The following is a 57,671-nucleotide window of genomic DNA, read 5'->3' as shown; positions in this document are numbered from 1 at the left end:
AAGCCGAGATTTTTTCTGGACCGTCGCATAGGGGCATCGGCTTTTTTATAAATAATATGTCGTAGGTCGTTTAATCGTCCTGGATTTCCGGGTTTTCCTTGTTCAATCCAGCGCTCTCGAGATTGTCCACCTTTCCACATTTTTGTAGTAAATCCGAGAATTTCAACTTTGACACCGCACCTTTCCAAGGTTCTGGCAAGTATATCAGCGCTCATTGCTGCGATAGTGATTGGGCGCCCACGCATAGAGCCGGAATTGTCTATCAAGAGAGTTACAACCGTGTCTTTGAACTCGGTATCACTTTCCTGCTTGAAGCTGAGAGAATGCATGGGGTTGGTCACAACACGGGTTAAACGAGCTGTATCAAGTAAACCTTCTTCCAGATTGAATTCCCAGTTTCGGGTTTGTTGAGCCATCAGGCGGCGTTGCAAGCGGTTTGCCAACTTGGATATTACGCCTTGAAGGTGGGAAAGCTGTTTATCCAACAATTCTCTCAGGCGTGAGAGTTCTTCATCTTCGCAAAGGTCCTGCGCTTCGATAATCTCATCAAACTGAGAGGTAAAAGACTTATACCCGTGGACAGCAGAATAGTTGTGGTTTTGATCAAAATCGGGCTGTTGATCGGGAGAGCCAGCAGAATCCTGGCCTTGCCCGTCCATTTGTTCCCCGTCACTTTCACCGCCATCATCCGGGGCACCTTCGGCGTCACCCTGATCACTGCTTTCTGCTTCCATCGGGGCAGATTGTTCCGACGTTTGCTGTTGGTCCTGATCCTCTGACGTATCGTCTAGCTGATCTTGATCATCCTGTTCTTCTGTTTCTGATTCTTCGCTGTCTTCGACATCAAAATCTAGCTGTCCAAGAAGATCTTGCAAGGCGCGGGCAAACTGTGCTTGATCTGTTACATGTTCCCCAAGACTATCCAGTGTCTCGAAAATTTCTTGGCTTAGGTTCGGACGCCAGATTTCAGCAATTTTAGCGGATGTTTTTTCAAGCCGTCTTCCTGTTAGGGCTTCCCGGGCTAGGACAGCCATGGCTTCGTTCAACGGCACATCATCCGATGTAACGGCGTTGCCATACCCCATTTGATCAAGCGTGTCTTCGTGAAGAGCTTCGAGATTTTGGGCAACGCCTTCCATCCGTGACATACCCAGTGCTTCGCACCGGGCCTGTTCAACCGAATCAAAGATAGCGGCAGCCTTACTATCTGACGGTTTTAATTTTTGATGGGTTTTTGTGTCATGGTAACGCAGACGCAACGACGAGGAATCTGCACGTCCCCGAATGCGCTGAACATCATCTGCGGGTAAATCCTTTACAGGTATGGGCAGCCGAAGTTCATCCCCATTCAAACCACGACCATTTGCAGAGAAAACGACACTTAGTTCGCTTTTCTTCGCCATCGCTTTTACAGTGGATGAAGTCGCGCGTTTAAACTGTTCTAAAGGCGTTTCAGCTTTACTCATACCTGTTACTTACCGTCTTGGTCTTCTGTCGATTAGGACGAAGATTTTTCACTGCCATCTACTAATTCACGCCCAAAGCATCTTTGGAAGTACTCAGCCACGAGGGGACGTTCCATTTCATCGCACTTGTTCAAAAAGGTGAGGCGGAACGCAAAATCAATGTTATCAAAGATTTTGGCATTTTCAGCCCACGATAGAACAGTACGAGGACTCATAAGAGTAGATATATCACCGTTGATGAAGCCGCTACGGGTGAGATCTGCTAATGACACCATGTTTGCAATGAGATCACGATCTTCTTCCGTATCGTATTCCGGATGTTTGGCCAGAACGATGCGCATTTCATCTTTGTGCGGAAGATAGTTCAATGTGGAGACGATATTCCATCTGTCCATTTGGCCTTGGTTCAACTGTTGTGTCCCGTGGTAAAGGCCTGTGGTATCGCCGAGGCCAACTGTATTCGCGGTTGAAAACAGTCGGAATGATGAATGTGGAGTGATGACACGGTTCTGATCAAGCAGCGTTAGGCGTCCTTCGACTTCAAGAATACGCTGAATAACAAACATGACATCAGGACGCCCTGCGTCATATTCATCAAAAACCAAAGCGACAGGGCGTTGTAGCGCCCAAGGCATTAAGCCTTCGCGGAATTCAGTAACCTGCTTTCCTTCTTTCAGGACGATGGCGTCTTTGCCGACTAGATCAATACGGCTGATGTGGCTATCGAGATTGACACGAATACAAGGCCAGTTCAAGCGGGATGCGACCTGTTCAATGTGGGTTGATTTACCTGTACCGTGATAACCTTGAATCATCACTCGACGATTAAAAGCAAAACCTGCAAGAAGTGCGAGGGTTGTATCATGATCAAACTGATAGGTAGGATCTTCTTCTGGAACGTATTCGTTACGTGTACTGAATGCAGGTACCTGCATATCACTGTCTATGCCAAAAGCTTCGCGTGCTGAAACTGTTGTATCTGGGCCGCCCATGATCATTTCGCCATGGCCAATTACTTTAGAGGACATCGTTGCATCCATACTTCTGTTAGGGTGTTATCATTTCTCGGACGTTACACTAGGACGTCAGGTCGGTTTCTTGAAGTGTTTCTTTTATAAAAATGCTGTTTTTTAAAAGGCTATAGGCTTGATTGACCTTTTTGAGCCTGTCTTCTGCTCCTTTTGCGCCACCATTGGTGTCCGGGTGTAGTTCTTTTGCCAGCGCCAGATAGCGTTTTTTAATCTGTTTCAAGGATTCTATCGTTTCGAGTCCCAATATACGAAGAGCTTTTCGTTCTTCCTCGGGCATGAATTTTTGTGTTTGTTCGGGCTGTTTGGCACCATATCCGGCGAATGATCGCCAGGCCTTCCCTAAATTATCCAGTTTTTTTGCGTAATTTTCTTTTCCTGCGCCGTTCAATGGCCAAGAGGGTTTGCCCCAGACGGCATCCTGCCGACGTAATCTATCTACGTCAGCAACATTCATGTCTTTGCAATAATTCCAAGCGGTGTTGTATTCGCGGACATGATCAAGACAGAACCAATAATAGCTGTTTAATTTTACTCTGGATTTTGGTGCTCGATATTTTCCTTCATTCGTACAGCCTTCAGCCTCGCAGCAGTTTTTGATTTCAACTGAGTCCCAAGGGGTTTGTAAGGAGGCGCCGTGCATTGATCTTTTCATATCCGAATTATGGTGTTTATTATCTGTAGATACAAGTCCCAGCCTAGGAAATAGCTTCATTGTAAGCGCTTTGTATGCTTACATTTTATCTCTAAATCTGGGTAGGAAGATGGGGGTGCCCGATTGTAGGTCGCCAGTCGTTGCGTGAATTTAGCGTGAATTAATATCATTTTAATGGAAATTTTTTAAATTACATTGAAAACGGGGCATATTGATCGGTACTATGCTGCCTTTAAAGCAAATATCTATGGATTGTAGGGTGTAGTGCCATGGGGATGACAGAAACAATAGACGCGCGCTTGCGCGAAGGATTATCGCCTTCTCATTTGGCGGTAACAGATGATTCTCATCATCATATTGGTCACGCTGGATATCGCGAAGGTGGCGAGAGCCATTTTTCTGTTGAGATCGTTTCTGAAAAATTTACTGGTGTTAATCGGGTTAACAGGCAACGAATGATTCATGACTTGTTAAAAGCTGAACTCGTTTCCACAATTCATGCTTTGCAAATCAAGGCTAATACACCCGATGAAATAAAAGCTATGGGCACAGGTGGTTTCTGAATGGCGAAAGAAAATGATAACGTTTCATTTCTTTCGCAAAGTCGACGGGATCTCCAAAAAGAGATGAAGCGGCTGGCAGGAGAAAACGGACTGGTTCTGAAAAACGTTACTGTTCGCGGGCATCGCACATCACTGCGTCTAGAGCCAATGATGTGGCGCGGGTTGACTGAAATTTGTGAACGTGAAGGTCTGGCTTTGAACGAAGTCTGTAATCTTGTTGAAGGCAGACGGGTTCAATCAAGCCTGACGGCTGCAATTAGAGTTTTTACTCTTTCTTATTTCCGTACAGCAGCACAGGAAAAAAGAGGTTGGCAGCCAATCCCGGCATCGCAGTATCCTACGATACAAAAAAATAAATAGCTGATTTTTTTTGAAATCTGCTATGAACTGCCTGTGTAAAAATCGGGCCATTCTTGTTTGACGATCTCTCCATCAGAACTATAAGCGTGGCAAGTATCAATGATACCTGGGCGTTTCCCTAGGCGATTCGAGGCTTTGCCTTCTCCTTCGCCCTCTTGGCCTTTGTTCTCCGGGGGTGCGCTCTCTTGGTTTTCTTTGAGTTTCTCTTGATGTTTTATCATTGCGGGATAAAGGGTTTGAAATGTAACCGTGGCCATTGCGCCAAGCATTTCTACGAGATGAGTACAGCCTTCGGTGCCGCCAACTGCCCGACGAATAGCAGCCCGCCACCCAGGACCAACTTTCAGGCCAATGACCTTTTGAAAATTCGGTGTGATCGAAGGACAAACTGAATAGGGGCTATCATCGATACAGGCCTCTATATCTTGAACAACGAAGTTTATATCAACGGTCAGGCGTATCCACATATCATGTAGGGCTTCGCCTGCTTTGATCGTTCCTCTGAACTGATTGTCAAACGGATATGATTTGACGTCTGTAATGCGACCTTCAATATCCCACTGTCCATCTTCGCGTTCGTACCCTTGAAAGTCGTAACGTCGTTGATGAAGATTTTTTCGACGGGTTGCCGGGGATAAGGGCATATTTAGTCCTTAGCGTGTTTCTGTTGGATCATGCCGTGATCTGTTCCGCGACGGGAGACACACGTATAGATGTTATTTGATGACGCTTTCGTTCCAAAATCTCAAAACGCATGTCATGAAAGACAAAGGCCTGTCCTACTTTTGGTATCTGTCGTGCTTCGTGTAGAATAAGACCGGCGATGGTTGAGGCTTCATCATCCGGAAGCCGCCATTCAAATTGGCGGTTCAAATCCCGGATTGTTACCGTGCCGTTGATGATAAATTCATTTTCGGTAACGGTTTGAACCCCCTCGATGTCAATGTCGTGTTCATCAGTGATGTCACCGACAATTTCTTCCAGAATATCTTCGAGGGTCACAATCCCCTGCATTTCACCATACTCATCAACAACGATAGCAAAGTGCGCATGGCGATCACGGAAAGCATGAAGTTGAGCTAACAGACTTGTTGATTCAGGTATAAACCAAGGCGTGCTGGCAATAGAAATAAGGGTTTCCCGATCAAGTTCGCCATCATGTGTACGAATTGCCCGTAAAAGTGCTTTTGCATGTAAAACGCCGACGATGTTATCGGGTTTGTCCTGCCATAAGGGAATTCTGGTGTAAGAGCTGGACAGAACGTCTTCGATGACCTGAGCGGGTGATTGATCAATGTCACTGGAATTCACATCCTGCCGATGGGTCATGATTTCATCAACCTCGACATCGTCCAAGTCCAAAATGGATTTGAGCATCTCGCGTTCATGACGAACCTCTTCGCCTTCACCTTCGTGAAGATCAATCGCACCTCGTAACTCTTCTTCGGCGAATTCGTTCATTTCGTCTGCGGTGTCAGAGCGTGTAAAAATGGCCAAGATAATTCTTACAATACTCTCAACCGTGAGGGCAATCGGACCAAATATGAAAACGATAGGGCGTAACACAGGCGCTGAAGCCAGCGCAGCTTTGTCAGAGTGCCGCAGGGCATAGGTTTTGGGTAAAACCTCAGCAAAGACAAGGACAAGTGCCGTCATCGTCAGCGTCGCATAGATAACCCCAGTCTCCCCAAATATCTTGAGGAATACTGATGTGGCCAATGCGGAAGCCAAGATGTTGACGAGGTTGTTACCCAGAAGGATAGAGCCAATCAGATGTTCTTTTGCTGACCAAAGCTTGTTTACGATCTGTGCTTTTTTGTCTCCGCTTTGCTCAAGCGTATGCATGCGTGGCTTTGAAGACGCCGTCATTGATGTCTCTGCGCCAGAAAAGAAGGCGGAGATTGCGAGTAGTACCACAATGGCACTAATAGCGAGAATTAACTCTGTTTCCATGGCCCTTTCAGGGGTTGTGAATAAGGCGGTACGATCATCTAAGCAATAAAGCGTTTCATAAAGTTAGAAACCACTGCCATATCTACCGCGTTATCCAGATAAGCCTGACCAATACCTTTTGTCATAACAAAGGTCAGGCGTCCGTTACTTACTTTTTTATCTCTGCTCATGTGATCCATCAATCGGGAAACTTCAAGCTTTTTCCCTCCTAATGCGTTAGAAGATACATAGTCCGTTGAAACAGGGAGACCGATTTTTTCAAAGTGATCGCGAACTGTTTGTGCGTCCATTTCAGAGCAAAAACCTAGCTCAGCAGATAAATCATGCGCCATCACCATGCCGATAGAGATGGCTTCTCCGTGAAGTAAAGATCCATTATACCCGGCTTCAGCTTCTAAAGCGTGCCCAAAGGTGTGTCCCAAATTTAGAAGGCCGCGTGCCCCAGATTCTTTTTCATCCTGCGCTACAATTTTTGCCTTAGCCGCACAGGAAACCAACACAGCGTGTGTTCGCGCTGAAATATCCCCTGTAATGACTTTGTGGGCTTTGTCTTCTAGCCAGTTAAAGAAATCTGGATCATTGATCAGGCCGTATTTGACAACCTCTGCATAGCCGGCAAGAAGCTCTCTGTTGGGGAGGGTTTTAAGTAAACCTGTATCAGCAAGGACCAGCTTGGGTTGATGAAAACTACCAACAAGGTTTTTACCGCGGGCAGTGTTGATCCCCGTTTTACCGCCGACAGAACTATCAACCTGTGATAACAGCGTTGTCGGGATCTGTATAAAATCTATTCCGCGCATTATTATGGCCGCGGCAAACCCGGCTAAATCCCCAATGACGCCCCCGCCAAAAGCAATAAGCGTTGATTTCCTATCAACGTTATGTTCCAGAAGAAAATCAATAACCCTATCTAGTTGTGAAAAACTTTTTGTCTGCTCACCAAAGGGTAAAATCAAGGCATTGCTTTCAATACCTTCTGATTTAAGGGCTGTTTCCAGTTTTCTAAGGTGGTGTTCGGCTACGTTTTCATCTGTAATGATGAAGGTACGACCTTGTTTGATAAATGGACGAACAAGCGGGCCAGCATTTTCGACTAGGTTTTCACCAACAAGTATATCGTAACTACGTTCCCCTAAATCGAGTGTGAGGCGCTCATACGTTTCTTTATTCATCTTCTTTTATCTTTATTCCGGATGTTTTTCACGAGGTTTATGACCTGCCGCAAAAATCCTTGAGACCTTTGAGTGCATTACGGGTTGTCAGATCAGCAGAACCTTCTTCTGATTGGGTTGTGATATCTGCCTGTTCATAGACGGGATAACGTGCTTCGATCAGTCTGGATAAAATCTCACGGTGGTTACCGTTCCGCAGAAGAGGGCGATGATTCCGGCGCGATGTTCGTTCGACGAGAATATCCAAGTCTGCTTTTAGCCAGAGGGAAATACCTTTTTCTGTGATGGTGCTTCTGGTTCGTTCGTCCATAAAGGCACCACCCCCCGTGGATAGAATTTGAACAGGGCCATCCAATAAGCGTTGGATGACCATTCGCTCTCTATCACGGAAATAGCTTTCTCCATGCTCTTCGAATATTTCAGAAATTGTGCAACCAGCAGCTTTTTCTATTTCGACGTCAGCATCTACGAAAGGTAGCTGTAGAGTGTGTGCCAGCTTCTTTCCTATACATGTTTTTCCTGCGCCCATTAAGCCAACGAGAACAACAGTTTTTGGGGGAGTAAAGTTCCCGTTTGATGACATCGTACCTTTTACCGATTCATATTAATCACTTAACCCTAGCCTATAGAAAGGATTTCCCTGAAACAAAAGGAAAAGAACGCTCTAGGGAAAAGATTTCGGGGTGAAATTGAATCTTTGTGACGTTCGGCAGTGTTTTGGGTCGGGAAGATTATTTTTCGTTTATGTAATGCCCTAGCAATTCGGAAAGTCGATTAAAGGACGCGCCGAACTGTGCTTGTGATTTGTAAGCTGCATTTTCTTCTCCAAGCGCGGCGTGAATAGGCAGGGTTGCTGCCCCCTTTTGAACCATCTGGTCAGCGTGCGGTGATTTGATGACACGGGGAAGGTCCCGGTCGCCTTTTTCACTGATAGAGCGCATAAAGGGTCTCGATACGCGAATAACAGTTTCGAGGAACCAATCCGGGCAGTCTCCCCCGAGGATGATGGTTTCGGGATCGTACAGGTTTTCCAGAGAGTTTATGCCTATTCTGAAATATTCCGCCTGTTGTTCCAGCCAAGATACAACCTTCTGGTCGTTTGGCTGTATGTCCGTAAAAACATCATAGGGATTTCCGGGTTTTTTATTTAGCTTTTGCAAATGGGAAACCATTGATTCCAATGATATATACCCGTTTAAACATCCGGGGTTTCCACAGGCACAGATCGGGCCATTTATATTTACAACAAGGTGGCCGATTGATCCTGCACGGGCTGATCTACCGCCATAAATTTTGCCGTCAACCATAAGGCCTGCTGATAAATCAGGTCCGATAAAGAGATAGATAAAATTTCTGAAGTTCCGGGCGCTTCCCTGAAGAAATTCGGCCAAGGCTGCCGCTGCTGCGGCGGTTTCAAGAAACGTTGGTATGTCCAGTTCTTTATAGAGAAGTTCCGCAATGTTTTTAGGGTCGGTAGTAACATCACTGATCGCGTGGCGATGATTTCTATCATCCTTTTCAGCCATAATGATCCCAATACCAAGCACGCGTCTTATATCTGTATTTGTTTCTCTAAGGACATCAAGGCAAAGAGGCTCAATTAAGCGAATAACGTCTTCATCGGTGGTGTAAGTAGCACTGATTTGTGTTGAATGGATCAAGTTCCCAGACAAATCAATAAGGCTGAGCGCAATTTTGTTTAAATCAATTCGAATGCCGATGCTAAAGGCTGCTGCCGAGGATATCTGGAGTATGCGTGACGGTTTCCCTGCGCCGCCCTTTTTATATTTTCCTTCGACTAACATACTGGCATCAAGAAGCTTTTCAACCAGATTAGAAATTGTCTGGCGGGTCAGGCCTGTGCGCTTTGCAATATCTGCGCGTGAAATTTCATCGTTAGAAAGTATCTCACTTAGAACCAGACGCAGATTGTGGGCTTTTGTTTGTTCTAGGTTGGTCCCTTTGGGGGGCATGGAGCTAAAGGCCTTGTTTGTAAAACAGTTGGTTTAATCTACTCGGATAAAGATGAAATGCAAAATTTAATAATTAACATAATGAAACAAAATGTAAAAATTAGATATGTCAAAATAATTGACAAATAAATATTTTTACTTACGATTAAACAAACAAAATAAAAAAACAAATGGGAGTCTTAACGTGCTTGGTGTCAATAAATTTAAAAAATTAACAATGACAACTGCGATTGCTGCTGGATTTGCAATGGCTGCTTCAACAGCTCAAGCGGGCCCGCTTGAAACGATTGATTTAAGTAAATCACCCGAAGGACCGAATGGAAATGCAGCTCAATCAGTGGATGAGATTTCGCTTAGTTCAGGTGAAGCCGCAGCGGTTAAAGGAAAAAAATATAAAGCAGCTCTTGTTTGGCATGCTTCTGGTGATTGGGTGAATGCGGTAACAAAAGGTGCTAAGACAAAGTTTGAAGAGCTGGGCATTGAAGTTGTTGCAACAACAGATGCGCAATTTGATTCCGCTAGGCAAGCAAGCGATGTTGAGAATGTAATGGCTTTGAACCCTGATATCATTCTGACATTGGTTGTTGACCCGGTAAGTGGTGGGGCCGCCTTCAAACCCGCTGTTGATAAAGGGACAGAGCTTGTTTTGCTTTCAAACCCTATCGCAGGTTACAAACCAAATAGCGAGTATACAGGTATTGTAACAGATGACATGTACGGTATGGGTGTTGCCGCAGCTGAAATGATGAGCGATGGGATAGGCGGTGAAGGAAATATTGGTTTTATTTATCATGATGCTAGCTACTTTATAACGAATAATCGTGATAATGCCTTTCGAACAGCCATTCAGGAAAAGCACAAGGACATAAAAATTGTCTCTGAAAAGGGGTTTACTGAAGAAGGACAGACCTTTGAACTGGCTTCAGCGATGATTCTTCAGAACCCGGACCTGAAGGGGATTTATGTTGCTTGGGATGTTGCTGCCGAGGGCGTTATTGAAGCTTTGCGCGCACAAGGTCGTCGTGACGTAAAAGTAATTACACACGATTTGGGGCAAAATAATGCGCTAGATATGATAAAGAAGGGGAATATGTATGGCACGGTTGCTGACAGACCCTTTGAGATAGGTCAAGCCATGGCAATGCTTGGCGTTTATGGGCTTTTGGATAAAGAATCACCTGCATTTTCTGTTGTTGGGTATGATAAGGTGACGAAAGAAAACTTGGCGATTACGTGGGAAAAATCTTTACGTCGGCCTATCCCGGAAAAACTGAGTGAAGCTCTTAAGTAGTAAGGTCGTTATACTTCTGCTTTACGATCACTTATTCTGACTTATCCTCTGGGGAATGGGGGATGGAAACATTGCCCATTCCTCTCTTTTTTGTTTGCGATTTGCTAAGCTTTTGCTTTCCTTTCGGTGAGCACAAAGAGAACTTACGGAATTGACCAAGGTGCTGACATGACTTTACTGTCTGAAACCCGATCTGCGGTGTTTCATAGAATCCTTAATCGCGAATATTTTGTTTATTACGCACTAATACTTGTGATTGCTTTTTTTGCTATCGTCCTTGCTGATACAGCCTTTTTATCCACACCAAATTTTATGAACATCATACGGCAGACGACACCCATTACTGTTATGGCTGTGGGGATGACATTCGCGTTGGCCGTTGGGCATATTGATCTTTCTGTTGGGTCAGTTGTCGCTCTCTCAGCTCTTGTCTGTAGTTTGCTGGTTGATGTGGTGCCATGGCCATTTGCTGTTTTTGCAGGTCTGTGTGCCGGAATGCTGGTGGGCTTGATTAACGGCGTTCTAACAGAATGGCTTAAAGTTTCGTCCTTATTAATCACGCTTGGTTCAATGGGGGTAATTTCAGGTGTTGCTCGTGTGATCACCAATCTGGAATCAATCCCGGTTACCAATGATACCTTCACATTTGTTTTTGGCTCGGGAAGTTTGGGGCCGATATCTGTCATGTTCATTTGGACACTATTGGCGCTTGTGCTGGGATGGGTTTTCCTGTCGAAAACTAGGTTTGGCAGCCATCTATTGGCTGTCGGCGGAAATCCAACGGCATCGCGTGCTTTGGGCATTAATGTTGTTAAGGTGAAAATTACAGCAATGGTCATTGCAGGTGGAGCGGCGGCAATGGCGGGGATGCTTTATGCTGGGCGGTTACACGGTGCAAGATACAGCCTTGGTGAAGCGGATCTCCTTACTGTTATTGCCGCGGTAGCAATTGGCGGTACAAGTCTTTTTGGTGGGCGTGCATCTGTCGCAGGTGCTGTGGTTGGTTCTTGGCTCATGGGCGTAATTAATAACGGTCTTATTTTGTGGGGCTTCTCTACAAACGAACAGATTATTGCCAGAGGGCTTATTCTGATCGTTGCCGTTGCTATTGGTGTGAAGGAGGACAGAAAATGACTGCTGAATATCATGTGCCGGATACTGCGCTTGAAGTCAGAGAAATTCATAAATCCTTTGGTGGTGTGCAAGCCTTGAAAGGGGTGAGCTTTTCGATCCTGAAAGGTGAAGTGGTTGGCCTTTTAGGGGATAACGGCGCAGGTAAATCGACATTGGTTCGCTGTATATCCGGGGTGCACCCCCAAGATAGCGGAGAGATTATTATAAACGGTCACGAGGTTGATATAAAATCCCCGCAAGATGCTAGAGATCAAGGGATTGAGACCGTATTTCAGGACTTGGCTGTTATTCCAAATTTTGATGTTTCCAAGAATTTGTTTCTAAACCGCGAAATTCTTTCATCCAATCCTGTTCTGAAGTTTTTCGGATGGTTGGATCATAAGGAGATGAACAGGCAAAGTGAAATTGCCCTGAAGCGCCTTAATTCTCGTATTCCGTCTTTCAGTGAAGAAATCAAAAATCTGTCTGGTGGACAGCGACAGGCTGTGTCCATTGCTCGAGCGGTGAATTGGGGGGCCGATATTGTCATTATGGATGAGCCCACCGCCGCACTGGGGGTCGAGCAGGCGGCGCAGGTGAATAATTTGATTAAGCTGATCAGTTCTCAGGGAATTGCTGTGTTGTTGATTAGTCATAACATTCAGCATGTCATGGAAGTTTGCCACCGTGCGGTTGTTTTGCGTCATGGTCGTGCCGCTGCAGATGTTAGGATTGACGATATAACGCCAGATGATCTCGTCGGGCTTATCACCGGGGCTAAGCGTGCGGCTTGATCCAGTTTTGGTCAAAGCTGCGTGGTGAACATTTAAAGCAAAATCACGCAAGGTAATTGGCGTCGTCTAATTACCAAAATAGAAGGTAAAAGAACAATGGGTGTAATGGAAAATGCACGTGCGGAAGCGCGTGGGTTAATAGCGAAGCTTACGTTGGAACAAAAGGTCGGTCAGCTTTTTATGTTGGCTTTCGGTGGCAAAGATTTGTCCTATGCAAAAGAGCTTGTTCAGCAACGTTTTGTATCCGGGTTCTATATTTCTCAAGATAATGCCGAGACTATATCAGAAGCAAAAAATCTGACGGAAGCCCTTCAAGAATCTGCGCGTTCTACAAAATTTGATTTACCGCTGATTCTTGGTGTGGATCAAGAGGGAGCATGGGGTGTTGCTGTTTCTGAGACCACAACAGGGCCGGGAAATCTTGCCCTGGGATCTGCTGATGATACGACTTTAACACGCGATATGTACGGGATATACGCACAAGAAATGATGGCGTGTGGCTATAACGTCATTTTGTCCCCTTGTTCTGATATCAATAGTAATCCTGATAACCCGATTATTGGAACCCGTTCGTTCGGGGAAGATAGAGATAAGGTTTCCCGACATGTGAAAGCCGCTGTTGAAGGGGCTTTGAGCAATCATATTGTTTGTTGCGGGAAACATTTTCCCGGACATGGGGATACAGGTGAAGACAGTCATCGCTTGTTACCAACGGTCGATAGAAGTATGGCATATTTGTTAGATCAAGACCTTGTTCCTTTCCAGGTTGGTATTGATGCCGGGTTGCCTATGATCATGACGTCTCACATTAATTTTCCGCAGATTGATCCAGATTATCCTGCGACCCTTTCCCGAAAAATCATGCATGATTTGCTGCGGAAGAGAATGGGGTTTGAGGGCGTGATTGTCACTGACAGTATGAATATGTGGGGGATGCGGAAAAATTATGACCCAGCTGAATCCGCAATTCTGGCCCTGAAAGCGGGGTGCGATATTGTCATGCTGTCTGAAGAGCACTACGAGCACGATGCATCCAACTATGTTGCCAAACAAATGGCGACCATTGATGGCGTGATACAGGCCGTTAACAAAGAGGATTTAGCGCTTGATGTCGTTGAAAATGCTCTGGAAAGAATATTTAGCTTGAGGCTTCAACTTGCTAGGAATGAAAATCTTCGTAACAAGGGTTCTGATGATGTCTTAACAGAGCGTCATCAAGACGTTGCGGGTCGCGCCGCAGAGAAGGCCATTCGCGTTGTTCGTGATCGGGACGATCTACTGCCACTTAAGGGGAAGGTAAAGTTGATTGGCCTTAGTGGTGCCGAGGCACATAAAATGGTGGTAAATACGCGTGGCATTGGGCCGAATGATCCTCAGGCCGCTTTTGATGTATTTTGTGAAGAACTCAGAGACTCTTCTGCCGATATTGAGTTTTTATCAGAAACGGACCTTCAGGATTATCTTATTGGTAAAGTACATTTTGATGAGGGTGATATTATTCTTGCTGTAAGCGAGGATTATCCTCTTCCCGGTATGGATTACGATGTTGATTTCCAAAAAGAACGTTTGAACCAACTGATCCATATAACCAAGGGAAAAATGGTGGTTTGTGCACTCAGAAGCGATTATGAGCTAAGATCTCATCCAGGTTTAAGTACCTATGTGGCTGCGTATTCAAGTCGTGCTTGTTCGGCGCGGGCAATGGCTCAGTTTGTGGTTGAATCAATAGGTGAGGGCGGGGGCTAAACTCTCACAATCAAACTGAAAGTCATGTGTCTTATTCTGACGCATTTGGTATTTAAATGCAGCCAATATGTATGGTGATTTCTTTCTGAGTCTCTAGGATTATCTATTGAAATAGAATGTAGAGGGACTTGAGAGATGGACCTGAATCTTCATGGGTATCGTGTGCTGATTACTGCTGGGGGTGCTGGACTTGGCCGAGCTATGGCAGAAGCTTTCTTGTGTGAAGGGGCTGATGTTCATATTTGTGATATTGATCAAGAGGCTTTAGATAGCTTTTGTTTTGAGGGACGTTCCGAGAAAATAGGAACGTTAACAAAAAGCCTTCTTGATGTTACGGATGAGCAAGGCGTTAAAAGTTTGTTTGACGATCTAAAGGCTAATTTCAATGGCTTGGATGTGTTGGTGAATAATGTTGGCACAGCCGGTCAGACAGGTGAACTTGAAAATCTGGATTATGGTGCGTGGCAAAAATGTATTTCTGTGAATATTGATTCGCAATTTCTCTTTTCTCGTGAAGCTATTCCCGTGATGAAAAAGCAAAAAAGCGGGGCAATATTTAATTTATCTTCTACCGGGGGATTATTTGGCTTTCCTTATCGGACGCCTTATGCGGCTGCGAAGTGGGCTGTTGTTGGCATTACTAAAACGATGGCGATGGAGCTTGGGCCCTTTGGTATACGGGTTAATGCCGTAGCACCTGGTTCTGTATCCGGGTCACGAATGGATCGGGTAATTGAAGCGTCTGCACAAAGCCAAGGTGTTTCTGTGGATGTTGTCCGCGAACAGTTCGAAAAACAGACGTCGATGAGAACTTTTGTCTCCCCCGAAGATATCGCAAATATGATACTCTTTGCGTCTTCACCAAAGGGAAGCAAAATATCCGGGCAAATTTTGACAGTAGATGGGCATACAGAGGGGTTATCTGTATGCTAAGGCCCAAATAAAAGCCTCCGTATCTCAACAGGTTGTTTACAGAAGCAAAACCGGGTTTTAGACTGTCCCAATCTCGCCATACTCTGCTGATAGATATATGGTGGTATGAATAATTTATTGACCCAAACAGATAGAGTGAAGCTTACGCTCCATGAAGAAATTCGGCCTTTTTGTCTTTGTTATCCTGATCGGTGCTTTACTCGCAGGAGGAGTTTTCCTTTTGACGTGGGATATTCCCGCGCCTTCTGCAAACGTGGAAAAGGTCATTCCTAATGATCGCCTCACAAATTAACATGTCCTTTAAGCTGTCTAAATCAGTCCTTGCGGGAACTGCGTTAAGGCTTTCCGTCGCGGCACTGTCTATCGGGGTAGGGGCATCAGCGTATGCCCAGACGCAATTAATTCCGCAGCAACCGACACCGAACTCATCAGTAACGGGAGAACCTCTGATCAAGGCTCCTGCTTCACCTGTTGTAGAGAGCACACCGATTAGTTCTGGTGGAATACAGGTTAATAGCCTTGGTGGTCTGGATTTAGATAGCATTGGAACTCTTAGTCCAGAGCAAGGTGGTCTTGGCTATGATATGTGGCGACAAAGCTCCTTACAGGATGTTTTTTCCCTGATTAAGCAAATGCCTGTCAGCTACAGTTCTGCTGTTGGAAACGATCTTGCTAAGCGGCTTTTACTATCAAGTGCCGGACGGCCATTGGATGATAAACCCTTGCAGAGTGAGCAAAGCCTTTTGTCACTCCGTTTGGAAAAGCTTGCAGAACTGGGTGCCTATACTGACCTCGATAATCTGTTCCAGCGAATCCCAACACGTTCCGATAACGAGCAACAGGCTCGGTATCGAAGTGATAGCTTGTTGATGACGGGGAAAAACGGAGATGCTTGTCAGGTGATTCAGGGCATGTCCGCGACTGGTAAGGACAGTTACTGGATACGTGGCATGGTTTATTGCCACTTCCTGCAAAAACAAGTTGATCAGGCTCTATTGAGTCTGGACCTTCTAAGAGAGACGGGCGAGGAAGCGGATCCTCTTTTTGAAGAACTTGCCCTTGCGGCATCTGGTGCAAATATCAAGTTTTCCGGGAAAAGTGCTGGACGAGTTGAGCCTATTCACTGGGCGTTGGCGACACTTTCAGGCTCACAACTTTCTGAGGAATTGGATAATTTTCTCAACCCAGGTGTTCGGAACGCTTTGATCCATGACGAAGGCTATCCGCTGGAACGACGGGTTTATGCTGCGGAAGCTGCTGTCACTAGTGGTGTTTTGTCATCTGATGAACTTGTTAATCTGTATAGTGGCTATGCCTTTGAACCAGAAGAAATTGATGCTGTTGTCGGTGGTCAGATAAATCGCGAAGGGCCAGCTTTGCGCGCCTTGTTCTTACAAGCTTCCCAGCTACAGGCCGTTCCTGCGGCAAGAGCCGAGATTGTCAAAGCAGCACTGGATCAGGCCGGCAAAGATGGAACCAGTTTCCTGATGTCACGAGTCATCGCAGACCTGGTCTCTGAAATTCCGCATTCTTCTGATTTGACCTGGTTTGCTTTGCCAGCCGGACGAACACTCTATCTGGCGGGACAGCGTGAACGGGCTGATGCTTGGTTGCTTTTGGCGCGTCAATATATGTTGAGCGAAGAGACCGCAGCTGCAAATCTGACGGCCCTTTGGCCCTATGCACGTCTTTCCGGTATGGAAGGCGGCGAAAGATACGGTACTCTGAAGGGATGGGCTTCTGCACAGAGTGGCATTGGCCCGGAAGTTCTGAACCAACAATTGGTGATGTTACGTTCATGTATGCAGGCACTGGGTGAAAACACGCGCCTGAGTTGGGGCGAGCTTGCTTCGTTAGAAATTGCGTCACCTGGTTTGGCTCCATCAGCAGCCCTGCTTTATGCTCTGAAAGACGCACAAAACGGTGGACGTTTGGCCGAGGTTGTTTTGCTTAGCCTTATCATTTTGGGCGAAGAAGGACCAGGTGATACACATAGTCTTGCCCTTGGTGGTGTTGTGGAAGCGCTGTATTCCGTTGGTTTACAAGACGAAGCCCGTTCGTTGGCAATTGAAGCAACTGTTCTTAGTGGTATTTAATTGATGGCTGGTGCCTGATGTCCGCTGCATCCAGAATCTCTATCTTTTTAGAGATGATGTCTGCTGAACGCGGCGCCAGTCAAAATACCTTAGAAGCATACGAGCGCGATCTGGAACGGTTTGACGATTTTTTGTCGAGCATTCGTAAAGATCTTGTCGACGTTGAGGCATCGGATATTCGCACCTATTTGGCTGACTTAACTGCAGAGGGCCTCAGCGCACGAACGCAAGCGCGGCATCTGTCTTCTTTGAAGCAGTTTTATCTATTTCTTATGGAAGAAGATATAAGGCAAGACAATCCTGTTGCAGAAATTGGTACGCCGCGTATGGCACAGTCTTTACCAAAGTTTCTTTCTGTTGATGATACTGGCGCTCTTCTAAAAGCTGCGCAGGAAAACCATACAGATGAAGGTTTGCGGCTTTGTGCGTTAATTGAATTGCTATATGCAACTGGGATGCGGGTTAGTGAGCTCGTATCTTTGAAGGTATCCCAAACACAGCGTGACCCGCGTATTCTGACCGTGATGGGCAAAGGAAATAAAGAGCGGCTTGTACCTCTTAGTCCCCAAGCTCGTGAAGCGCTGGATCGTTACCTTCTTGTGCGTGATAACTTTCTACCCAATCTGGAACGGGATAAGGCCAAAGATACGGGATGGGTTTTCCCTTCCCGAGGGAAAAGTGGCTATTTGACCCGTCATCGTGTCGGCCAACTTTTAAAAGAGCTGGCCATAAAGAGTGGGATTATGCCGTCGAAGGTTTCTCCTCATGTTTTGCGGCATGCTTTTGCGACCCATTTATTGGAAAACGGCGCTGATTTGAGATCTGTTCAGAAAATGCTGGGGCATTCTGATATTTCGACAACACAGATCTATACGCATGTTTTACAAGAGCGTCTGCAGAAGCTTGTGTTTGAAAAGCACCCCCTGTCTTCAAAACCTTGATCTTTTAATAAAATGAAATTTTCATAGTTTCAGGGATAGCTTCCGGCCTTGGTGGGCTGCGTGGTTCTTGTACTCATTTTTGTTACGCGCACAAATTCTTCTTTCTCAAGTTTCCCCTCAAGGTTGACAGAATTAGTTTGTGAGGTCACAGTTTATGTTGCGGTGCACAATAAGAGTTAGCTGTTTTCAAAAAGCTAACCGAAACCCTAGGGAGCAAAACATGAGCTTTACAATTCCAGAAGAAACCACTCCACGTTTAAATCGTAGCGAACTCGCGGTACCAGGAAGCAATCCTGTACTGTTTGAAAAAGCAGCTGCATCCAAAGCAGATGTCATTTTTTTAGATTTGGAAGATGCGGTGGCCCCTGATGATAAGGAACAGGCGCGTAAGAATGTTATTGAAGCCATAAATGATATCGACTGGGGAAGTAAAACGTTATCAGTCCGTGTTAATGGCTTGGATACGCCTTATATGTATCGGGATGTGATTGATGTGCTGGAACAGGCTGGCGACAGGCTGGATCTGTTCATGATTCCCAAGGTGGGAACCGCGTCTGATATTTACGCACTTGATATGTTGTGTACGCAGGTTGAGACAGCAAAGCGTCGTAAAAAAACTGTTGGCTTTGAAATGATTATCGAAACGGCTTTGGGTATGCAGAATATCCACGAAATAGCGGCCGCTTCGAAACGAAATGAGAGCTTGCATTTTGGTGTTGCGGACTATGCAGCATCAACGAAAGCCAGAACGACTGGTATCGGTGGTCCGAACCCAATGTATGGTGTTTTAACAGACGTTGATGGTGATACACCAAGAGATTTTCATTGGGGAGATATGTGGCATTATGCGATTGCGCGTATAGTTGTTGCTGCACGTGCGAACGGTCTTCGCGCCATTGATGGTCCTTTTGGGGATTTTTCAGATCCAGAAGGGTATCGCGCCCAGGCGAACAGAGCGACAATTTTGGGCTGTGAAGGGAAATGGGCGATCCATCCCAATCAAATTGGCATCGCGAACGAAGTTAACAGCCCATCGGAAGCGGAGGTGAAAAAAGCCAATCGTATTCTCGAAGCGATGGATCAGGCGCAACGCGAAGGCAAAGGCGCCGTTTCTCTGGATGGGCGGTTGATAGACATTGCCTCTATTCGTCAGGCAAGTGTGATGGTTGAGAAAGCAGAAGAAATTGCGCTAGCAGACGCGAATTCTGCAAGTTAGTGGTCATAACAAAATTTGACTTTGGATAAAGGTCGGCTTCGAAGAAGGCGGCCTTTATTTTGCCGCGTAGAGATATTTTGTACTAATTGGATTAGGGGCAATAAAGCTAGAACTTGAAATTGTGCGCTTGAAAGGTACTATGCACGACTATATTTGTTGACTGATTTTCACGATATGATAGACAACGCCTTATGCAAAATTTCCTAGATTTCGAAAAACCGATTGCTGAGCTTGCTGGTAAGATTGAAGGCCTGCGGCACCTATCTGACAGCAGCAGTGATGTAAACATTGCTGAAGAAGTTTCCAAACTGGAAGCTAAGGCTGATAAGCTGTTGCGACAAACATACGCAAAGCTGAGCCCTTGGCAAAAAACGCTTGTCGCGCGCCACCCTGATCGTCCGCATTGCAAGGACTATATCGAGGCGCTAATCGAAGATTATACACCCTTGGCCGGGGATCGAGCGTTTGCCGAAGATTTTGCCATTCTGGGTGGTTTAGGTCGTTTCCGTGGTCAATCCGTTGTGGTGATTGGTCAGGAAAAAGGTGCTGACATGCACAGTCGTGTGAAGCACAACTTTGGCATGGCGCGTCCCGAAGGTTACCGTAAAGCACAGCGTTTGATGGATATGGCAGAGCGCTTTGACCTGCCTGTCATTACGTTGGTTGATACGGCTGGTGCCTATCCGGGTGTAGGTGCTGAAGAACGCGGTCAATCCGAAGCGATTGCGCGCAGTATCGAAAAATGCCTTGCGATCAAAGTACCCCTTGTTTCTGCTGTTATTGGCGAAGGCGGATCGGGTGGGGCGATTGCGTTAGCTGCCGCGAATACCGTGTTGATGCTAGAGCATTCAATTTATTCTGTGATCTCGCCTGAAGGCTGTGCTTCTATTCTTTGGCGTTCTGGTGATCAAGCAAAAGAAGCTGCGGAAGCTCTTCGTTTGACGGCTCAAGACCTGAAAACGCTTGGTGTGATCGATGAAATCATTGCAGAGCCAATGGGCGGTGCACATCGTGCCAAAGATGTATGCATGACTGCATTAGGTGATAGTATTGAAAGGTATTTGCAAGAGCTATCCCAATTTGGGGGGGCAGAGCTTCGTCAGAAGCGTCGGGACAAGTTCTTGGAGATGGGACAAAAAGGTCTCTAATCTTTGTCACAAAGTTATGTGGAAAGGCCGCTTTTCAGCGGCCTTTTTTATGCGTGGTAGAAATTCAAAGATAGAGCATTCTCAAGCCGGAGCAATATCAACGAATGTGTCATTGTAACAGGCACCTGACATAATATCAGTTCTTGTCTCGGAATTGATCAAAGCATTAACTGTTTGATTTGAATCGCTGGATTTTAACCAAGTCCCCTTCGGTGAGTAGAAAACACCGGGTTTGACCTTTTCGGTGATCTTGGCCAGAAGAATAACTTCTCCCAAAGCATTCCATACTTTGACCTTTGTATTGTCAGAAATGCCCTTTGTCTGAGCATCTTGTGGGTGGATTTCCAATTGTTCTATGCCTATTGATTCTTTGTGCCCGCCAAAGGTTGCATTTGTCCGCTTGCTTGATGAGGGGGAGATCAAGGCAAAGGGAAGGTCCCGTGCAACTTCTTCATAGCGCGGAAGGCCATACCCGAACTGTTGTTCCATATCTTCAGAATAAAGCTCTATTTTGCCAGATTTTGTTGCCGGAAAAACGGTTTGGCACATGATAAGTTCCTGATCATCGTCTGCCAGCATGGGCAAAGAACGATCAAGAGGGACTTCACTGGGGCGAAGCCCCTTCATCTGTGGTGCCTTGGGATCATAGGCTTCATCCATCAGTTGGTAATCGTCCGCTTTAAACAGATCATCATCAAATCCAAAGCGGGTAGCCAATCGGCGGAAAATTTCGGTATTGGGCAGGGAGTTACCCACGGTTGGAATAACAGGTTCAGCTCTTTGCAGATGGGCTTGGCCATAAGCAGCATAGATATCTGGGAATTCGAAATGGCTTGAGGCGGGTAAAATAACGTCAGCATAGGCCATGCTGTCGTTCATCTCGACATCGCAACCAACGATAAAGACATCTTCTCGGTTGAGGGCACGACGCATTCTGTTTTGGTCCGGATGGGTACAAACCGGATTGTGGTTATAGATAAAGACGGCTTTGATAGGGGGAGCCAGACTATCGTCGAGGATGTGCTTGGCAACATCGACGATGTTCAGCATTCTTGTTTCTTCTGGCATAAGGTCCGGACGTCTGAGCTTGGCTGTTGTCGCAGGGAACGCGAGGCCTTGTTTGGCAATGATACCAGCCCCGGACCGTCCCATATTACCAGTGATAGCCTGAAGTGCCATAGCTGCACGAATAGAAGATCCACCGGAATGTCCGCGTTCTGCTCCATTTCCAACCGACATGGAAACATTTTTTGCAGCGGTATAGATGCTCAGGAATTCTTGAATCTGTTCCGGGGGGATTTCGCAAATCTTTGCAGCATCTTCCAAAGAGTATTTCTGGGCGGCGTTCAGGTATTCTTCGATGCCATATATCCAACGGTCAATAAATTCGGTATCGAGCGCGGAACGCTTTTCTAACTCAGCAGCCAGTGCCAAAAAGAGAACAATATCTGTGCCGGGTTTAATCTGAATATAGAGATCAGCCTGATCAGAAATCTTTACCCTTTTGGGATCAATGACGATCAATTTTGCGCCATTCTTTTTAGCCGTTTTGATTATCCGCGCTAAATGAAGATTTGAAACCGTTACGTTATTGCTCGCCACAACAATCAGGTCAGATTTAACGGCCTGTTCTGGTTCCATGCCGGGGGCATCCCCGAATAAACTGGTATAGGCGGTTCCCCGCACAGCCCCACAGAGGGGACCTCTGTCGAGTTGGGTTGCGCCTAATTTATGAAAAAAACGAAAGTCCATTGATCCGCCAGCTAATTGCCCATGAGGGCCAGCGTAGTTAAAGGGAAGCACGGATTGAGGACCATGTTTTTCAATGGCAGAAGTCAAACCGTCATATACGCGATCAAGGGCTTCTTCCCAGCTGATGGCTTTATATTCCAATGACCCTCTGGGGCCTGTTCGTAAGAGAGGCTGCATTAAGCGACGTTCGCCATGAATGAAATCAGGATAGTAATTTGAGACTTTCTTGCATATGGCACCAGCTGTATAGGGGTTGGCATTTGAACCGCGTACCTGAATGATATGTTTGCCGTCTGTGACGACAGACAGGCTACAGGTATCCGGGCAGTCTAGGGGACAAACACTGGGTTTGGTCTGCAGGTTTGTTGCAGTGGATGTTGTATCCAAGGACATTTTCTTTGGCTCCATACGCGTAAGTCGCGCTTTATTTCATCTTTCCTGATGTAATCTTTTGAACATGTGATTACACATCGCAGGATAGAGCCAATTCTTTGTTCTAGTAGGTCCATTTATTAGAATGGCGTGGTGCCGTTTTTTGAGTGATTTAGCTGTGTAATACGTCTTTGAGTGTGGTCGCTAGAAGCCCAGTAAGATCGGGGCGCTGTCCGCGATGTTTTTCAACGAGTGAAACTGTTCGTGTCGTCGTCGGTTTACCAAAGGGGCGAACCAAAAGATTGGGTCTATCTTCGAGACTGTTTTCGGGCACAATTGCAGCGCCCAAACCTTTGGCGACCATGCGTTGGATTGCTTCAAGAGAATCAAGTTCCATGGCTTCTCTCAAATTTGCACCTCTGTTTTTAAGGCTTTGCTCAATAACGCGACCGACGCCTGTCAGGTGATTGAAGCGTACAAAGGGGAGCTGGCTTAAGAGCGCGATATCACCATCTTTTGTTCTAGAGATTTTTTCGTTTCCACTATTTTTTTGGGCTATGACAACAAGGCGTTCTTCCCTGAGTTTTGTTACCTTCAGTGCTTCGTCTAGACGCTGGGCTTCTGTGATGATGATGCAGTCCAGCTTTCCCTGTATAAGTTCGCGCGTTAGTTCTGTGCTCAATCCACTTTCTAATCGCACATTTAAACGTGGATGTTCCTGACCGAGCTGAGCAAGAACCTCTGGCAAGAAGGATGATGTTGCACTGGGAATGGCACCCAAGCGTAAGAGGCCGGATAAATCTCCCGCTTTTGATCCTGCTTCGGATAGAGAATCATACAGATTGATAATTTCCTGCGCTTTGACTAGTAACCGAATACCGGTCGGGTTTAGGTCAGGTGGGCGGCGGGTCCGGTCAAAAAGCTCAGTCTGCAGTTCGTCCTCTAGCGATTTGATCTGCATGCTGATTGCTGAATGGGTTAAACCCAGCTTTTCTGCCGCAGCTTGAAAGCTACCAGTTTCGGCAATCTCTATTAAAGTACGAAGTTGGCGAATACCCATAAAATAACATCAAAATAATTGAAGTAAGAAGTTATTTTAATTCGTTTGATTTGAAGAAAGCAAGCGCGAGATAATAAAGCCAATGAAGAGACCATGCCTTTTGCCCCGAGAGACCAGATGGAGAGACCAAATGCTTGCTGATCTTGATCGACTAGATACTTCTAAAGTTTCTGATAAAACAGAGAAATCTCGTCTGTTCACCATTGAAGACATCCGACAGCGCGCCAGAAGTCTTGCGCAGGACGTTTTTGCGCCTCGGGCTGCGTCGATTGATTCTGCCGAGATGTATCCTTGGGAAAATTGCTTTGCTTTACGGGATGCTGGCTTTATGGGGATGACAATCCCCAAGGCTTACGGTGGTGCCGGGGCTGGGTATCGGGAGGCTGTTGTCTTGGTCGAAGAAGTTGCCAAAGTTTGTGGTGTGACCGGACGTATCGCTGTCGAAGCCAACATGGGGGCCATTGGGGCTATCATGGCCTATGGCACGGAAAAGCAAAAAAAGTTCGCGGCTGAATTAGTTCTTGATGGTGATAAACCTGCTATTTGTATTACTGAGCCAGAAAGCGGTTCTGCGGCCACGGAAATGACAACTCGTGCTGATAAAGTCGGGAATGGTTATGTCCTGAACGGAATAAAACACTGGATTACTGGTGGGGGTGTTTCACGATTACATCTTATTTTTGCACGGGTTTATGAAAATGACGAGCCACAGGGAATAGCTGGTTTTCTTGTCGTCCGGGGGGAACCCGGTGCTGAAGGGCTATCCATTGGACGGCGTGAACCAACAATGGGATTGCGGGGAATACCAGAAACCGAAGTTCATTTGAAAGACTTACACGTTCCATCTGACATGATGCTTCAGCCTCCTTCTGGTCTTCGAAAGGGGTTTGGTGATTTGATGACGGCTTATAACGGGCAACGTGTGGGGGCAGCGGCGGTTGCACTTGGCATTGCGGTTGGGGCCTATGAACAGGCAGAAGATTTCATCCAAAAACGGGAACAGTTTGGTCGCCCGATCTGCGAGTTTCAGGGGTTACAGTGGATGCTGGCCGATATGTCGGTTCAAATCAGCGCGGCAAGAGCTTTAATCAATGAAGCTGTTTCTGGCGATGGGTTTCCGGATAAAACCAAAGCGGCACAAGCAAAGCTCTTCACATCAGAAATGGCTGTTACGGTGACAAATAATGCTCTGCAAATGCATGGTGCTGCGGGGTATTCAAGACGCAACCCGGTTGAGCGCATGGTTCGTGATGCACGCATGTTTACCATCGGCGGTGGAACGGCACAGGTTCTCAGAAACGTGATCGCTTCTGATTTGCTAAATCGTAAATTTCCGCAGACAAGGGATGGATATTTGGCCCGTTCTTCTGATAAATCTTCCATAGATGATATTCGTTCTGTTGTTGAACATAGCCCTGAACGTTAAATCAAGCGTTAAAAGGCTGGGTGATTGGGGCTGAGAAATATTTGGTTTTAAGTAACTCGCTCTGTGGGCGAGGGATTAATATTGTGTGTAATTGACTAATTTGAAAGAAGCCGAGATGAGCTTGACCACCGCTGATATTCTTGCCCAACGTCTTTTTGATGCCGGGTGTCGCCATGCATTCGGTATTCCGGGCGGTGAAGTTCTAAGTGTTATGCATGCACTTGATCGGGCCGGGCTCGAGATTGTACTAACCAAGCATGAAAACGGTGCGGGCTTTATGGCCGAGGGAACTTATCATCGCACGGGGGCACCGGGGGTTCTTTTTGCGACGCTCGGACCGGGAATGGCAAATGCCTACAACGTTATTGCCAATGCGCATCAGGATCGGGTCCCGTTGATCTTTCTAACAGGCCGGGTCGATGAGTATGATATGGCAAGCTACACGCACCAGGTTTTTGATCATGGTAAGGCGTTGGAGCCTGTGGTGAAGGGTAGTTTTACCCTCGTTGACGGTGCGGTGGACCGCGTTATCGATAAAGCTTTGTCTTTGGCACAGTCGGGGCGTCCCGGGCCTGTGCATATTGATGTGCCGATTTCTTTGGCAGCAAAGCTTCAGGATGCTGCACCAAAGCTATGGCAACCAAAGTATTTGCCAACAGCCCCAGCCGAGAGCGATGACTTTGTCGATCTGAGAAAACGCTTGTCCAAGGCTGAAAGGCCTTTGGCTATTTTAGGTTTGGAGATTCTTAGTGAGGGCTGTGAAGCGGTAGTAAAAAATTTCCTTCTTAAGCATGGGATCCCATCTGTTGCGACCTACAAAGCGAAAGGGGTTGTTCCCGATGATCACTCCCTTTCTCTTGGTGGCGCAGGACTCTCCCCAAAAGCAGATAAAACAGTCCTGCCTCTGATTGAGAAAAGTGATTGTATTTTGCTGATCGGCTATGATCCCATCGAAATGCGCCACGGTTGGCAGGATGTTTGGCAACCAGAAAAACAGTTTGTTGCAGAATTTACCCTTGAGCCAAATCTGCATGGTATGCATCGGGCTAGCTGTACTTTTGTTGGTTCCTTAGCGCCTGCGCTACAGGTATTGGACCAAGGATTAGAGCTTGGAGCTATTTGGCGTAACGGTGACTTTGCAAAGGCAAAAGAAGATATCTGCGCTGCATTCCCCAAGGATGAAGAATGGGGCCCATCTGCGATTGTTGATGAAGTGCGTAAGGCTTTGCCTGATCATGGGCTTGCATCTGTGGATTCCGGGGCACATAGAATTTTGCAAAGTCAGCAATGGATCTGTCGCGAGCCGCATACGCTTATTCAATCCAGTGGTTTGTGCACGATGGGCTGTGCTTTGCCCTTGGCTATGGGGGCCAAAGTCGCGTCACCAGATTTACCCGTCGTAGCCTTTACGGGTGATGCAGGGCTAGAGATGATCCTTGGTGAGTTATCGACGCTCAGGGATTTGAAGCTCCCAGTTGTTGTTGTTGTCTTTGTGGATGCATCGCTTGCGTTGATAGAATTGAAGCAACGTGGAAGCGGCAGGGAAAACCTTGCTGTAGATTTCGGTGGAACTGATTTTGCCGCGTTGGCTGATGCCATGGGCGGAATTGGTATTAATGCTCGAAATCGTAACGAGTTACAAACGGCACTGAGTTCAGCATTTGAAGGCGACAAATTCACATTGATCGCGGCTCATATTGAACGTGAATCTTACGACGGGAAGTTCTGATCTTCTAATCCTGCCTAGGGTCAGGCCCTTAGATGTTAGGTACCCATCGAAAATAATAAAGGCGGCCATAGAGCCGCCTTTATTGTGTAAAAAAATCGGAAAATCTACTAACTGATTTTAGCTAAGCTTTCCGTGGCAATGTTTATATTTTTTGCCTGATCCACAAGGGCAGGGAGCATTACGGCTGGTTTTACCCCAAGTTGACGGATCGTTTTGATCAAACTCTTTGGCTTGTACGGTTGTTGCGCCAGCTTGTTGTACTGCCGGGTCTTGCCGAGACTCGTGCATTTCCTGTTCTTGGCGCGGAACGGTTGCATCTTCAGGCGTCTGTAGTTCGAAACGATGCATAAGCATTGTGAGCTCGTCACGTACGGAATCGAGCATGCTCTCGAACATTTCAAAAGCTTCACGCTTGTATTCATCCAGCGGATTTTTTTGTCCGTATGCACGAAGACCAACAGCTTGTTTTAGATGATCAAGTGACAGCAGATGCTCTTTCCACTGCTTGTCGAGAACCATAAGCAGCAATTGTTTCTCCAGAGAACGCATAACCTCTGGGCCATAATTCGCAGTCTTGGCGGCCATTTTCTCGTTACTGGCTTGAAGAATACGGTCCAGAATTTCCTGATCGGCAATGCCTTCTTCTTCGGCCCAGTCTTTAACGGGCAGATCCATGGCAACAAGGCGTACGCACTCTTCGTGCAGGCTGTCCAATTCCCATTGTTCTGAATAGGCATTGGCTGGGATTGTACGTGTTACCAGGTCTTCAAGAACTTCATGGCGCATGGAAGCCACAGTGTCTTTGACTTCTTCTGCAGACATCACTTCTTTGCGTTGTTCGTAAATAACCTTACGCTGGTCATTCATCACATCATCAAACTTGAGGATGTTTTTACGAATTTCAAAGTTTCTGGCTTCGACTTTTTTCTGTGCTTTTTCCAGTGCTTTATTCACCCATGGATGAATAATTGCTTCGCCATCTTCTAGGCCAAGCTTCTGGAGCATTGAATCCATACGCTCAGATCCAAAGATACGCATCAGATCATCTTCGAGGCTGAGGAAGAATTTGGATGCGCCAGGGTCAGACTGACGGCCTGAACGTCCCCGAAGCTGGTTGTCGATACGTCGGCTTTCATGGCGTTCACTACCAATCATAAACAGGCCACCAGCCTTGTTCACAATTTCTTTGTTGGCAGCTACTTCAGCCACAATTTCTGCCACTTTCGCTTGCTTTTGTGCATCATCAGAAATGCCGAGGGTTTCATGCTCTATGCGCATTTCCTCGTTACCGCCGAGTTTAATGTCTGTTCCGCGACCCGCCATGTTCGTGGCAATTGTTACTGCGCCGGGTGAACCCGCCTGAGCAACAATCATCGCTTCTTGTTCGTGATAACGGGCGTTTAGAACCTTGTGCTCAATCTTCTCTTTCTTGAGAAGAGCGGCAAGATATTCTGATTTTTCAATCGTTACCGTACCAACAAGAACTGGTTGTTGACGCTCATGACATTCTTTGATCTGCTTGATAATCGCGGCATCACGTTCCTGACCTGTACGATAGACTTCGTCATCGTGGTCAATACGAATACAAGGCAAGTTGGTCGTCATGGAAATAACGTCTAGCCCATAGATCGCCGAAAATTCTTCGGCTTCGGTCATTGCTGTACCCGTCATCCCAGCCAACTTGGGATAAAGTCGGAAGTAGTTTTGGAAGGTGATCGATGCTAACGTCTGATTTTCGTTTTGAATTTCAGCATTTTCTTTCGCCTCAAGCGCCTGATGAAGGCCTTCTGAGAAGCGACGCCCTTCCATCATACGGCCCGTGAATTCGTCAATGATAACGACTTTATTGTCTTTGACGATGTAATCTTTATCGCGCTGGAATAGCTTATGCGCTTTGAGGGCCTGATTGATGTGGTGAAGTGTGCTGACGTTCTCTATTTCATAGAGAGAACCTTGCATAACCCCATCATCCATGAGTTTTTTCTCTATGAAGTCAACGCCTTCGTCAGTCAAAGTTACTGAGCGCGTTTTTTCATCAAGTTCGTAATGCTCTTCGGTTAAGAAGGGAACATATTTGTTTATGGTAATATAGCTCTCTGATGAGTTTTCTGCAGGGCCAGAGATAATAAGCGGGGTCCTAGCTTCATCAATGAGGATTGAATCTACTTCATCGACAATCGCATAGTTAAATTCTCTTTGAACCATCTGGTCGATTTCGAACTTCATATTGTCGCGAAGATAATCAAACCCGAGTTCATTGTTCGTGGCATAGGTAATGTCACAAGTATAAGCAAAAGCTCGTTCTTCTTCGCCTTGACCAGGGAATACACAACCAACAGTCAGGCCTAAGAAACGATAAATCTGGCCCATCCATTCTGCATCACGCTTTGCAAGGTAATCGTTGACGGTAACGACGTGGACACCCTTGCCTTCAATCGCGTTTAGATAAACAGGTAAGGTCGCAACAAGTGTTTTACCTTCACCTGTCGCCATCTCACTGATCATGCCACGATGAAGGACAATGCCGCCCATCATTTGAACGTCAAAGTGTCTCAACCCAAGGGTTCTACGAGATGCTTCACGGACTGTTGCAAAAGCTTCCGGAAGAATATCGTCGAGTGTTTCTCCTTGCTTTAGGCGATTACGAAAATTCTCTGTCTGTCCTTTGAGATCATCGTCAGATAGCGTCTCAAGCTTTGATTCAAAGCTATTGATTGAGAGGACAATAGAGTTAAGGCCTTTAAGGTAGCGGTCATTGGCAGAGCCAAACATCCGCTTCACAAGCGCGCCGAGCATAGAGTACCCCTTGCGTGAAAACGCAGTTCAAGATTTGATTATAAAAAGTCAATGTGAGACATAGGGCGCAGGCTGGCGGATGTCAATGTGAAGCTGGATTCAGTAAGTATAAAATAACGAACGGAGCCTACCTTGATTGCTTGATTTTATTGAATGTGTTTATTTCCGTGATACTTGCTTTAGGTTGTAGTGACTTTGTTGTAGTAAGGATAAACTTTTTTTATTTCTTCTGAGCTGGAGCCAGAGCTTAAATGAATTTCCGCCAAGTCATTATCTTATCTACTCTATTGGTAGCGGTTGGTTTTGCGCAAGATAGTAATGCGCAACAAGGCTATGAAGACGAATGGAAAGAAGAACAACGCGAAAGTGGTGGCAAGCTTTTGAAGTTTCTTTTTGGTGATAGTGATGACGAAGAAACATTGCCAAAGGAAGAAAACGTCACAGAAGAAGAGACGGACACTATTTCTGATCCTTCACCTGAAGAAAATACAAACTCTGTTGATGACAGTGTTATCGAGACAAAGACAACAGAACCTGTTGTTGTGGAGTCTGTGCCCGATACCCCAGAGACGGAAACCCCTGAGGTTGAAGTCGTCCCGGGGCAGGAAAGAGAAGGGCTGGCCCCGCCGCCCGGATTTACAGAAGAAGTCGATAAGCAGCCCGAAAATACCCCTGCAAATGGTATCGTCGTAGAAAATCTGTCAACCACACCAACTTCTGAAAATACAAATTCCAAAAGCGTTGAGGATCTGGAAAATACCCAGATAGCGCCGAACGAACCCCCTGAAGTCGCCCCGAGCAAAACGGAAAGCGAATTGGATCGTCTGGATCGAGAAAATCCTGTCGTAGCTGTTGTCGAAGGTGATGAGATTTATTGGCAGGACATAACGCAGGCAGCTAAAAAATTGCCCGAGCAATATCAAGGACAGTTGGAAACAATGTTTCCTATACTTCTGGATCGTGCCATTGATCTGAAGCTTTTGGCGCACGCTGGTGCCGATGCGGATATGGATGAAAAGGAAGATGTAAAAAGGAAGCTGGCCATTGCAGAGGAAAAAATTATCCGCGATGCCTATCTAGAAGAGCAGCTAGGAGAAATGATCACTGAGAGTATGCTTAAGGACAGATATTTTTCTTTGCTGAGAGAGAATATTGTCAATGCAGAAATCCGGGCGCGTCATATTCTGGTTGAAACACGTAATGAAGCGCTCGCTTTGGTTATCGCTTTGGATAATGGTGCGGAATTTCATCTGTTGGCAAAAAAATTCTCCAAAGGCCCTTCGGCTGATAAAGGTGGTGATTTGGGGTGGTTCAAGCAAAAGGATATGGATCCAAACTTTGCATCGGCTGCTTTTTCTCTGGCACCGGGAACCTACACAAAAGCACCAGTAGCCACTGAATTTGGCTGGCATGTTATTCAGTTGGAAGATAAGCGGGATGTAAAACAGCCAACCTTTGAATCCATGAGGTCTGAAATTAGAGACCAAATCAGTCGCGAGTTGGTTGCACGGATGGTGCGGGATTTAAGACAAGATGCGGATATATCCGTTTTCCCTCGCTAACTAATTAAAAATGAACATATTGCCTTTCTCTTGACACAGTCATGGGATTTGGTGCTGATCGATTAAAAGAGAATGGTCAAAAAGCCATAATTCTCTAAATGATATAAATAAGGAGTTATCTTTAGATGTCTGCGAAACAGATTATTTTTCCTCTTGTCGGTATCGTTGCTCTTGCTGGTGCAGCGTATGCTGGTTATTCCTATGGAATAAAAGGGGGAACGCTACCTTTCCTTGGTGGTGATCAGGCTGCTGAGGTAGTATCAGATGCTCCTGCTGCGGATGATCCGATTATGGCCAAAGTCGGTGATATTGAAATTCGCCGTTCAGAGGTCGTGAAGTTTGCAGAAAGCATTCCAAATATTCCTCAGGAACAGATCGAGCTTATTTTACCAGAACTCGTTGGCCAGGTCGTTGACCTTAAATTGATTACAAAAGAAGCTACGACGAGTGGTTTGGGCAATGATCCCGAAGTTCAAAAACGTGTTAGTGAAGTTAAAGAGAGAATTCTTGTCGAAATCTTCTTGAACAGAGCTCTTGAAAAAGAAGTTACTGATGAAGCTGTTGAAAAAGCCTATCAGGATTATTTGACGGAGAATCCACCGGTTCGAGAAGTGTCTGCCCGCCATATTCTTGTCGAAAAAGAAGAAACTGGAAAAGACTTGATCAAACAGTTGGACGACGGTGCTGATTTTGCGGCTTTGGCCAAAGAACATTCTACTGGCCCAAGTGGTCCTGGTGGCGGTGATCTTGGTTTCTTTCAGGCTGAGCAGATGGTTAAACCTTTCTCTGATGCTGCTTTTGGTATGAAAGTTGGGGAACATTCTGCTGCCCCGGTACAGACCAGATTTGGTTGGCATGTTATTAAGGTTGATGCAGAGCGCGATTCTGAACAACCCAAAAAAGAGCAGCTAGATGGTCAGCTTCGTTCTGAACTTTCAAGAAGTGCCTATGAAGGTATTGTCGAGAACCTCAAAAATGGGGTAGAGATTGAAATAATTGGTGCTAAGGCTGAAGAAGCCGCGCCGGCAGAAGGTGAAGAAAAGCCAGAGGGCGAAGAAAAACCTGCCAGCGAATGATGAAAAAAGCCCGGTTTTACCGGGCTTTTTAATGGCTGTTGGAATCTGGCTGTGAATAGGTAGGATTTGTTTTATGGAATTGCAAAAATCTCCACTCGCCCCCGCGGGTTTTCCGGAAATGCCAGAAATAAATGGCGTGTCACTCTCAACAAAAGCTTGTGGCGTGAAGTATAAAGGACGTGCCGATGTTCTTTTGATGAGCTTTGACAAAGGAACGACAATTGGCGGAGTTTTAACCCGTTCGCTGACCTGTTCAGCGCCAGTTGAATGCTGCCGTGATCATTTGAAATTTGGAGAAGCCAGAGCGATCGTCGTGAACTCTGGCAATGCAAACGCTTTTACGGGGCGCTTGGGTAAAGCATCTGTTGGGCGAACGGTCGAAGCAACTGCCAGGGAATTAGATTGTCCTGAAAATTCTGTTTTTGTAGCTTCGACCGGTGTGATTGGTGAGCCACTGGCTGATGAGAAAATAACATCAGCCCTAGGTGATTTGAAAACGGGTCTGCGTCCCGATAGCTGGCAAGACGCCGCCGAAGCCATTATGACGACAGACACTTTTGCCAAAGGGGCCACAATCACAACTCAGATTGATGGGAAAACGGTCACAATTAATGGTATTGCCAAAGGATCAGGGATGATTGCCCCTGATATGGCCACAATGCTCAGTTTTGTCGCCACAGATGCGGCCTTGTCCCAGGCGATGATTCAGAATTTAATCTCGAGCGGTGCGGACTTGTCCTTTAACTCAATTACGGTTGATAGTGATACCTCTACCAGCGATACGGTACTTCTTTGTGCGACAGGAAAAGCTGGAAATACGATCTATAATGATATTAATGCGCCAGAGCTTACTGACTTTATTCGAGCTTTAAATACAGTACTGATAGATCTAGCGCATCAGGTTGTTCGGGACGGTGAGGGGGCAAGCAAGTTTGTCGCCATTGAAGTGACCGGTGCTGAAACGGATCAAGCTGCCCGTCGAGTGGGATTAGCTATTGCAAATTCGCCTTTGGTCAAGACAGCAGTTGCCGGAGAAGACGCCAACTGGGGCCGGGTTGTTATGGCTGTTGGTAAGTCTGGTGAGCGGGCTGATCGTGATAAACTCTCCATTGCCATGGGCGGGGTTACGATTGCCAAAGATGGTCAACGGGTTGATGGCTTTGACGAGGCTCCTGTTGCCAAACACATGAAGGGCCAGGAAATTTCTATCGCTGTTGATATTGGTATTGCCGATGGGCAGGCAACTGTTTGGACCTGTGATTTGACGCACGGCTACATAGAAATCAATGCTGATTATCGCAGTTAATCGTGATTTGATAATAAGATAAAAATTCCAGGATAAACTTATGAACTCTTCTGAAGAAGAACAGGGGTGTTGGGCCGCTGAAAAGCGGGACCAAGCGGCGAAACCTATTGTTCTGGTCGCGGCTGCTGCGTTGGTTGATAGTGACGGCCGCGTACTACTTGCGCAGCGTCCTAAAGGTAAATCGATGGCTGGTTTATGGGAATTTCCGGGGGGGAAAGTTGACCCAGGTGAAACCCCGGAACAAGCCCTCGTACGGGAGCTAAAGGAAGAATTAGGCATTGATACACGGTCATCCTGTCTTGCGCCTATCGCCTTTGCATCGCATAGTTACGATGATTTTCACTTGTTGATGCCCTTGTTTGTATGTCGTATCTGGGAAGGGAATGTTACCGCCCTTGAAGGGCAGGAATTTACGTGGGTTCGACCCGTTCGATTACGGGATTATCCAATGCCGCCAGCTGATGAGCCATTGGTGGCATTGTTACGGGATTTACTATAAGCTTTGGTGCTGTAGTTCCAATGACGAGTCTTACTAATTGATTAATAAGTCTGATTTTTGGAGCGCGAGGGGAATAACAGGCTTTTTATTGTGGGGTGCGTCCAAGTGTAAAACACGGGCGCAATTGGGGTTGATGTCAACATTAGTAAACCGAAATATAACGCTGAAGGGGCGGAGAACCTCTTTGCGTTTGGAACCGGATATGTGGGAGGCGCTTTTTGAAATTTGCGTGCGCGAGAATTGTCCGATCGGTGAACTGTGTACTCAGATTGATGAGGCCAAGGAAGACTCTGCGCTGACTGCGGCAATCCGGGTTTATATTTTGATATATTTTCGAAATGCGGCTGCTTCTGATCAGTCTGACACAGCCTAGTGTTTTGTGGGAAAGCTATTTAATAAAAAAATCCCTTTAATTAATCTTGGTTTCTTCCGTATCTAGGAAGTCTGAAAGACGTTCTGTTGCACTACCGGGTCTTAACGGTTGTTGCTGGGACATGTGTGGTGCCCAACCAGCAAGGTAAACGACATCAAAAGTAGTATTAATTCGTCCTTCTGAATCAGAAAATTTTTCCTGATAACGTTGAGCGGCTTTTAAGAGTGTTTCCCTGCGGGTGAATGATTTTCTTCTGTTATGAATAGCATTGGTTTCGCCCATACCTCTGAGTTCTTTCATTAAATCAAATGCGTTGGCATAACTGACCTCAATGCGATCAAAATCTGAAACAGGTAAAGCAAACCCCGCTCTCTGGAGGAGAGCACCTGCATCTTTGACATCAATAAGCGGTGATACCCTGGGACTTACCCCACCTTCTACTTCCATTTCAGCTTCCATAAGGCATGTGCGTAGCTCTTTAAGGGTTTCACCCCCAATCATAGAAGCAATGAATAAGCCGTCAGTTTTCAGGCATTGATGTGCTTGTAAAAGAATGCCAGGTAAGTCGTTAACCCAATGAAGGCAAAGGTTGCTGATAATCAGATCATAGGTGTGTGGAGCCGGAGGTAATATTTCTGCTGATATTTCGATCTCTTTTGTTCCCGTAGGGGGGCTTTCCGAAGATAAGGAAGGCTCTTCTGATCGGAATTTAGCGGATGCGAAGTTTTGTATTCCGCCTCTGGAGCCAAGAGTTTCTTTTAGAATCGTATGGTTTGACCCCAGGTCCAACGCTTTGGGGAAGTCACGGGCAATATCCATGAGTCTGTCTCCCAGCCGATCAGCGATTTCTCGGAAAAGGAAGTCATGGGTGTCAATTTCCTTTTGGGCGCGTCTATGGTGCTGGTTTACAGATTTACGATCGAAAATATAGATATCAGTCATGCTGGAACCCAATAAACGCGAGATAATTTTCTGGTTATAGCAGATTGCTTCTTGATGACCAGATCAATTAGCATGGCAATATGCGTATGATGAAAGAATTGGTGCCAGATCTTTTTACCAAGGGCGTAAATTACCTGTTCCCGCCTGTTTGCGGGAACTGTGATGAGGCCATTTGGGATAATACGGGGATCTGCTCGGCGTGCTGGAAGGATTTGACGTTTATTTCCGATGCGTGCTGTAGGTCCTGTGGTTACCCCTTTGAGCTGTCTTCTGGAGATGGCTTGCTTTGTGGTGCATGCCTTCAGATGCCCAAAAGTTTTGATCAATGCAGAGCGGCTTTGGTTTATGATGAACATAGTAAGGATATGATTATCGGCTTTAAACATGCCGATAAAACGCATTTCGTTGCTCTTTTTACACAGTGGCTGTCATCTTGCGGAACGGGCATATTAGATAAATCTGACTTCGTTGTACCTGTGCCGTTACATCGAAGACGCTTATTGAGGCGAAGATATAATCAATCTGCACTATTGGCACAGCGTGTTGCGCGTGTTCATCGTAAAAGATATATGCCGAATTTACTCCGCCGAACAAAAAACACATCTTCTCAAGGACAGTTTTCCATGTCAGGGCGCTGGCGTAATGTACGCAATGCATTTGAATTAAACCACAAGTACCAAGATGAGGTTCGCGGTAAACATGTTGTTTTGATTGATGATGTCTTTACCACGGGTGCAACATTAGATGCATGTGCTCGGGTGCTTAAAACAAGTGGTGCAGCCTCTGTCAGCGGGATAGTTTTAGCCCGAGTAACAAAAGAGTGATAGAGCTATGAGCATAAAATTTTATTGCCAGATACTGTAATTTATTAGTAAGTGCCTTACATAAAGTTACTCGCAGGTTCTGTGATCAAGTACCTGTTTGTGTAACCACAGCGAAATTAGGAATGTTGTCTATGGCTGAAGTTGTTGTTTATTCCAGTATGCTTTGCCCTTATTGCATCCGTGCAAAAAAACTGCTGAAAAGCAAAGGCGTTGCTTTTAACGAGATTGACGTAATGATGGAACCACGTCGTAAACCAGAAATGGTTGAGAAGGCTGGCGGGCGTACATCTGTGCCACAAATTTTCATTAATGGTGAGCATATTGGCGGGTGTGATGAACTCATGGCACTTGAAAGTCATGGTAAACTGGATAGCAAACTCGAAAACAGGATTGCCTCTTGAATAAATTCAAAGCAGCTTGTGTGCAGCTAACAGCAGATCGGGATGACAGCGTTACGTTAGGTCCTGCTTGCGATCTTATTCGGCAGGCGCATGCCTTGGGCGCAGACTACATTCAAACGCCCGAATGCACGACGATGATGGAACCCAATAAAAAGCTGACGCTGGAAAAAGCACTTCCCGAGAGTGATCATCCCTCGGTGAAGGCTTTTTCTGCACTCGCTGCGGAACTTGGGGTTTGGTTGCACATAGGCTCTTTGATTGTTGGTACAGAAGAAAGTCGTGCGGCTAACCGTGCGTTTCTTTTCTCACCGCAAGGTGATATTGCGGCCCGATATGATAAAATTCATATGTTTGATGTCGTTATTCCCGACGGCCAGTCTTATCGTGAATCAGCAACATTTCGCCCCGGAGATCAGGCGGTTGTCGCTAAGCTTCCGTGGGCTGAATTGGGTATGGCGATTTGCTATGATGTTCGTTTCCCTTATCTGTTCCGGGCTCAGGCGAAAAAGGGCGCAACAATTCTGACGGCGCCGGCTGCTTTTACCAAATTCACGGGGGAAGCACACTGGCACACGCTTTTAAAAGCACGTGCGATTGAAAATGGATGTTTTGTCATTGCGGCCGGACAATGTGGTATTCACTCTGAAGGGCGTGAAACGTATGGTCATTCCCTTATTATTGCGCCATGGGGGGAAGTCCTTGCTGATGGTGGTGATCAACCGGGGATTATCGTTGCTGATATTGATCTTGATCGCGTGAAACAAGCCCGTGATATGGTTCCATCAATAGATCATGATAGAGACTTTACCATCTGCTGATCGTCTTCATGCCGAATTTACCGCGCAGATACGTTGCACAACGGCGGGATTAGGTTCCGGGATTGTTGTTTCTTCATAACTTTGAACTCTTAGTCGTGAGTAATATTCGTCTAAAAGTTCTTGGGGCTTTAACAGGAAGTTTGGGCTTTTGGGCCGTCCGAATTTTTCATTCCCCACCATAAATGTCTCATAGATTAAAACGCCGTTTGGTAGCAGTAATTCGGGAAGTAAAGGCAAGAGAGGTCGGTAGAGATAGTTGGTAACAATAATACCACCAAATTTTTTGTTCGAGAGGGGAAAGGGGCTTCCGTCTTCCAGATCAGCAAGAATAATCTCGGTCCCTGGATGGTTATCAAGATCACTAAGGGCGGCGGTGTTTTTATCAAGGGCTGTTACGTAGTGTCCAGACATTAAAAATAGTCGCGCATGTCGGCCTGTTCCACAGGCAAGATCCAATACGTCGCTACCTTCGGGAATATATCCCGCATGTCTAAGCACCCACGAAGATGGTTCGTTCATTATCTTTGCCTTCTGTTTCCAAACTAATGGAACAATCTATTAATGAGTTTTGTCTTAATGTTGAGGCCTAGTTACATTCACTACTGGCAGATGCTTTTAATGCAATAACTTCTGGTATCAGAAGCTTGACCATTGCAGAGATCATCAGTCATAACCATATTCTTTACATAACTGACAGTAGGAATAAAGCGGGATTAGAATGATTCTTTTCGATTTGAAATGCGAAAACGATCACGTTTTTGAAGCTTGGTTTAAAGATAGTGCGGCCTTCAAGGATCAATCCGAACGAGGGATTGTTCTGTGCCCCAACTGTTCTTCGAAAGAAGTCAAAAAAGCTTTGATGGCACCGAATGTCAGTCTGGCCAATAGTGAGAAGAAGCAGGTCTCGGCCACAGAGCTGGCCAAGGCGCAAAAATTTATTTCTGAAGCTCAAAAAGCCGTTGAGAATAACTTTGATTATGTTGGTAAAGACTTTGCCGCGGAAGCTCGTAAAATTCATTACGGCGAATCAGACAAAAAGAATATCTATGGTGAGGCAAGTGAAACTGATGCCAAAAGCCTAAAGGAAGAGGGCGTTGCCTTTGCAACAATTCCTTGGAAGCAAAAAGCGGATGCTTAACAGGCGTGAATGGTCATGCCCTTCGAATACATCCTTTTGATCAACGCGTAGCGGCTTTTAGATTAGAGCAACTTGCTCTCTAGGATAGTTCCTGGGAGGTGTAGAGCTATGACGGCTTCTCAGCGATCAGCATATAGTTTACATCCAGATCACTGGCGTCCTGAGACCATTTATCCTGTACCGGATTATATACTATTCCCATAAGATCTTCGGTCTCTAGTCCATTGCGACGCAGTAGGTCGACAAACTCTGATGGGCGCAAAAACTTATTCCACTCGTGGGTTCCTCGGGGGACCCAACGTAACAGATATTCAGCACCAACAATGGCAAGAAGGTAAGATTTTTTTGTGCGATTTAATGTTGAGCCAAACATAGTGCCGCCGGGTTTTACAAGGGCAGCACAATCCCGGCTATAAACTTCGACATCGGCGACGTGTTCAATAACTTCCATGTTGATAACCGCATCGAATTGCGTACCTTGTTCGACAAGTTCTTCGGCTGTCATATGGCGATAGTCCATTTCAAGGCCGCTTTCTTCTGCATGAATTTGTGCGATTTCAATGTTGCGATGCGAGGCATCAATGCTTGTGACTTTTGCACCCAACCGGGTGAGAGGTTCAGATAACAAGCCCCCGCCACACCCGATGTCCAGAATTGTTAATCCTTTAAGTGGGGTTAGGGTTGTGATGTCACGGTCGTGTTTTTGGGCAAGGTGGTCCCGTATATACCTAATGCGGACAGGATTCAGTTGGTGAAGTGGTTTGAATTTGCCCAGTGGATCCCACCACTCGTCCGCCATGGCCGCAAACTTTGATATTTCCAAGGGGTCAACGGTAATGCCGGACGCTTCGTCTTTTTCGGGGATCTGGGTTGCATTCATTGTATTTTAAACCATCATTTGCCGGTGTCCTCTGGATGAGAGGACGAGAAATTCACTTTAAATCTGACGCTATTTTACATTTTACATGTGTGATTGTGTTCGTTTTTCACACGCATTTTCTTGCGTCACTGTGCCGTGCAGAGTATGGATATGTCGAGCCCAGAGAGCAACCGTTTGAAAGCTGTTTTTTGACGGTGGTATTCAGGGCAGCGATATTAAATTTATATTTTCCTCACAGGATGAGTTCCGATGGCCCGAGTCGTTATGAAATTCGGTGGCACCTCGGTTGCTGATCTTGACCGAATCCGCAACGCTGCAAAGCGTGTTAAGCGAGAGGTTGAGGCGGGAAACGAGGTTGCGGTAGTTGTATCCGCAATGGCTGGTGTGACCAACCAGTTAGTCAATTATGTTCAAGATGCTGGTTCGCTCTATGATCTGCGCGAGTATGATACAGTTGTATCATCTGGTGAACAGGTGACGTCTGGCTTACTTTCTATCGTGTTGCAGGATATGGGGATTAACGCCCGATCTTGGCTCGGTTGGCAGAGCCCGATTGTGACCAACGCGGCGCATGGAAGTGCCCGAATTGAGCGCATTGAGGTCGACGATATCATTCGCCGTTTTGGTGAAGGTCAAGTTGCTGTATTTGCCGGGTTCCAAGGAGTTGGACCTGATGGTCGAATCTCGACGTTGGGTCGTGGCGGTTCTGATACTTCTGCGGTGGCGATTGCGGCAGCTTTGAAAGCTGATCGTTGTGATATCTATACGGATGTTGACGGTATTTATACGACTGATCCTCGTATTGTTGCAAAAGCCCGTAAGATGGAAAAAATCACCTATGAGGAAATGTTAGAGCTTGCTTCTCAAGGGGCAAAAGTTTTGCAGACCCGTTCGGTCGAAATGGCCATGAAGCACGGGGTACGCGTTCAAGTTCTTTCCAGCTTTGAAGACAAGCCCGGAACTTTAGTTGTAGACGAGGAAGAAATCGTGGAACAGGCAATTGTAAGTGGCATCGCCTATAATCGTGATGAAGCGAAAATTACACTCCGTAGCGTAAGGGATACGCCGGGTGTTGCGGCAAGCATTTTTGGTCCTTTGACTGATAATGCAATTAATGTGGACATGATTGTTCAAAACATTTCCGCCGATAAAAAAACCACGGATATGACTTTCACCGTTGCCAAGGCTGAACTAGACAGAGCAATTAAGGTTCTGGAAGACAGCAGCAATGGATTGAAATATGACAGCCTTGATTCAGATCCTGCCGTTGCTAAGATCTCTGTCATTGGTGTTGGCATGCGTTCTCATGCTGGTGTCGCGCAGAAAATGTTCTCGGCCCTCGCAGAAAAAGGGATCAATATTGAAGTAATTTCTACGTCTGAAATTAAGATTTCTGTCCTTGTTGCCGAGGAATATACCGAGCTAGCTCTGCGGAGCTTGCATACTGCATACGGCCTTGATTCAGAAGATTAATATTATAGTATTAATTCTGTAATCGGTTTTCGTAGATAAGCAGTACTTTAAAGCCGACAAAGGATTTATTTTGTTGGGTTATTGGCCCCGGGCTATTGGCTCTGGGCTAATAACCCAATATTTATAAGAACCTGAATTTTTCACTGGTTGCGAGGATGCTGGATCTGATGACAGGCAAGAATGAAAAAACATCGGCTTGGGGTGGGTCTCGTCGTTTGTTGAAACTCTTGCGCGATCAGATGAAGGGCAAGTCCACCAATCAGGAACGTCTGGCGCAAACAGTTAATCTGATCGCGCGGGATATGAATGCCGAGGTTTGCTCGATCTACGTCATGCGTCGAGGTGAATATCTCGAGCTTGCTGCGACGATGGGGCTAAAACCCGAAGCTGTATACCAAACACGGTTACACAAAGGCGAAGGTATCGTAGGTCAGTGCGCAGCTCTGGCTCTGCCTATGGCTGTTTCTGATGCGCCGCGCCACCCTAATTTTGCCTACCGTCCTGAAACAGGGGAAGAGCCGTACCAATCCATGTTGGGGGTTCCAATCCTGCGAAGTGGCCGGGTTCTTGGTGTTATTGCCGTTCAGAATGTTACCCACAGGCACTATGACGAAGAAGAAGTTGAAGCCCTGGAAACCATCGCCATGGTTCTGGCTGAACTTATCGCTGGTGGGGCGCTGTCGGTTTCTGCTCTTGAATCAAAAAGCTCGAAAGAAGAGCTGGAAAAACCGGATCGAATCAAAGGCCTTTGTCTGAACGAAGGTATGGGAATTGGGCAAGCTGTCTTTCACAATCGTGGCATCGTTATTAATCGCATTATTGCCGATGATATCGACGAAGAAGTCGAGCGGTTGGAAAAGACGGTTAAGGAAATGCGTTCATCAATTGATGAGATGCTCACCAGAACTGATATCGCGGCGATGGGCGAACAGCGAGAAGTTCTTGAGACTTACCGGATGTTTGCTGAAGACCGGGGGTGGGTCGGCAAAATTACTGAGGCCATTCGTGTCGGGGGGATGACTGCTGAGGCAGCCGTTCAGAAGATTCAAAATGAAACCCGCTCGCGAATGAGCAAAATCAGTGACCCCTATCTGCGTGAACGCCTTGCTGATTTGGATGACCTTGCCAATCGCCTGTTGCATCATCTGCTTGACCTTGATGAAGACAAGCCAGAACTGCCCGATGAATTTGTCCTTTTGGCGCGGACGCTTGGTCCGGCTGAACTTCTGGATTACGACTGGGATCGTCTAAAGGGCGTTGTTTTGGAAGAAGGTTCGCCAACAGCCCATGTTGCGTTGGTTGCGCAAGCCCTTGAATTGCCCATAATTGGACGTTGTCGGGATGTTTTGACCCGTGTCCGCGAAGGGGACATGGTTGTTCTGGATGCGTCACATGATCAGGTTTTTGTTCGCCCAAAAGATGATGTGCTCAGAACTTTGCGGACGAGCGTTAAGGATAAAAAGCTTCGCTGGGAAGAAATTTCTGCGGCACGGGATCTTGCACCGGTTAGTCTGGATAATCAGCGTATTTCGCTAAACGTCAATGTGGGTATGTTGATGGATCTACCGCATATGCATGCGGCGGGTGCGGATGGTGTCGGGTTATACCGAACTGAAGTCCCCTTTATGGTGCGCAAGTCTTTTCCTGATGTTGCTGAGCAAGCTGAATTGTACCGTAAAGCCATGGATCGGGCCGAAGGAAAACCAGTTGTGTTTCGGACACTGGATGTGGGGGGAGACAAAGTTCTACCCTATTGGTCAAGCGTGGCCGAAGAAAACCCGGCAATGGGCTGGCGGGCGATTCGTATCGGGTTGGATCGACCGGCTTTGTTACGTCAGCAGCTACGTGCGCTTATTCGTGCCTGTGCGGGACGTAATCTTGATGTCATGTTCCCGATGATTTCTGAAACAGCAGAATTTAAAGCTGCGCGTGCATTGCTAGATCGTGAACTTGAACGCGAAAAAACAATCGGCGGTATGTTACCAGAAAAGATTAGAGTGGGGGCGATGTTGGAAGTTCCGGCTTTGATTTGGCAACTGGCTCCTTTGTGTAGAGAGGTGGATTTCCTCTCGGTTGGTAGTAATGATCTGTTACAGTTTGTTTTTGCAACAGACCGCGGCAATACCCGGTTGGCACGTCGATACGATGCTTTAAACCCTGGTGTTTTAAAGATGATGCGCAATATTGCGGAAACCACACACCGGGCTGGGGTTGACCTTTCTCTTTGTGGGGATATGGCTGGTCAGCCAATAGAAGCCATGGCGTTGATAGGGTGTGGCTTCAAATCGTTGTCGATGCCTGCGCAACAAGTTGCGGGCGCTAAAAAGATGGTACGTTCTCTGGATGTGGATAGCATTAAACAATTTGTAACGGGTCTGTTGGAGAAGCCGGATCATAGTGTGCGGAGTGAATTAGTGAACTATGCCAAAACAGAAAACGTTGTGACTTAAAATAGATTTATTTGTTGTTTGTTACTGAATTTGTTACAACTTTCCCCTACGCGCCACAGGTGACCATAGCTTAATACTAAGGGATGGTCGCAGCTTGCAGGGAGGGGATTGTGGAAGCGATGCCGGAAACACGGGAAAATACACCCGGGGAAGATGCCTCGGAAAATAGCCAGCCAACAATAACCGTTGCGGAGATCCTTCGTACTGGCCGGGAAAAACGTGGACAGGATTTACGTTCTGTCGCCAATATTCTTCGTATCAGATATGTTTTTCTGGAAGCGATTGAACGTGGCGATTTTGCGAGCTTACCGGGGGATACCTATGCATATGGTTTTGTGCGAACCTATGCGGGGTATTTAAATCTCGACAAAGATGAAATTGTTCGACAGTTCAAGCAGGAAGTTCAAAGCTATGGTGATCGGAAGCAGTTGGTTTTTCCAACACCGGTTCCCGAGAGCAAAACCCCTGGACTGGCAATTCTTTTAACCTCGGTTATTTTGCTCGGTGTTGCGTATGGTGGATGGACCGCCGTGTCTCGGTTTGATGTCGATATAACAGAGTGGGTTCCTTTCTTATCTGAAAAGCAAAACCCTACAACTGGCGAAGTACAAAGCTCAACCGCTAGTTCAGATGGTGTAACACAAACAACAGATCAGGATGCACCCCAAGCTGAAGCGTCTGTTGAAGCCACGACACCTGTTGTAGAAGATGATGCTTCGTCCACAGATGCCACGTCTGATGTTGTCGTTAATGGCAATAATGAGACGGTTGATAACTCTGATGCAGAGGCCGTGACAGCAGATCCTCTGTCCGAAGTTGTAGGTGAAAATACAGAAGAGGTTGTTGCAGGGGCACCAACCGACACAGCGCCAAATAATACAACAACAGAGACTGAAGCGACGGAAAACCAAACGGTTCCCGATGTGCCGGAAGTATCTTTGACGGGCAATGCTGAACAAGGTGATGCGGAAGTTGCAGATGCGACGCCAGAAAACAGTGCTGCTGAAACGAGAGAAGAGGATGCGGTTTCGACTGATACATCGGTCGCAGTGGTAACGCCACCACCACCGCCCGAACCGGAAGTCTTTGGAAATGAAGCCGAAGCGTCACCGATAACTATTCATGCTGAACGGGATACTTGGTTGCATATTGTTGATGGAACTGGTGAAGCAATTTTTAGTCGGGTTCTTCGTGCCGGGTCAGTTTATAATGTACCGAAGCGAGACGGTTTGGTGATGGCGACGGGGAATGCCGGTGGTATTACAATTAAGCTGAATGGTAATGAACTACCTAAGTTAGGTGTCCTTGGGGCTGTTCGCAGGGATATTATTCTGTCTGAAGAAGGGCTTTTAGAGTCAATTACAGCTGAATAATACATTCTCTTTCAGAAGGTTAGTTGCCTTAGGTTCAAAGGCGCAGTTATAAAGCTGCGTCTTTTCTTTTTTCTGTCACTATTGTGCTATTGAATAGGCGCCACCACTTTAGGGGTTTCAGCTTGAATTATTGTTCAAGAAAGCGCATGTTTCCTCTGCTTTTTTCGGGCACAGAGAGAGTTTTATGAGTATACGTCCTTGGCGAGATATTGTTCGCCGGAAATCACGACAGGTAATGGTTGGTAATGTTCCTGTCGGTGGGGATGCCCCCATTACTGTTCAGTCTATGACGAACACCTTAACGACAGATGTGAAAGCGACTGTCGACCAGATTCATGCAATGGAAGAAGCTGGCGCAGACATTGTACGCGTGTCTTGTCCGGACGAAGAATCTTCCCGCGCCTTGAAAGATATCGTCAAAGAAGTCTCTGTGCCGATTGTGGCAGATATTCACTTTCATTATAAACGTGCGATTGAAGCTGCAGAATCTGGCGCGGCCTGTTTACGGATTAATCCGGGAAACATTGGCAAGCGCGAAAAGGTACTCGAAGTTGTCAGTGCAGCAAAGGATCACGGTTGTTCCATGCGTATTGGTGTAAATGCTGGGTCTTTGGAAAAACATCTGTTAGATCGCTTTGGGGAACCTTGTCCGGATGCGATGGTAGAATCTGCTCTCGGCCATATTCGGATTTTGGAAGATCTCGATTTTAGAGAGTTTAAAATTTCCTGTAAGGCATCAGACGTTTTCATGGCTGTTGCTGCCTATATGCAATTGGGTGAGGTTTGTGATTATCCACTGCATATTGGCGTTACAGAAGCTGGTGGCCTGCGCACGGGAACGATTAAATCATCTATCGGTATGGGAAATCTGTTGTGGTCAGGTATCGGAGATACCTTGCGAGTTTCTCTCTCGGCTGATCCTGTGGAAGAGATCAAGGTCGGGTTTGATATCTTGAAATCTTTGGGGCTGAGACATCGTGGTGTGAATGTTATTTCCTGTCCGTCATGCGCACGCCAACAGTTTGATGTGATCAATACCGTTTCTGTTCTTGAAGAAAGATTGAGCCACATTACCACGCCGATGACCGTTTCTGTTATTGGCTGCGTGGTTAATGGTCCTGGCGAAGCGACAATGACGGATATTGGTCTGACGGGTGGAGGTAAAGGTACTCATCAAGTTTATGTGGCCGGTATGCCCGATCATCGACTTAAAGATCAAAGCATTGTTGATCACTTGGTGGGTATGATCGAAACCAAGGCGGCGGAAATAGAAGACGCGATTGCCCGGGGCGAAACACCACAGCAGATGGGACATTAGTCGTTTCTATCTGAAGCTTTTATAAAAGTACGTGGTCCGCTATCGTGACTATGTACTTTTAAAGGGCTATTCCCTATAACCATTCCGGTTATTCTTACTTCATATTCTTATTTGTTTCTTTCAGGAGAACCCTAACGATGTCTTCTCTGCAACCTGTTCGCGGCACGCATGACCTTTTTGGCGATGATATGCGTCGACATCGCGAAGTGTTGAATATTGGACGCGAGGTTGCAAATCGTTTTGGGTATGACGAAATAATCACACCTATCTTTGAAAAAACAGAAGTCTTCAAACGTACACTTGGTGATACGTCGGATGTTGTGACCAAAGAAATGTATACCTTCCCTACCAAAGGCGGGGATGAAATTACATTGCGCCCGGAAAATACTGCGGGTGTTGCCCGTGCCTTTATGTCCAATGGGCTAAGCCAACAGTTACCCGTTAAGTTCTTTTATGGCGGTCCAATGTTTCGCCATGAACGTCCGCAAAAGGGGCGGCAGAGGCAATTCCATCAGGCCGGGGTTGAACTTCTTGGGGTTGAAAAGCCACAAGGAGATGTCGAGATTATTTCTTTGGGGGTACATTTCCTTAAAGAACTTGGTGTCTATGAAAACACGACGCTGGAACTCAACACGCTTGGGGATCAAGAAAGCCGTCAGGCTTACCGTGATGCATTGATTGAATATTTCTCTGCGTTCAAAGATCAGCTTTCAGAAGATAGCTTGAGCCGGTTAGAGAAAAATCCACTGAGGATTTTGGATTCAAAAGATGAAGGGGACAGAAAGCTTGTTGCTGATGCTCCTGTTTTCTCTGACTATCTCAATGACTTGAGTAAAGATTTTTTTGCTCAGGTCAAAAGTGGTCTGGATGCCTTGGGTATTGCTTATGAAATAAACCCGCGCCTTGTTCGTGGCCTGGATTATTACTGTCATACTGCGTTTGAATTCACCACAACAGCCCTTGGTGCCCAAGGAACAGTTCTGGCGGGTGGTCGTTATGATGGATTGATCAAAACCATGGGTGGCCCTGCGACACCTGGCGTAGGTTGGGCTTCGGGTATTGAACGTTTGGCTATGCTGATGACACGACAAGTTGTTGAACCTAAACCTGTCGTCATTATTCCTATGGGGGAAGCGGCCGAAGCAAAGGCGCAAATCTTGGCTGATGAACTAAGGTATGCGGCATACCGTGTCGAGCTTGGGTTTAGTGGAAACCTGAAAAAACGACTGAACAGAGCCAACAAACAAAATGCCAGTGTTGCTATTATTATGGGGGATGATGAATTGGCTGCAAATTCTGCAACCGTTCGTGATCTTTCAAGTGGTGAGCAAGAGCTCGTTAAACTGGACGCTTTGGCTGATAAGCTGTCGGTTTATCGCTGAGCTGTACAGATCCGGCAAAAGAGGCCTAAAATGGCCTCTCTTGCTTACAATCGTGATATCGTATGAATTCAGTTCCACCCTTTGTTCCTGAACACCCTTTGATAGAGCACTCTGATCAGTTTGATCGGCTTGCAATCGTTGGTGTCAGTGCAAGAACTGCGGGTCGACGTTTGCGCGATACTCTCTTTGTTGAAGAACCAGATTATTCTACGATCCTTACCAAGCTCAAGAGCGAGGGCAAACAAAGCGTTGTCTTGATTGCAACGTGTGAAAGATTTGACTTTGTTTTATGCCAGTTTGAACGCGAAGATATTGATTATTATCAGAACATTATAGCGCAAGAAGCCAATATTGATCTAGAGAGCCTTCGGAAACAAAGCTATCAGCACACAGGGGTTGATGCTTTACGGCATCTTTTTGCAGTTGCATCATCACTGGATAGTTTGATCGTTGGTGAGCCGCAAATTCTAGGTCAGGTGAAAGAGTGTCATCGTGTTTCAAGAGATTTGGGACTAACGGATAGTTTTCTTGATAGTGTGCTTAACGCCGGCCTTGTTGTTGCAAAGCGTGTACGAACCGAGACGACCATTGCACAGCAACCGATTTCTCTGGCCTCTTCTGCTTTACAGGTGGCGCGTGGCATTCATGGTGATTTGGCTAGATGTACGGTTTCTTTAATCGGTAGTGGCGAAGTGGGAGAGCTTCTTTGCCAAGAGTTTAATAGCGTCGGCATCGGTGACCTTATTATAACGCACCCCAAAATTGGACGAAGTCAAACCGCAAGTTTTCGGTTGGGGGGGAAGGTATGTCCCTGGGATCAACTAGATGACCTGATAAGCCAAAGTGACATTATCCTGTCAGCTTATGGTGGTGCTGATCATATCTTTACGGCTGCGAATGTTGGGGTTGCCCTTCGTAAAAGAAAACGGAAACCGGTCTTTTTTATTGATACAACAGCAGCACGCGATATCGCAACCGAGGTGAATGACCTGAGTGGTGCTTATTTTTATAATCTAGAAGATCTTGAAAGTGTCGCAAAACAAGGCAAAGTCCACCGCGAGGCTGCTATGATGGCAGCATGGAAAGTTCTTGGCGATGAAATGCAGGCTTTCATCCGTTCAAAGGTCGAGAGACAAGCTGTTCCTGCTATTGCCGTTATTCGAAAACATTTTGAGTCACTTCGGTCACAGGTTCTGCTGGAAACTGAAGAAAATGCAGATGTTGCGACCCGGCTATTGATTAATAGACTATTGCATAATCCGCAGGTGGTCTTAAAAGAGATTGCAAGAGAAGACCCAGAAGGGCATGTGTTGTTTGAACAGTTGCTCTATAGATTTTTTGGAATAGAGGCTGCTTTACATAGTCGTGGTAAAGAAGATGGGGGCCTCGCTGAGAATTGTGAACCTCAAGCAAATGATGGAAAAGAGGACTGAACGTGAAGTTCGATGAAAAGCTAGATGCTGTTGTTGCCCGGTATGACGAACTGAATGCGGTTATTTCTACTCATCAAGACCCAGGGTCTAATGAATATACTAAGTTGCTGAGAGAGCTGTCGGACTTAACGTCTGTCGTGGAAACTGTTCAGGAACTTCGCACCTTACAAAACGAAATGGCTGACCTGGCCGAAATGCTGAATGATCCTGATGCCGATGCTGAAATGCGGGACCTTGCACAGGAAGAATTCCTAGAACTTAAGCAAAAGCTGCCGGAGATGGAACAGCAAGTGCAAATTATGCTGCTCCCCAAGGATGTGGACGGCGAGCGTAACGCGATCCTCGAAGTCCGTGCAGGAACCGGGGGTGATGAAGCAGGTCTTTTTGCATCAGAGTTATTTAGGATGTATCAGCGATATGCAGAAGCATCAGGATGGCGGTTCGAGGCACTGGACTATTCCGAAAATGGTATCGGCGGTGTGAAAGAGGCAACTGCCCTGATTACGGGAACAGGGGTGTTCTCTAACCTAAAATTTGAATCTGGTGTACATCGTGTTCAGCGCGTGCCCGTGACGGAATCCGGTGGACGCATTCATACTTCAGCTGCGACAGTTGCGGTAATGCCCGAAGCCCAAGATGTTGACGTTGAAATTAATCCGGCTGATTTACGTATCGATACTTATCGCGCACAGGGTGCTGGCGGACAGCACGTTAATACGACGGATTCTGCTGTACGTATTACGCATGTTCCCACGGGTGTTGTCGTTCAATGTCAGGATGGTCGCTCTCAGCATAAAAATAAAGAGCAAGCGATGAAGATGTTGCTGACCCAGATTTATGATAATCAACGTCAAGAACAAGAGAAAGAACAGGCCGCTAATCGTAAGTCACAGGTCGGGAGCGGGGATCGCTCGGAACGAATTAGAACGTATAACTTTCCTCAAGGTCGCGTGACGGATCATCGAATCAACCTGACGCTTTATAAGCTGGATAAGGTGATTGCGGGTGAGGCGCTTGATGAAGTGGTTAATGCGCTAATTGCCGAAGATCAGGCTGAACGCCTTGCCGAAATCCAATAATTAGGCATCGTTCTGAAAAGGTTGATTGGCTAGATATGGAATCTAATGAGCAAGTTCAGAAGACGATTGCAGATTGTTTGAAGCTGGGAAATGAACAGTTAACTGCAGCCGAGATCGAGAATCCCAGATTGGATGTGCGATTATTGCTTGCAGAGGCCCTGAGTGTCGACACCTCTTATCTTTTTGGCTATCCGGAAAAACTTCTGAATGATGGTCAATTTGGTCATTTTCTGGGGATGATCAATCGGCGGTTAAAGCGTGAACCTGTCTCAAAAATTATTGGACGCAAGGAATTCTGGAGTCTGAAGTTTAAGGTCTCACGTGATACATTGGACCCACGACCTGACAGTGAAACACTTATTGAGGCAGTTCTCGAAAGCTTAGTGGACAAGACAGAAGCAATTAAAATTCTTGATCTGGGAACTGGGACAGGGTGCCTCTTACTTACTCTTTTAAGTGAACTCCAAACGGCCAAGGGACTTGGTATCGATATCAGTGATAGGGCTCTTGCTATCGCAAAGGATAATGCCGAAGCTTTGAGGTTATCTGATCGGGTGAGATTTCAATTGGGGAATTGGTGCGATGGGGTTGGGGATGGTTGGGATATTATTATATCCAATCCCCCCTATATCGGAGAGGATGAAAAAAGGGCCCTTTCGCCGGAAGTTTTAAATTATGACCCTGCATTAGCACTTTTTGCAGAAAATAACGGGATGAAAGATTATCAAACATTCATACCTCAAGCTGCTTTGATCCTGAAAAATAATGGCATGCTTGTTGTAGAAGCCGGACAAGGGCAAGCTGAAGCTATAAATACTTTAATGCGCGATGCCGGGCTTGTTGTTTCTGCCCCGAAAAAGGACCTTGGCGGCATCCCCAGAGCCTGCATTGCTCGTAAGTGCATTTAATAAATAATATAAAATTAACATTTAGGGCTTGGAAAGCCGAAGATATAGCTTTACGGTGTACCGATAAGCAGGGGCGTGGGGTGCCCCGGGGGTATTTGCCGACAACTTGATAGATACGTCGTCTGAGTTTAAGACTCTTGACGTTTGTCGATACCCAAGATTTAGCATTTAATTTAGCTTGCGAATGATGAGACAGCAAAATTCAAACAATTCGAACCGTCGCCCGCGCGGCCGGTCAAATAATAGTAATCGAAAGCCACAGCAATCACGTAATGGTGTCTTCGATAGTAATGGACCTGGGGGGCGCATACGCGGCAATGCCTCTCAGCTAAAAGAAAAGTACCTGCAAATGGCGCGTGACGCCGCTGTTGGAGGGGATCGTGTTGCCGCCGAATCTTTCTATCAGTTTGCAGAGCATTATTTCCGTGTGATTAATGATTCTACCGACCCTAATTCGGGTCGAACTAATCAGCCGGATAATAATTACCGCAATAGAAATACTCGGAATTCTTCTGATGGAGATACGAAAGCAGTTGATGGGAATATTGCTTCTGAAAATGAAGCTGATGCACAGCCAGCAATTGTCTTGAATGAAGAAAGTCCTGCTGAAGAGGAAGCTCCTAAACCAGCAAGAGGCCGTGTTCGGACCCGGCGTCCTCGATACGAGGCTTCTGATGATGCCGCCTCAGTAGAGAAGCGTGCTGAAAAAGCGACGCTTGAAATTAAACAAGACCCAGAACCAGAGGCTGCTAAGGCGACTCCTGCTGTGGTTGAATTGCCTTTGGGTGCTGAAGAAACGCCGGCTGAAAAACCTAAGCGGCGTACGCGTACGCGTAAAGTTGCAGATACAGGTGATGAAGTTAAGGCGCCTCGCCCTAGGGGCCGCCCACGTAAAAATCCTGTTGAAAAAGATACGACAGAAACCGCTTAGTTTTACTTCTTGGTTTTTGGCTGTCTAAAAGTTCGCTTTTTTTGCACCAGTTGATTTGATTGTATTAAACAGTCGTCACTGGTGCATTTTTTTGTATAGTGCCATCAGTTTTAACCTGAGCATATACACCCATATTTCTGTGCCCAAATCCTGCTTGCAAATTTTTGGGGATATTTAAATCAACATCTGCAGTGTCTAGATTTACGTTTGTAGCTGAACATCGCCCAATATGGGATTTTATCTCCAAAGTGATGCTTCCTACTTTGACCTCTTTCCCAATCCAGTCATTTTCTTCCCATGCTTTTAATCCCTCAATATAGAGATTTCCTCTAAATCGCATAGGATCGACGGGGGTTCTCACTACCCGCTCTAGGTCTTTAACGCTTTCGAGGTTAATCAGGGATATTTGTAAATCGGGAATGTCTGTAAAGGCTGAGGTCTTATTTTCGACAATCTTTGGTGCACCTCGCACATCTGATTCAAGAAAACTTGCTAGGAACTGTTCCAATAACATGCGGCCAGTCTGGTCGGTAAGCTTTCCTCTGGATACTCTTTTCCCATTGCGCAAAAGGGTAAGAGTTTCGGTCTCTTCGTCAAAATTCGACGTCAACTGAGCCAACTTTGGATTCTTTGCCAGCATTAAAAAATGCTTTTTTGAGAGCCAGACAGGGCCATCGGGAAATTCTGTGGAACCGTGGGCAATGGCGAATCGTCTGTCATAAGGAAGAAGAGCGTCCTTTTGGATATTTACTTGATCCAATTTTTCTGCACTAAGGCCTTTAACAGGGTAGCGATAGATTGAGTTGATATAAGCAGACATCTTCTTCCCCGAATTTTTTTCTATTGTGTTGGCTACACATTATTTTTCAAGCCTTTAATGATTTAATCTTCGAAGTTCCAGTATTTCAGTGGATTGTAGGGGCAAAGCATTCGTGAAAACAGATGGGGAGGAATTTACATATTGAAAATAAATAAAAAAATTTACAAATGAGAATGATTTTCAGTTGCATAATGTTTTTTCATGGGCTAGCTTCCTTCTTGTAGTTCCTACCGAGGAAGACACCACAAGCTATTCGGCGGTCATCGCTTGAATTTATTTGTTTGTGCTCCTTCTGGGTATGTACTCATCTCTCCTGACGTAACTATGGGATTTCCCAACCCTGCCTTCGGGCAGGGTTTTTTTTTGTTCATTTTCCCAGGGGTAGATGGGAAAGGTGGGCGACCACAGCCTTGCCGTTTCTGCTCGTCGTTTTAGGAATGTATTGATAAATTCCGCGCGTTCGATCCTTGTATCCGATAAATCTGATACACATATATTTAGTGGCGGGTGATCTTGATCAACGTCAGAGTTCCATCATGCTACTATCGTGGGTGATGGGTGGTATTGCATCAACGATTGTGTGCTGCTGACGCAGGCATGACGGAGAGGGCTTAAAAATATGAATTTGAATAGTTATACTGAAAGAACTCAGGGCTTTATTCAGGCCGCGCAAGGACTTGCACACCGTAGTGATCATCAAAGACTGACGCCTGAACATATGCTGAAGGTGATGTTGGATGATTCTGAAGGACTTGCCGCAAATCTGATTACTGCCGCCGGCGGAAACCCGTTAAAAGCACGGGAAGATGTTGACCGGACATTGGCCAAGTTACCAAAGGTCAGCGGTCAGGATGTCGGGCAGGTGTATCTTGCCCCGGAAACGGCCCGAATCTTCGAACAGGCAGAGCAGATCGCGAAAAAGGCGGGTGACAACTATGTTACCGTTGAGCGTCTTCTAATTGCACTCGCACTATCCAAAGAAGCTGAATCTGGAAAGATCCTCAAAGATGCTGGGTTAACTGCTCAAAACCTCAATGCTGCAATTAATGATTTGCGCAAAGGTCGGACAGCTCAATCCGCATCCGCAGAAGATAGTTATGATGCCTTGAAAAAATATGCGCAAGACCTGACCAGTATGGCACGGGAAGGGAAGCTTGATCCTGTGATTGGGCGCGAGGAAGAGATTCGCCGAACTATTCAGGTCCTTTCAAGGCGCACGAAGAACAACCCCGTACTGATTGGTGAGCCGGGCGTGGGTAAAACGGCAATTATTGAAGGACTTGCCCTTCGGATTGTGAACGGTGATGTACCTGAAAGCCTCAAGAACAAGAAACTTATGTCTCTTGATCTTGGATCAATGGTTGCGGGGGCAAAATATCGCGGTGAATTTGAAGAACGATTGAAAGCTGTTTTGCAGGAAGTTACCGAAGCAAGTGGTGAGATCATTGTTTTTATTGATGAACTTCACACTTTAGTTGGTGCGGGTAAAACAGATGGCGCAATGGACGCGTCTAATATGCTGAAGCCTGCTTTGGCGCGTGGTGAACTACATTGTGTGGGGGCCACAACCCTTGATGAGTATCGCAAATATATTGAAAAGGACGCAGCACTGGCTCGGCGCTTCCAATCAGTTGTTGTGGAAGAACCGAATGTCGAAGACACCGTATCGATCCTTCGTGGCTTGAAAGAAAAGTACGAGCTGCACCACGGTGTTCGCATTACAGATTCGGCTCTTGTTGCCGCGGCATCACTTTCAAATCGTTATATAACAGATCGATTCTTACCGGATAAGGCCATCGACCTTGTCGACGAAGCTGCCAGCCGACTACGTATGGAAGTGGATTCCAAACCAGAAGAAATCGATGAGATGGATCGCAGGTTGATTCAGCTTAAGATCGAGCAGTCAGCCCTTCAAAAAGAGAGCGATAAGGCTGCCAAAGATCGTCTCGACAAGTTGAAGTTTGAAATTGCAGAGCTGGAAGAGAAAAGCAACACACTCACGAGCCAATGGAAATCAGAAAAAGATAAACTTGCCGGTGCGCAAAGAATTAAGGAAGAGCTAGAACAAGCACGTTTAGAGCTTGAGCAGGCAGAGCGAGATGGTCGCTTGGAAAAGGCTGGTGAGTTGAAATATGGTCGCCTGCCCGAACTAGAGAGGGCTTTAGTCGAGGCTGAAGAAGCTGGCGATAGTCACATGCTAAACGAAGAAGTGCGTGAAGATGCCATTGCCGGGGTTGTTTCTCGTTGGACGGGAATTCCGGTTGATAAGATGCTCGAAGGCGAAAGAGAGAAGCTTCTGCAAATGGAAGATCTTCTCAGGAAACGTGTCATCGGTCAGGATGAAGCGATTGTTGCGATCTCGAATGCTGTTCGCCGTTCGAGATCTGGTCTTCAGGATCCTAACCGTCCTATCGGTTCTTTTCTCTTTCTGGGGCCAACCGGGGTCGGGAAGACGGAACTGACAAAAACCTTGGCATCTTTTCTGTTCGATGACGATACGGCGATGGTACGTTTGGATATGTCCGAGTACATGGAAAAACATGCTGTTTCCCGGATGATTGGTGCGCCACCAGGGTACGTCGGTTACGAAGAAGGTGGTGCTTTAACCGAAGCTGTGCGCAGACGGCCTTATCAGGTTGTCCTTTTTGATGAAGTTGAAAAGGCACACCCGGATGTCTTCAATGTGCTTTTACAGGTTCTTGATGATGGGCGTTTGACGGATGGTCAGGGGCGCACAGTTGATTTTAGCAATACGCTGATCATTATGACGTCAAATCTTGGGTCTGATGTCTTGGCGAATCAGCCGGATGGCGAAGACAGTTCTGTGGTTCGTGAACAGGTGATGGAGGTAGTTCGCGCTTCCTTCAGACCTGAATTTCTGAACCGTCTTGATGAAGTCCTTCTGTTCCATCGTTTGGAACGCCGACACATGAGCTCTATTGTTGAAATTCAGTTCGGTCGTTTGCAAAAGCTTTTGGCTGATCGCGATATCAAGGCAAAACTCGATGATGAATCCACCGAATGGCTAGCAGAAAAAGGCTATGACCCTGTCTATGGCGCGCGTCCGCTAAAACGTGTAATCCAGCGGGAATTACAAAATCCGTTGGCTTCGTTGCTACTTGAGGGGGCGATACATGATGGCGAGCAGCTGGATATCTCTGCGGAAGATGATGTGCTGACGATTAATGGTAGAAAGCTCGCTGTTACATAATCGCTTGCTAGCCGACCATAGTTTCAGGTGTGTCTAGGCCCAAGTATCTTTTGGTATGGTATAAAAAAGGACCGTTTGTTTAATCAAACGGTCCTTTTTCTGTGCTATATAATCTGGAAAATCCGAGATTAGTTTGTGTTCAGCTTTGCAATGGCTGCCGGTTGTTTCAGATCTTCAATCAGCCCGTCGATTTTGGCTTTTTCAGATTCGAAGTTTTTCAGGTCAGCTTTCTTGAGCTTTTCTCCAGCTGGCAGTTTAACGCCTAACGGATTAACCTGACGGCCATTGAACAGCACTTCATAATGAAGGTGCGGACCTGTAGAACGTCCTGTTGTGCCAACGTAACCGATTACCTGTCCCTGACGCACGCGTTTGGATTTACGGATACCTTTGGCAAAACCCTTCATGTGGGCATAGGCTGTTTCATAGCCACTGTGATGGCGAATTTTTACGTAGTTACCAAAACTGCTGAAACGGTTTGCCCGTAAGATGACGCCATCACCCGCAGCATAAATCGGTGTGCCACGCGGAGCCGCAAAGTCGACACCTTTATGCATTTTGGTATAACCAAGAACCGGATGTTTACGTTTCCCAAAGCGGCTTGATAGGCGTGCGCCGTCCACGGGTGTTCTCATCAAGGCTTTTTTTGCGGACTGGCCTTTTTCATTAAAGTAGTCGGTAAAACCGCTAGAGGGGGTGAAGCGATAAAGTTGTAGATCATCACCTGACAGGTTGAGGTTGCCGTAGAGCATTTCACCTGTGCGGGCGAGATTGCCATCTTCATCATAATAGGCTTCGTAAACGACTTCGAAGCTATCACCCTTTTGAATCTCGCGTTGGAAATCCACATCAAAGCTATAGGCCCTGATCATTTTGATCATGATGTCATTGGGAACACTGACATTCGTTGCCGCGAGATAAAGACTACTTGTAATTTCGTTGGTGCTACGGGCCATTTTCATGGTGAGCGGGCGTTGAATTTCTTCAGCAATATATTTGCTTTCTTCGCCTTCGGTTGTGCTGACTTTTACAATACGCTCTACACTTGGTTGAAACTGCATAGCCCGTAAAGGACCTACATCACGTTCTTTTACTTCAACAATAGGTGCTGATGGTGGCGCAAAGGTAAGGGCAATATCAAGTCCGGGTCTAATCTTTCGTGGGGAATAGACATCTGTGAGGGCGGTAATGGCGCCGTGTGCCTCTGAGCGGGTTGCGCCTGCGGCAACAAGTAAGCTCATAAGTGTGTCGCCATGGGAAACAGTCACCATTTTTTCGATATCACTAGGCTCTAGTATATCTGCGGCGGTTTCTGTCGGAACGGCCCCAACGGCTACATATTCACTTGTCAGTAAATCTGTTTTCAGGGTCGCGACAACTTCTGGTGATGCGACGGTAATTTCTTGCGTGTTGATATTAGAAGTGCTGCTTGCATCTTCTGTGACTTCAACAGTGGCTGATTGGGTCTTGTTTGTAACCTGCTCTTCTATAGGGGTGCTACTGGAAAGCCAAAAATAGATCCCGCCAAGGGCAAGAATCGATAGGCTGCTTCCTATTGCTGCATTAACCATAAAAGTAGGTGTGTGGAATCTATTCTTCACACGTAGTGCTCCGGAATCCGTGACGACATACGGCCGTATTCGATGTTGTTGTTATATAGAATCTCAATACTCTGCTCGGACAAAGTGATGTATTTATGGATTCCTGTCAATGTTTACTCGATTCTGTTTTTTTAGAAAGTCCCCCTTTTCTGCGGGGTTTGCGGCACAAATACCGCAAACAGAGGGCAAGATGATGGAAAAAAGTAAATAAAATGCAAAAAGGTCTTTGACAGTGTGTTGTGTGGGGCCTATAACACCGCTCACCGACGGGGCAGATGCTCTGGCGGGAC

General features: G+C 46.3%; 50 protein-coding genes (1 of these 50 running past the window's edge). 33 read left to right on the top strand and 17 right to left on the bottom strand.

Annotation, left to right across the window (positions count from 1 at the left end):
• The 3 genes in view from cobT to ACN0W5_RS18405 are tightly spaced (at most 49 nt apart) and all read right to left on the bottom strand, a layout consistent with a single transcriptional unit that may run on beyond the window.
• Positions 1 to 1,466 carry the 5' portion of a cobaltochelatase subunit CobT gene (gene cobT, locus ACN0W5_RS18415; protein WP_417455542.1) on the bottom strand. 385 nt of this gene lie to the left of the window's left edge, so 1,466 of the gene's 1,851 nt are visible here — the first part of the coding sequence; it begins with the start codon at positions 1,464 to 1,466; its stop codon lies beyond the left edge, outside the window.
• 32 nt (positions 1,467 to 1,498) lie between these two features.
• Positions 1,499 to 2,494 (bottom strand): cobaltochelatase subunit CobS, encoded by a 996-nt coding sequence (cobS, locus tag ACN0W5_RS18410; RefSeq protein ID WP_299376987.1) that lies wholly within the window; start codon positions 2,492 to 2,494, stop codon positions 1,499 to 1,501.
• A 49-nt stretch (positions 2,495 to 2,543) separates the two neighbouring features.
• On the bottom strand, positions 2,544 to 3,209 hold the full coding sequence (locus ACN0W5_RS18405) for a J domain-containing protein (protein WP_417455541.1): 666 nt from the start codon (positions 3,207 to 3,209) through the stop codon (positions 2,544 to 2,546).
• A 209-nt stretch (positions 3,210 to 3,418) separates the two neighbouring features.
• Here ACN0W5_RS18405 and ACN0W5_RS18400 point away from each other — a divergent pair, with 209 nt between their 5' ends.
• The gene (locus ACN0W5_RS18400; RefSeq protein ID WP_417455540.1) at positions 3,419 to 3,712 is read left to right on the top strand and encodes a BolA family protein; all 294 of its coding nucleotides are present in this window, start codon (positions 3,419 to 3,421) and stop codon (positions 3,710 to 3,712) included.
• Positions 3,713 to 4,072 carry a ribbon-helix-helix domain-containing protein gene (locus ACN0W5_RS18395; RefSeq protein WP_417455539.1) on the top strand — a complete coding sequence of 120 codons (360 nt, stop codon included), beginning with the start codon at positions 3,713 to 3,715 and terminating at the stop codon, positions 4,070 to 4,072.
• A 20-nt stretch (positions 4,073 to 4,092) separates the two neighbouring features.
• Here the strand turns inward: ACN0W5_RS18395 and ACN0W5_RS18390 are convergent, their stop codons facing one another.
• The 5 genes from ACN0W5_RS18390 to ACN0W5_RS18370 all read right to left on the bottom strand — a co-directional run bounded on the left by ACN0W5_RS18390 (position 4,093) and on the right by ACN0W5_RS18370 (position 9,170).
• Complete coding sequence (locus ACN0W5_RS18390) at positions 4,093 to 4,716, bottom strand: DUF2889 domain-containing protein (RefSeq protein ID WP_417455538.1); 624 nt, start codon at positions 4,714 to 4,716, stop codon at positions 4,093 to 4,095.
• A gap of 28 nt (positions 4,717 to 4,744) precedes the next feature.
• A complete protein-coding gene (locus tag ACN0W5_RS18385) occupies positions 4,745 to 6,025 on the bottom strand; it encodes an HlyC/CorC family transporter (protein WP_417455537.1) in 1,281 nt (426 codons plus the stop codon).
• Positions 6,026 to 6,063: 38 nt separating this feature from the next.
• Positions 6,064 to 7,197: a 3-dehydroquinate synthase gene (gene aroB, locus ACN0W5_RS18380; RefSeq protein WP_417455536.1), complete on the bottom strand. Its 1,134-nt coding sequence runs from the start codon at positions 7,195 to 7,197 to the stop codon at positions 6,064 to 6,066.
• Between the two features lie 37 nt (positions 7,198 to 7,234).
• Positions 7,235 to 7,780: a shikimate kinase gene (locus tag ACN0W5_RS18375; RefSeq protein ID WP_417455535.1), complete on the bottom strand. Its 546-nt coding sequence runs from the start codon at positions 7,778 to 7,780 to the stop codon at positions 7,235 to 7,237.
• A 148-nt stretch (positions 7,781 to 7,928) separates the two neighbouring features.
• Positions 7,929 to 9,170, bottom strand: coding sequence for an ROK family transcriptional regulator (locus ACN0W5_RS18370; protein ID WP_417455534.1), 1,242 nt, complete (start codon positions 9,168 to 9,170; stop codon positions 7,929 to 7,931).
• A gap of 184 nt (positions 9,171 to 9,354) precedes the next feature.
• Here ACN0W5_RS18370 and ACN0W5_RS18365 point away from each other — a divergent pair, with 184 nt between their 5' ends.
• The 10 genes from ACN0W5_RS18365 to ACN0W5_RS18320 all read left to right on the top strand — a co-directional run bounded on the left by ACN0W5_RS18365 (position 9,355) and on the right by ACN0W5_RS18320 (position 20,448).
• Positions 9,355 to 10,461, top strand: coding sequence for a substrate-binding domain-containing protein (locus tag ACN0W5_RS18365; protein WP_417455533.1), 1,107 nt, complete (start codon positions 9,355 to 9,357; stop codon positions 10,459 to 10,461).
• 168 nt (positions 10,462 to 10,629) lie between these two features.
• The gene (locus tag ACN0W5_RS18360; protein ID WP_417455532.1) at positions 10,630 to 11,595 is read left to right on the top strand and encodes an ABC transporter permease; all 966 of its coding nucleotides are present in this window, start codon (positions 10,630 to 10,632) and stop codon (positions 11,593 to 11,595) included.
• The gene (locus ACN0W5_RS18355; RefSeq protein ID WP_417455531.1) at positions 11,592 to 12,368 is read left to right on the top strand and encodes an ATP-binding cassette domain-containing protein; all 777 of its coding nucleotides are present in this window, start codon (positions 11,592 to 11,594) and stop codon (positions 12,366 to 12,368) included. The genes ACN0W5_RS18360 and ACN0W5_RS18355 overlap by 4 nt, the downstream gene beginning before the upstream one ends.
• 96 nt (positions 12,369 to 12,464) lie before the next feature.
• Positions 12,465 to 14,114 (top strand): glycoside hydrolase family 3 protein, encoded by a 1,650-nt coding sequence (locus ACN0W5_RS18350; RefSeq protein ID WP_417455530.1) that lies wholly within the window; start codon positions 12,465 to 12,467, stop codon positions 14,112 to 14,114.
• A 135-nt stretch (positions 14,115 to 14,249) separates the two neighbouring features.
• Positions 14,250 to 15,047, top strand: coding sequence for an SDR family oxidoreductase (locus ACN0W5_RS18345; RefSeq protein WP_417455529.1), 798 nt, complete (start codon positions 14,250 to 14,252; stop codon positions 15,045 to 15,047).
• A 151-nt stretch (positions 15,048 to 15,198) separates the two neighbouring features.
• Complete coding sequence (locus tag ACN0W5_RS18340; protein WP_299380935.1) at positions 15,199 to 15,339, top strand: hypothetical protein; 141 nt, start codon at positions 15,199 to 15,201, stop codon at positions 15,337 to 15,339.
• On the top strand, positions 15,320 to 17,143 hold the full coding sequence (locus ACN0W5_RS18335) for a hypothetical protein (protein ID WP_417455528.1): 1,824 nt from the start codon (positions 15,320 to 15,322) through the stop codon (positions 17,141 to 17,143). Before ACN0W5_RS18340 ends, ACN0W5_RS18335 begins: the two co-directional genes overlap by 20 nt.
• Before the next feature lie 17 nt (positions 17,144 to 17,160).
• The gene (xerD, locus tag ACN0W5_RS18330) at positions 17,161 to 18,084 is read left to right on the top strand and encodes a site-specific tyrosine recombinase XerD (protein ID WP_417455527.1); all 924 of its coding nucleotides are present in this window, start codon (positions 17,161 to 17,163) and stop codon (positions 18,082 to 18,084) included.
• A 220-nt stretch (positions 18,085 to 18,304) separates the two neighbouring features.
• Positions 18,305 to 19,300 carry an HpcH/HpaI aldolase/citrate lyase family protein gene (locus ACN0W5_RS18325; protein ID WP_417455526.1) on the top strand — a complete coding sequence of 332 codons (996 nt, stop codon included), beginning with the start codon at positions 18,305 to 18,307 and terminating at the stop codon, positions 19,298 to 19,300.
• Between the two features lie 191 nt (positions 19,301 to 19,491).
• On the top strand, positions 19,492 to 20,448 hold the full coding sequence (locus ACN0W5_RS18320) for an acetyl-CoA carboxylase carboxyltransferase subunit alpha (protein ID WP_417455525.1): 957 nt from the start codon (positions 19,492 to 19,494) through the stop codon (positions 20,446 to 20,448).
• Positions 20,449 to 20,529: 81 nt separating this feature from the next.
• Here ACN0W5_RS18320 and ACN0W5_RS18315 read toward each other — a convergent pair whose 3' ends face one another.
• Both ACN0W5_RS18315 and ACN0W5_RS18310 read right to left on the bottom strand, forming a co-directional pair.
• Positions 20,530 to 22,593, bottom strand: a complete 2,064-nt coding sequence (locus ACN0W5_RS18315; protein ID WP_417455524.1) for a molybdopterin-containing oxidoreductase family protein — start codon at positions 22,591 to 22,593, stop codon at positions 20,530 to 20,532.
• A 151-nt stretch (positions 22,594 to 22,744) separates the two neighbouring features.
• On the bottom strand, positions 22,745 to 23,632 hold the full coding sequence (locus ACN0W5_RS18310; protein WP_417455523.1) for a LysR family transcriptional regulator: 888 nt from the start codon (positions 23,630 to 23,632) through the stop codon (positions 22,745 to 22,747).
• 130 nt (positions 23,633 to 23,762) lie between these two features.
• On the opposite strand from ACN0W5_RS18310, the gene acdA reads away from it, so the two are divergent.
• Positions 23,763 to 25,058, top strand: coding sequence for a 3-sulfinopropanoyl-CoA desulfinase (gene acdA, locus ACN0W5_RS18305; RefSeq protein ID WP_417455522.1), 1,296 nt, complete (start codon positions 23,763 to 23,765; stop codon positions 25,056 to 25,058).
• Positions 25,059 to 25,173: 115 nt separating this feature from the next.
• Positions 25,174 to 26,787: a thiamine pyrophosphate-binding protein gene (locus ACN0W5_RS18300; protein WP_417455521.1), complete on the top strand. Its 1,614-nt coding sequence runs from the start codon at positions 25,174 to 25,176 to the stop codon at positions 26,785 to 26,787.
• Positions 26,788 to 26,904: 117 nt separating this feature from the next.
• On the opposite strand, the gene secA is transcribed toward ACN0W5_RS18300, so the two are convergent.
• Positions 26,905 to 29,583 (bottom strand): preprotein translocase subunit SecA, encoded by a 2,679-nt coding sequence (gene secA / locus ACN0W5_RS18295; RefSeq protein WP_417455520.1) that lies wholly within the window; start codon positions 29,581 to 29,583, stop codon positions 26,905 to 26,907.
• Positions 29,584 to 29,834: 251 nt separating this feature from the next.
• Between secA and ACN0W5_RS18290 the strand changes: the two genes are divergently transcribed.
• From ACN0W5_RS18290 to ACN0W5_RS18270, 5 genes are all read left to right on the top strand, one after another.
• Positions 29,835 to 31,145, top strand: a complete 1,311-nt coding sequence (locus ACN0W5_RS18290) for a peptidylprolyl isomerase (protein ID WP_417455519.1) — start codon at positions 29,835 to 29,837, stop codon at positions 31,143 to 31,145.
• A gap of 125 nt (positions 31,146 to 31,270) precedes the next feature.
• A complete protein-coding gene (locus ACN0W5_RS18285) occupies positions 31,271 to 32,221 on the top strand; it encodes a peptidylprolyl isomerase (protein ID WP_417455518.1) in 951 nt (316 codons plus the stop codon).
• 73 nt (positions 32,222 to 32,294) lie between these two features.
• The gene (argJ, locus tag ACN0W5_RS18280) at positions 32,295 to 33,527 is read left to right on the top strand and encodes a bifunctional glutamate N-acetyltransferase/amino-acid acetyltransferase ArgJ (RefSeq protein ID WP_417455517.1); all 1,233 of its coding nucleotides are present in this window, start codon (positions 32,295 to 32,297) and stop codon (positions 33,525 to 33,527) included.
• 40 nt (positions 33,528 to 33,567) lie between these two features.
• Positions 33,568 to 34,026, top strand: coding sequence for an 8-oxo-dGTP diphosphatase MutT (gene mutT / locus ACN0W5_RS18275; protein WP_417455516.1), 459 nt, complete (start codon positions 33,568 to 33,570; stop codon positions 34,024 to 34,026).
• A 133-nt stretch (positions 34,027 to 34,159) separates the two neighbouring features.
• Positions 34,160 to 34,399, top strand: a complete 240-nt coding sequence (locus ACN0W5_RS18270; protein WP_417455515.1) for a ribbon-helix-helix domain-containing protein — start codon at positions 34,160 to 34,162, stop codon at positions 34,397 to 34,399.
• A 36-nt stretch (positions 34,400 to 34,435) separates the two neighbouring features.
• Here the strand turns inward: ACN0W5_RS18270 and ACN0W5_RS18265 are convergent, their stop codons facing one another.
• Positions 34,436 to 35,341, bottom strand: a complete 906-nt coding sequence (locus ACN0W5_RS18265) for a methyltransferase domain-containing protein (RefSeq protein WP_417455514.1) — start codon at positions 35,339 to 35,341, stop codon at positions 34,436 to 34,438.
• A gap of 86 nt (positions 35,342 to 35,427) precedes the next feature.
• Between ACN0W5_RS18265 and ACN0W5_RS18260 the strand changes: the two genes are divergently transcribed.
• The 3 genes from ACN0W5_RS18260 (at position 35,428) to ACN0W5_RS18250 (ending at position 37,384) form a co-directional block, all read left to right on the top strand.
• The gene (locus ACN0W5_RS18260) at positions 35,428 to 36,165 is read left to right on the top strand and encodes a ComF family protein (protein ID WP_417455513.1); all 738 of its coding nucleotides are present in this window, start codon (positions 35,428 to 35,430) and stop codon (positions 36,163 to 36,165) included.
• A 131-nt stretch (positions 36,166 to 36,296) separates the two neighbouring features.
• Positions 36,297 to 36,566 (top strand): glutaredoxin 3, encoded by a 270-nt coding sequence (grxC, locus tag ACN0W5_RS18255; RefSeq protein WP_417455512.1) that lies wholly within the window; start codon positions 36,297 to 36,299, stop codon positions 36,564 to 36,566.
• Positions 36,563 to 37,384, top strand: a complete 822-nt coding sequence (locus ACN0W5_RS18250) for a carbon-nitrogen hydrolase family protein (RefSeq protein ID WP_417455511.1) — start codon at positions 36,563 to 36,565, stop codon at positions 37,382 to 37,384. Before grxC ends, ACN0W5_RS18250 begins: the two co-directional genes overlap by 4 nt.
• A 6-nt stretch (positions 37,385 to 37,390) precedes the next feature.
• On the opposite strand, the gene ACN0W5_RS18245 is transcribed toward ACN0W5_RS18250, so the two are convergent.
• Positions 37,391 to 37,903, bottom strand: coding sequence for a class I SAM-dependent methyltransferase (locus ACN0W5_RS18245; protein ID WP_417455510.1), 513 nt, complete (start codon positions 37,901 to 37,903; stop codon positions 37,391 to 37,393).
• Positions 37,904 to 38,102: 199 nt separating this feature from the next.
• Between ACN0W5_RS18245 and ACN0W5_RS18240 the strand changes: the two genes are divergently transcribed.
• Complete coding sequence (locus ACN0W5_RS18240; RefSeq protein WP_299379809.1) at positions 38,103 to 38,522, top strand: DUF1178 family protein; 420 nt, start codon at positions 38,103 to 38,105, stop codon at positions 38,520 to 38,522.
• 106 nt (positions 38,523 to 38,628) lie between these two features.
• Here ACN0W5_RS18240 and ubiG read toward each other — a convergent pair whose 3' ends face one another.
• Positions 38,629 to 39,402, bottom strand: coding sequence for a bifunctional 2-polyprenyl-6-hydroxyphenol methylase/3-demethylubiquinol 3-O-methyltransferase UbiG (ubiG, locus tag ACN0W5_RS18235; RefSeq protein WP_417455509.1), 774 nt, complete (start codon positions 39,400 to 39,402; stop codon positions 38,629 to 38,631).
• A gap of 249 nt (positions 39,403 to 39,651) precedes the next feature.
• Between ubiG and ACN0W5_RS18230 the strand changes: the two genes are divergently transcribed.
• The 9 genes from ACN0W5_RS18230 to ACN0W5_RS18190 all read left to right on the top strand — a co-directional run bounded on the left by ACN0W5_RS18230 (position 39,652) and on the right by ACN0W5_RS18190 (position 51,749).
• Positions 39,652 to 40,875 carry an aspartate kinase gene (locus ACN0W5_RS18230; protein ID WP_299379803.1) on the top strand — a complete coding sequence of 408 codons (1,224 nt, stop codon included), beginning with the start codon at positions 39,652 to 39,654 and terminating at the stop codon, positions 40,873 to 40,875.
• Positions 40,876 to 41,042: 167 nt separating this feature from the next.
• Positions 41,043 to 43,325, top strand: coding sequence for a phosphoenolpyruvate--protein phosphotransferase (gene ptsP / locus ACN0W5_RS18225; protein ID WP_417455508.1), 2,283 nt, complete (start codon positions 41,043 to 41,045; stop codon positions 43,323 to 43,325).
• Between the two features lie 119 nt (positions 43,326 to 43,444).
• Positions 43,445 to 44,698: a RodZ domain-containing protein gene (locus ACN0W5_RS18220; RefSeq protein WP_417455589.1), complete on the top strand. Its 1,254-nt coding sequence runs from the start codon at positions 43,445 to 43,447 to the stop codon at positions 44,696 to 44,698.
• Positions 44,699 to 44,882: 184 nt separating this feature from the next.
• A complete protein-coding gene (gene ispG, locus ACN0W5_RS18215; protein ID WP_299380331.1) occupies positions 44,883 to 46,016 on the top strand; it encodes a flavodoxin-dependent (E)-4-hydroxy-3-methylbut-2-enyl-diphosphate synthase in 1,134 nt (377 codons plus the stop codon).
• Positions 46,017 to 46,153: 137 nt separating this feature from the next.
• Positions 46,154 to 47,398, top strand: coding sequence for a histidine--tRNA ligase (hisS, locus tag ACN0W5_RS18210; protein ID WP_417455507.1), 1,245 nt, complete (start codon positions 46,154 to 46,156; stop codon positions 47,396 to 47,398).
• A 62-nt stretch (positions 47,399 to 47,460) separates the two neighbouring features.
• The gene (gene hemA, locus ACN0W5_RS18205) at positions 47,461 to 48,831 is read left to right on the top strand and encodes a glutamyl-tRNA reductase (protein ID WP_417455506.1); all 1,371 of its coding nucleotides are present in this window, start codon (positions 47,461 to 47,463) and stop codon (positions 48,829 to 48,831) included.
• 2 nt (positions 48,832 to 48,833) lie between these two features.
• Positions 48,834 to 49,910: a peptide chain release factor 1 gene (gene prfA, locus ACN0W5_RS18200; protein ID WP_299380337.1), complete on the top strand. Its 1,077-nt coding sequence runs from the start codon at positions 48,834 to 48,836 to the stop codon at positions 49,908 to 49,910.
• A 35-nt stretch (positions 49,911 to 49,945) separates the two neighbouring features.
• The gene (gene prmC / locus ACN0W5_RS18195; RefSeq protein ID WP_417455505.1) at positions 49,946 to 50,818 is read left to right on the top strand and encodes a peptide chain release factor N(5)-glutamine methyltransferase; all 873 of its coding nucleotides are present in this window, start codon (positions 49,946 to 49,948) and stop codon (positions 50,816 to 50,818) included.
• A 187-nt stretch (positions 50,819 to 51,005) separates the two neighbouring features.
• Positions 51,006 to 51,749, top strand: coding sequence for a DUF4167 domain-containing protein (locus ACN0W5_RS18190; protein WP_417455504.1), 744 nt, complete (start codon positions 51,006 to 51,008; stop codon positions 51,747 to 51,749).
• 64 nt (positions 51,750 to 51,813) lie between these two features.
• Here ACN0W5_RS18190 and ACN0W5_RS18185 read toward each other — a convergent pair whose 3' ends face one another.
• Positions 51,814 to 52,569: an MOSC domain-containing protein gene (locus tag ACN0W5_RS18185; RefSeq protein WP_417455503.1), complete on the bottom strand. Its 756-nt coding sequence runs from the start codon at positions 52,567 to 52,569 to the stop codon at positions 51,814 to 51,816.
• Between the two features lie 619 nt (positions 52,570 to 53,188).
• Between ACN0W5_RS18185 and clpB the strand changes: the two genes are divergently transcribed.
• Positions 53,189 to 55,780 carry an ATP-dependent chaperone ClpB gene (gene clpB, locus ACN0W5_RS18180; protein ID WP_417455502.1) on the top strand — a complete coding sequence of 864 codons (2,592 nt, stop codon included), beginning with the start codon at positions 53,189 to 53,191 and terminating at the stop codon, positions 55,778 to 55,780.
• 128 nt (positions 55,781 to 55,908) lie between these two features.
• Here the strand turns inward: clpB and ACN0W5_RS18175 are convergent, their stop codons facing one another.
• Positions 55,909 to 57,381, bottom strand: coding sequence for a M23 family metallopeptidase (locus ACN0W5_RS18175; RefSeq protein ID WP_417455501.1), 1,473 nt, complete (start codon positions 57,379 to 57,381; stop codon positions 55,909 to 55,911).
• 93 nt (positions 57,382 to 57,474) lie between these two features.
• A partial coding sequence (locus tag ACN0W5_RS18170) for a hypothetical protein (protein WP_417455500.1) occupies positions 57,475 to 57,671 on the bottom strand: 197 nt, incomplete at its 5' end.

This window comes from Kiloniella sp. (assembly GCF_048270245.1).
Taxonomy (GTDB): domain Bacteria; phylum Pseudomonadota; class Alphaproteobacteria; order Kiloniellales; family Kiloniellaceae; genus Kiloniella.
The sequence above is the reverse complement of the archived record's forward strand: the minus strand, read 5'-3'. Positions and strand labels throughout refer to the sequence as shown.

Coding starts and splice junctions, on each gene's coding strand:
- cobS (WP_299376987.1), bottom strand. CDS start 2,494: ATGTCCTCTAAAGTAATTGGCCATGGCGAAATGATCATGGGCGGCCCA.
- ACN0W5_RS18405 (WP_417455541.1), bottom strand. CDS start 3,209: ATGAAGCTATTTCCTAGGCTGGGACTTGTATCTACAGATAATAAACAC.
- ACN0W5_RS18400 (WP_417455540.1), top strand. CDS start 3,419: ATGGGGATGACAGAAACAATAGACGCGCGCTTGCGCGAAGGATTATCG.
- ACN0W5_RS18395 (WP_417455539.1), top strand. CDS start 3,713: ATGGCGAAAGAAAATGATAACGTTTCATTTCTTTCGCAAAGTCGACGG.
- ACN0W5_RS18390 (WP_417455538.1), bottom strand. CDS start 4,716: ATGCCCTTATCCCCGGCAACCCGTCGAAAAAATCTTCATCAACGACGT.
- ACN0W5_RS18385 (WP_417455537.1), bottom strand. CDS start 6,025: ATGGAAACAGAGTTAATTCTCGCTATTAGTGCCATTGTGGTACTACTC.
- aroB (WP_417455536.1), bottom strand. CDS start 7,197: ATGAATAAAGAAACGTATGAGCGCCTCACACTCGATTTAGGGGAACGT.
- ACN0W5_RS18375 (WP_417455535.1), bottom strand. CDS start 7,780: ATGTCATCAAACGGGAACTTTACTCCCCCAAAAACTGTTGTTCTCGTT.
- ACN0W5_RS18370 (WP_417455534.1), bottom strand. CDS start 9,170: ATGCCCCCCAAAGGGACCAACCTAGAACAAACAAAAGCCCACAATCTG.
- ACN0W5_RS18360 (WP_417455532.1), top strand. CDS start 10,630: ATGACTTTACTGTCTGAAACCCGATCTGCGGTGTTTCATAGAATCCTT.
- ACN0W5_RS18355 (WP_417455531.1), top strand. CDS start 11,592: ATGACTGCTGAATATCATGTGCCGGATACTGCGCTTGAAGTCAGAGAA.
- ACN0W5_RS18350 (WP_417455530.1), top strand. CDS start 12,465: ATGGGTGTAATGGAAAATGCACGTGCGGAAGCGCGTGGGTTAATAGCG.
- ACN0W5_RS18345 (WP_417455529.1), top strand. CDS start 14,250: ATGGACCTGAATCTTCATGGGTATCGTGTGCTGATTACTGCTGGGGGT.
- ACN0W5_RS18340 (WP_299380935.1), top strand. CDS start 15,199: ATGAAGAAATTCGGCCTTTTTGTCTTTGTTATCCTGATCGGTGCTTTA.
- ACN0W5_RS18335 (WP_417455528.1), top strand. CDS start 15,320: ATGATCGCCTCACAAATTAACATGTCCTTTAAGCTGTCTAAATCAGTC.
- xerD (WP_417455527.1), top strand. CDS start 17,161: ATGTCCGCTGCATCCAGAATCTCTATCTTTTTAGAGATGATGTCTGCT.
- ACN0W5_RS18325 (WP_417455526.1), top strand. CDS start 18,305: ATGAGCTTTACAATTCCAGAAGAAACCACTCCACGTTTAAATCGTAGC.
- ACN0W5_RS18320 (WP_417455525.1), top strand. CDS start 19,492: ATGCAAAATTTCCTAGATTTCGAAAAACCGATTGCTGAGCTTGCTGGT.
- ACN0W5_RS18315 (WP_417455524.1), bottom strand. CDS start 22,593: ATGTCCTTGGATACAACATCCACTGCAACAAACCTGCAGACCAAACCC.
- ACN0W5_RS18310 (WP_417455523.1), bottom strand. CDS start 23,632: ATGGGTATTCGCCAACTTCGTACTTTAATAGAGATTGCCGAAACTGGT.
- acdA (WP_417455522.1), top strand. CDS start 23,763: ATGCTTGCTGATCTTGATCGACTAGATACTTCTAAAGTTTCTGATAAA.
- ACN0W5_RS18300 (WP_417455521.1), top strand. CDS start 25,174: ATGAGCTTGACCACCGCTGATATTCTTGCCCAACGTCTTTTTGATGCC.
- secA (WP_417455520.1), bottom strand. CDS start 29,583: ATGCTCGGCGCGCTTGTGAAGCGGATGTTTGGCTCTGCCAATGACCGC.
- ACN0W5_RS18290 (WP_417455519.1), top strand. CDS start 29,835: ATGAATTTCCGCCAAGTCATTATCTTATCTACTCTATTGGTAGCGGTT.
- ACN0W5_RS18285 (WP_417455518.1), top strand. CDS start 31,271: ATGTCTGCGAAACAGATTATTTTTCCTCTTGTCGGTATCGTTGCTCTT.
- argJ (WP_417455517.1), top strand. CDS start 32,295: ATGGAATTGCAAAAATCTCCACTCGCCCCCGCGGGTTTTCCGGAAATG.
- mutT (WP_417455516.1), top strand. CDS start 33,568: ATGAACTCTTCTGAAGAAGAACAGGGGTGTTGGGCCGCTGAAAAGCGG.
- ACN0W5_RS18270 (WP_417455515.1), top strand. CDS start 34,160: ATGTCAACATTAGTAAACCGAAATATAACGCTGAAGGGGCGGAGAACC.
- ACN0W5_RS18265 (WP_417455514.1), bottom strand. CDS start 35,341: ATGACTGATATCTATATTTTCGATCGTAAATCTGTAAACCAGCACCAT.
- ACN0W5_RS18260 (WP_417455513.1), top strand. CDS start 35,428: ATGATGAAAGAATTGGTGCCAGATCTTTTTACCAAGGGCGTAAATTAC.
- grxC (WP_417455512.1), top strand. CDS start 36,297: ATGGCTGAAGTTGTTGTTTATTCCAGTATGCTTTGCCCTTATTGCATC.
- ACN0W5_RS18245 (WP_417455510.1), bottom strand. CDS start 37,903: ATGAACGAACCATCTTCGTGGGTGCTTAGACATGCGGGATATATTCCC.
- ACN0W5_RS18240 (WP_299379809.1), top strand. CDS start 38,103: ATGATTCTTTTCGATTTGAAATGCGAAAACGATCACGTTTTTGAAGCT.
- ubiG (WP_417455509.1), bottom strand. CDS start 39,402: ATGAATGCAACCCAGATCCCCGAAAAAGACGAAGCGTCCGGCATTACC.
- ACN0W5_RS18230 (WP_299379803.1), top strand. CDS start 39,652: ATGGCCCGAGTCGTTATGAAATTCGGTGGCACCTCGGTTGCTGATCTT.
- ptsP (WP_417455508.1), top strand. CDS start 41,043: ATGACAGGCAAGAATGAAAAAACATCGGCTTGGGGTGGGTCTCGTCGT.
- ACN0W5_RS18220 (WP_417455589.1), top strand. CDS start 43,445: ATGCCGGAAACACGGGAAAATACACCCGGGGAAGATGCCTCGGAAAAT.
- ispG (WP_299380331.1), top strand. CDS start 44,883: ATGAGTATACGTCCTTGGCGAGATATTGTTCGCCGGAAATCACGACAG.
- hisS (WP_417455507.1), top strand. CDS start 46,154: ATGTCTTCTCTGCAACCTGTTCGCGGCACGCATGACCTTTTTGGCGAT.
- hemA (WP_417455506.1), top strand. CDS start 47,461: ATGAATTCAGTTCCACCCTTTGTTCCTGAACACCCTTTGATAGAGCAC.
- prmC (WP_417455505.1), top strand. CDS start 49,946: ATGGAATCTAATGAGCAAGTTCAGAAGACGATTGCAGATTGTTTGAAG.
- ACN0W5_RS18190 (WP_417455504.1), top strand. CDS start 51,006: ATGAGACAGCAAAATTCAAACAATTCGAACCGTCGCCCGCGCGGCCGG.
- ACN0W5_RS18185 (WP_417455503.1), bottom strand. CDS start 52,569: ATGTCTGCTTATATCAACTCAATCTATCGCTACCCTGTTAAAGGCCTT.
- clpB (WP_417455502.1), top strand. CDS start 53,189: ATGAATTTGAATAGTTATACTGAAAGAACTCAGGGCTTTATTCAGGCC.